General features: G+C 63.1%; 51 protein-coding genes, 3 tRNA genes and 1 other RNA gene (1 of these 55 cut by a window edge). 13 read left to right on the forward strand and 42 right to left on the reverse strand.

Annotation, left to right across the window (positions count from 1 at the left end; translation table 11 throughout):
* The 23 genes from ACLP2E_RS01280 to ACLP2E_RS01390 all read right to left on the reverse strand — a co-directional run.
* Positions 1-803: proton-conducting transporter transmembrane domain-containing protein (locus ACLP2E_RS01280; RefSeq protein WP_442464937.1), on the reverse strand; the 803-nt coding region annotated here is incomplete at its 3' end.
* Positions 804-808: 5 nt separating this feature from the next.
* Complete coding sequence (gene nuoK, locus ACLP2E_RS01285) at positions 809-1,117, reverse strand: NADH-quinone oxidoreductase subunit NuoK (RefSeq protein ID WP_442461039.1); 309 nt, start codon at positions 1,115-1,117, stop codon at positions 809-811.
* Positions 1,118-1,127: 10 nt separating this feature from the next.
* On the reverse strand, positions 1,128-1,730 hold the full coding sequence (locus ACLP2E_RS01290) for an NADH-quinone oxidoreductase subunit J (protein WP_442461040.1): 603 nt from the start codon (positions 1,728-1,730) through the stop codon (positions 1,128-1,130).
* Positions 1,731-1,900: 170 nt separating this feature from the next.
* Positions 1,901-2,389 carry an NADH-quinone oxidoreductase subunit NuoI gene (gene nuoI, locus ACLP2E_RS01295; protein ID WP_442461041.1) on the reverse strand — a complete coding sequence of 163 codons (489 nt, stop codon included), beginning with the start codon at positions 2,387-2,389 and terminating at the stop codon, positions 1,901-1,903.
* A gap of 11 nt (positions 2,390-2,400) precedes the next feature.
* Positions 2,401-3,420, reverse strand: coding sequence for an NADH-quinone oxidoreductase subunit NuoH (gene nuoH, locus ACLP2E_RS01300; protein ID WP_442461042.1), 1,020 nt, complete (start codon positions 3,418-3,420; stop codon positions 2,401-2,403).
* A gap of 13 nt (positions 3,421-3,433) precedes the next feature.
* Entirely contained in the window at positions 3,434-5,497 is a 2,064-nt protein-coding gene (nuoG, locus tag ACLP2E_RS01305; protein WP_442464938.1) for an NADH-quinone oxidoreductase subunit NuoG, read from the reverse strand.
* Between the two features lie 187 nt (positions 5,498-5,684).
* Positions 5,685-6,986, reverse strand: a complete 1,302-nt coding sequence (gene nuoF, locus ACLP2E_RS01310) for an NADH-quinone oxidoreductase subunit NuoF (RefSeq protein WP_442461044.1) — start codon at positions 6,984-6,986, stop codon at positions 5,685-5,687.
* Positions 6,979-7,641, reverse strand: a complete 663-nt coding sequence (gene nuoE / locus ACLP2E_RS01315; RefSeq protein WP_442461045.1) for an NADH-quinone oxidoreductase subunit NuoE — start codon at positions 7,639-7,641, stop codon at positions 6,979-6,981. Before nuoE ends, nuoF begins: the two co-directional genes overlap by 8 nt.
* On the reverse strand, positions 7,638-7,850 hold the full coding sequence (locus tag ACLP2E_RS01320; RefSeq protein WP_442464939.1) for a hypothetical protein: 213 nt from the start codon (positions 7,848-7,850) through the stop codon (positions 7,638-7,640). Before ACLP2E_RS01320 ends, nuoE begins: the two co-directional genes overlap by 4 nt.
* On the reverse strand, positions 7,847-9,037 hold the full coding sequence (locus tag ACLP2E_RS01325) for an NADH-quinone oxidoreductase subunit D (RefSeq protein WP_442461047.1): 1,191 nt from the start codon (positions 9,035-9,037) through the stop codon (positions 7,847-7,849). Before ACLP2E_RS01325 ends, ACLP2E_RS01320 begins: the two co-directional genes overlap by 4 nt.
* Before the next feature lie 57 nt (positions 9,038-9,094).
* Positions 9,095-9,727 carry an NADH-quinone oxidoreductase subunit C gene (locus ACLP2E_RS01330; protein ID WP_442461048.1) on the reverse strand — a complete coding sequence of 211 codons (633 nt, stop codon included), beginning with the start codon at positions 9,725-9,727 and terminating at the stop codon, positions 9,095-9,097.
* Between the two features lie 94 nt (positions 9,728-9,821).
* Complete coding sequence (locus tag ACLP2E_RS01335) at positions 9,822-10,427, reverse strand: NuoB/complex I 20 kDa subunit family protein (protein WP_442461049.1); 606 nt, start codon at positions 10,425-10,427, stop codon at positions 9,822-9,824.
* Complete coding sequence (locus ACLP2E_RS01340) at positions 10,397-10,762, reverse strand: NADH-quinone oxidoreductase subunit A (protein WP_442461050.1); 366 nt, start codon at positions 10,760-10,762, stop codon at positions 10,397-10,399. The genes ACLP2E_RS01335 and ACLP2E_RS01340 overlap by 31 nt, the downstream gene beginning before the upstream one ends.
* Before the next feature lie 383 nt (positions 10,763-11,145).
* Positions 11,146-11,853: a carbonic anhydrase gene (locus ACLP2E_RS01345; protein WP_442461877.1), complete on the reverse strand. Its 708-nt coding sequence runs from the start codon at positions 11,851-11,853 to the stop codon at positions 11,146-11,148.
* A gap of 172 nt (positions 11,854-12,025) precedes the next feature.
* A tRNA-Asp gene (locus ACLP2E_RS01350) sits at positions 12,026-12,102 on the reverse strand.
* Between the two features lie 111 nt (positions 12,103-12,213).
* The gene (locus tag ACLP2E_RS01355) at positions 12,214-12,864 is read right to left on the reverse strand and encodes a hypothetical protein (protein ID WP_442461876.1); all 651 of its coding nucleotides are present in this window, start codon (positions 12,862-12,864) and stop codon (positions 12,214-12,216) included.
* A 169-nt stretch (positions 12,865-13,033) separates the two neighbouring features.
* A tRNA-Val gene (locus tag ACLP2E_RS01360) sits at positions 13,034-13,109 on the reverse strand.
* Between the two features lie 240 nt (positions 13,110-13,349).
* Entirely contained in the window at positions 13,350-13,628 is a 279-nt protein-coding gene (locus ACLP2E_RS01365; protein ID WP_442461875.1) for an HU family DNA-binding protein, read from the reverse strand.
* 418 nt (positions 13,629-14,046) lie between these two features.
* A complete protein-coding gene (lon, locus tag ACLP2E_RS01370; RefSeq protein ID WP_442461874.1) occupies positions 14,047-16,473 on the reverse strand; it encodes an endopeptidase La in 2,427 nt (808 codons plus the stop codon).
* 381 nt (positions 16,474-16,854) lie between these two features.
* Positions 16,855-18,120, reverse strand: coding sequence for an ATP-dependent Clp protease ATP-binding subunit ClpX (clpX, locus tag ACLP2E_RS01375; RefSeq protein WP_442464940.1), 1,266 nt, complete (start codon positions 18,118-18,120; stop codon positions 16,855-16,857).
* A 230-nt stretch (positions 18,121-18,350) separates the two neighbouring features.
* The gene (locus ACLP2E_RS01380) at positions 18,351-18,983 is read right to left on the reverse strand and encodes an ATP-dependent Clp protease proteolytic subunit (RefSeq protein ID WP_442462725.1); all 633 of its coding nucleotides are present in this window, start codon (positions 18,981-18,983) and stop codon (positions 18,351-18,353) included.
* 351 nt (positions 18,984-19,334) lie between these two features.
* Positions 19,335-20,693, reverse strand: a complete 1,359-nt coding sequence (tig, locus tag ACLP2E_RS01385) for a trigger factor (RefSeq protein ID WP_442464941.1) — start codon at positions 20,691-20,693, stop codon at positions 19,335-19,337.
* Positions 20,694-20,795: 102 nt separating this feature from the next.
* A tRNA-Leu gene (locus ACLP2E_RS01390) sits at positions 20,796-20,880 on the reverse strand.
* Positions 20,881-21,053: 173 nt separating this feature from the next.
* On the opposite strand from ACLP2E_RS01390, the gene ACLP2E_RS01395 reads away from it, so the two are divergent.
* The gene (locus ACLP2E_RS01395; RefSeq protein WP_442464942.1) at positions 21,054-22,442 is read left to right on the forward strand and encodes a multicopper oxidase family protein; all 1,389 of its coding nucleotides are present in this window, start codon (positions 21,054-21,056) and stop codon (positions 22,440-22,442) included.
* A gap of 39 nt (positions 22,443-22,481) precedes the next feature.
* On the opposite strand, the gene ACLP2E_RS01400 is transcribed toward ACLP2E_RS01395, so the two are convergent.
* Positions 22,482-22,721 (reverse strand): CDGSH iron-sulfur domain-containing protein, encoded by a 240-nt coding sequence (locus ACLP2E_RS01400; protein ID WP_442464943.1) that lies wholly within the window; start codon positions 22,719-22,721, stop codon positions 22,482-22,484.
* Between the two features lie 11 nt (positions 22,722-22,732).
* Positions 22,733-24,340, reverse strand: coding sequence for an NAD(P)H-hydrate dehydratase (locus ACLP2E_RS01405; protein ID WP_442462732.1), 1,608 nt, complete (start codon positions 24,338-24,340; stop codon positions 22,733-22,735).
* A gap of 93 nt (positions 24,341-24,433) precedes the next feature.
* On the opposite strand from ACLP2E_RS01405, the gene ACLP2E_RS01410 reads away from it, so the two are divergent.
* Together ACLP2E_RS01410 and hspQ are read left to right on the forward strand one after the other, a co-directional pair.
* Positions 24,434-25,480 (forward strand): HpcH/HpaI aldolase/citrate lyase family protein, encoded by a 1,047-nt coding sequence (locus tag ACLP2E_RS01410; protein WP_442462733.1) that lies wholly within the window; start codon positions 24,434-24,436, stop codon positions 25,478-25,480.
* A 106-nt stretch (positions 25,481-25,586) separates the two neighbouring features.
* Positions 25,587-25,916 carry a heat shock protein HspQ gene (gene hspQ, locus ACLP2E_RS01415; protein ID WP_442464944.1) on the forward strand — a complete coding sequence of 110 codons (330 nt, stop codon included), beginning with the start codon at positions 25,587-25,589 and terminating at the stop codon, positions 25,914-25,916.
* A gap of 94 nt (positions 25,917-26,010) precedes the next feature.
* Here the strand turns inward: hspQ and ACLP2E_RS01420 are convergent, their stop codons facing one another.
* Entirely contained in the window at positions 26,011-26,739 is a 729-nt protein-coding gene (locus ACLP2E_RS01420; protein WP_442462730.1) for an invasion associated locus B family protein, read from the reverse strand.
* A gap of 228 nt (positions 26,740-26,967) precedes the next feature.
* On the opposite strand from ACLP2E_RS01420, the gene ACLP2E_RS01425 reads away from it, so the two are divergent.
* The 3 genes from ACLP2E_RS01425 to ACLP2E_RS01435 all read left to right on the forward strand — a co-directional run bounded on the left by ACLP2E_RS01425 (position 26,968) and on the right by ACLP2E_RS01435 (position 30,641).
* Entirely contained in the window at positions 26,968-28,890 is a 1,923-nt protein-coding gene (locus ACLP2E_RS01425; RefSeq protein ID WP_442464945.1) for an extracellular solute-binding protein, read from the forward strand.
* Positions 28,891-29,014: 124 nt separating this feature from the next.
* Positions 29,015-30,010 (forward strand): patatin-like phospholipase family protein, encoded by a 996-nt coding sequence (locus ACLP2E_RS01430; RefSeq protein WP_442464946.1) that lies wholly within the window; start codon positions 29,015-29,017, stop codon positions 30,008-30,010.
* Between the two features lie 73 nt (positions 30,011-30,083).
* The gene (locus ACLP2E_RS01435; protein ID WP_442464947.1) at positions 30,084-30,641 is read left to right on the forward strand and encodes an NADPH-dependent FMN reductase; all 558 of its coding nucleotides are present in this window, start codon (positions 30,084-30,086) and stop codon (positions 30,639-30,641) included.
* Between the two features lie 11 nt (positions 30,642-30,652).
* Here ACLP2E_RS01435 and mfd read toward each other — a convergent pair whose 3' ends face one another.
* From mfd to ACLP2E_RS01470, 7 genes are all read right to left on the reverse strand, one after another.
* Positions 30,653-34,171, reverse strand: a complete 3,519-nt coding sequence (gene mfd / locus ACLP2E_RS01440; protein ID WP_442464948.1) for a transcription-repair coupling factor — start codon at positions 34,169-34,171, stop codon at positions 30,653-30,655.
* Between the two features lie 53 nt (positions 34,172-34,224).
* Positions 34,225-34,521: an FAD assembly factor SdhE gene (locus ACLP2E_RS01445; RefSeq protein WP_442464949.1), complete on the reverse strand. Its 297-nt coding sequence runs from the start codon at positions 34,519-34,521 to the stop codon at positions 34,225-34,227.
* A 113-nt stretch (positions 34,522-34,634) separates the two neighbouring features.
* The gene (locus ACLP2E_RS01450; RefSeq protein ID WP_442463832.1) at positions 34,635-36,008 is read right to left on the reverse strand and encodes a tlde1 domain-containing protein; all 1,374 of its coding nucleotides are present in this window, start codon (positions 36,006-36,008) and stop codon (positions 34,635-34,637) included.
* 503 nt (positions 36,009-36,511) lie between these two features.
* The gene (locus ACLP2E_RS01455; RefSeq protein WP_442463833.1) at positions 36,512-37,285 is read right to left on the reverse strand and encodes an ABC transporter permease; all 774 of its coding nucleotides are present in this window, start codon (positions 37,283-37,285) and stop codon (positions 36,512-36,514) included.
* Entirely contained in the window at positions 37,282-38,043 is a 762-nt protein-coding gene (locus tag ACLP2E_RS01460) for an ABC transporter ATP-binding protein (RefSeq protein ID WP_442463834.1), read from the reverse strand. Before ACLP2E_RS01460 ends, ACLP2E_RS01455 begins: the two co-directional genes overlap by 4 nt.
* A complete protein-coding gene (locus tag ACLP2E_RS01465; protein WP_442464950.1) occupies positions 38,040-39,047 on the reverse strand; it encodes an ABC transporter substrate-binding protein in 1,008 nt (335 codons plus the stop codon). The genes ACLP2E_RS01460 and ACLP2E_RS01465 overlap by 4 nt, the downstream gene beginning before the upstream one ends.
* A gap of 153 nt (positions 39,048-39,200) precedes the next feature.
* Positions 39,201-39,440 (reverse strand): hypothetical protein, encoded by a 240-nt coding sequence (locus tag ACLP2E_RS01470; RefSeq protein ID WP_442463836.1) that lies wholly within the window; start codon positions 39,438-39,440, stop codon positions 39,201-39,203.
* 318 nt (positions 39,441-39,758) lie between these two features.
* On the opposite strand from ACLP2E_RS01470, the gene recG reads away from it, so the two are divergent.
* Both recG and ACLP2E_RS01480 read left to right on the forward strand, forming a co-directional pair.
* Complete coding sequence (gene recG / locus ACLP2E_RS01475; protein ID WP_442463837.1) at positions 39,759-41,852, forward strand: ATP-dependent DNA helicase RecG; 2,094 nt, start codon at positions 39,759-39,761, stop codon at positions 41,850-41,852.
* A gap of 72 nt (positions 41,853-41,924) precedes the next feature.
* Positions 41,925-42,278 carry a hypothetical protein gene (locus tag ACLP2E_RS01480; RefSeq protein WP_442463838.1) on the forward strand — a complete coding sequence of 118 codons (354 nt, stop codon included), beginning with the start codon at positions 41,925-41,927 and terminating at the stop codon, positions 42,276-42,278.
* Here the strand turns inward: ACLP2E_RS01480 and ACLP2E_RS01485 are convergent.
* A complete protein-coding gene (locus ACLP2E_RS01485) occupies positions 42,263-43,000 on the reverse strand; it encodes an NUDIX hydrolase (protein WP_442464951.1) in 738 nt (245 codons plus the stop codon). The two genes, ACLP2E_RS01480 and ACLP2E_RS01485, sit on opposite strands and share 16 nt — an antisense overlap.
* A gap of 78 nt (positions 43,001-43,078) precedes the next feature.
* Between ACLP2E_RS01485 and ACLP2E_RS01490 the strand changes: the two genes are divergently transcribed.
* Positions 43,079-44,851 (forward strand): cation:proton antiporter domain-containing protein, encoded by a 1,773-nt coding sequence (locus ACLP2E_RS01490; RefSeq protein ID WP_442464952.1) that lies wholly within the window; start codon positions 43,079-43,081, stop codon positions 44,849-44,851.
* Between the two features lie 20 nt (positions 44,852-44,871).
* Here ACLP2E_RS01490 and ACLP2E_RS01495 read toward each other — a convergent pair whose 3' ends face one another.
* Together ACLP2E_RS01495 and ACLP2E_RS01500 are read right to left on the reverse strand one after the other, a co-directional pair.
* The gene (locus tag ACLP2E_RS01495) at positions 44,872-45,222 is read right to left on the reverse strand and encodes a Rieske (2Fe-2S) protein (protein WP_442463841.1); all 351 of its coding nucleotides are present in this window, start codon (positions 45,220-45,222) and stop codon (positions 44,872-44,874) included.
* Between the two features lie 124 nt (positions 45,223-45,346).
* The gene (locus ACLP2E_RS01500; protein WP_442463842.1) at positions 45,347-45,553 is read right to left on the reverse strand and encodes a hypothetical protein; all 207 of its coding nucleotides are present in this window, start codon (positions 45,551-45,553) and stop codon (positions 45,347-45,349) included.
* Between the two features lie 148 nt (positions 45,554-45,701).
* On the opposite strand from ACLP2E_RS01500, the gene ACLP2E_RS01505 reads away from it, so the two are divergent.
* Complete coding sequence (locus ACLP2E_RS01505; protein ID WP_442463843.1) at positions 45,702-46,391, forward strand: hypothetical protein; 690 nt, start codon at positions 45,702-45,704, stop codon at positions 46,389-46,391.
* 88 nt (positions 46,392-46,479) lie between these two features.
* Here ACLP2E_RS01505 and ACLP2E_RS01510 read toward each other — a convergent pair whose 3' ends face one another.
* The 3 genes from ACLP2E_RS01510 to hflK form a co-directional block, all read right to left on the reverse strand.
* Entirely contained in the window at positions 46,480-47,952 is a 1,473-nt protein-coding gene (locus tag ACLP2E_RS01510) for a DegQ family serine endoprotease (RefSeq protein WP_442463844.1), read from the reverse strand.
* Positions 47,953-48,072: 120 nt separating this feature from the next.
* On the reverse strand, positions 48,073-48,963 hold the full coding sequence (hflC, locus tag ACLP2E_RS01515) for a protease modulator HflC (protein ID WP_442463845.1): 891 nt from the start codon (positions 48,961-48,963) through the stop codon (positions 48,073-48,075).
* On the reverse strand, positions 48,960-50,168 hold the full coding sequence (hflK, locus tag ACLP2E_RS01520; protein ID WP_442463846.1) for an FtsH protease activity modulator HflK: 1,209 nt from the start codon (positions 50,166-50,168) through the stop codon (positions 48,960-48,962). Before hflK ends, hflC begins: the two co-directional genes overlap by 4 nt.
* A gap of 324 nt (positions 50,169-50,492) precedes the next feature.
* Between hflK and ACLP2E_RS01525 the strand changes: the two genes are divergently transcribed.
* Together ACLP2E_RS01525 and ACLP2E_RS01530 are read left to right on the forward strand one after the other, a co-directional pair.
* The gene (locus ACLP2E_RS01525) at positions 50,493-50,951 is read left to right on the forward strand and encodes a (2Fe-2S)-binding protein (protein WP_442463847.1); all 459 of its coding nucleotides are present in this window, start codon (positions 50,493-50,495) and stop codon (positions 50,949-50,951) included.
* A gap of 1 nt (position 50,952) precedes the next feature.
* Positions 50,953-53,130 (forward strand): molybdopterin cofactor-binding domain-containing protein, encoded by a 2,178-nt coding sequence (locus ACLP2E_RS01530; protein ID WP_442464953.1) that lies wholly within the window; start codon positions 50,953-50,955, stop codon positions 53,128-53,130.
* A 14-nt stretch (positions 53,131-53,144) separates the two neighbouring features.
* On the opposite strand, the gene ACLP2E_RS01535 is transcribed toward ACLP2E_RS01530, so the two are convergent.
* The 3 genes from ACLP2E_RS01535 to ACLP2E_RS01545 all read right to left on the reverse strand — a co-directional run bounded on the left by ACLP2E_RS01535 (position 53,145) and on the right by ACLP2E_RS01545 (position 55,485).
* Positions 53,145-53,672, reverse strand: a complete 528-nt coding sequence (locus ACLP2E_RS01535; protein ID WP_442464954.1) for a dihydrofolate reductase — start codon at positions 53,670-53,672, stop codon at positions 53,145-53,147.
* Positions 53,669-54,475 (reverse strand): thymidylate synthase, encoded by an 807-nt coding sequence (locus ACLP2E_RS01540; protein ID WP_442463850.1) that lies wholly within the window; start codon positions 54,473-54,475, stop codon positions 53,669-53,671. Before ACLP2E_RS01540 ends, ACLP2E_RS01535 begins: the two co-directional genes overlap by 4 nt.
* 203 nt (positions 54,476-54,678) lie before the next feature.
* Complete coding sequence (locus tag ACLP2E_RS01545; RefSeq protein ID WP_442461983.1) at positions 54,679-55,485, reverse strand: DUF2189 domain-containing protein; 807 nt, start codon at positions 55,483-55,485, stop codon at positions 54,679-54,681.
* Between the two features lie 111 nt (positions 55,486-55,596).
* Between ACLP2E_RS01545 and ssrA the strand changes: the two genes are divergently transcribed.
* Positions 55,597-55,906, forward strand: a transfer-messenger RNA (tmRNA) gene (gene ssrA / locus ACLP2E_RS01550) (it continues 62 nt past the right edge of the window).

Genomic DNA, 55,906 nt, shown 5'->3' on the forward strand with positions numbered 1-55,906 from the left:
ACCCCGGCGGTGACCATGGTCGCGGCATGGATGAGCGCCGAGACCGGAGTCGGACCTTCCATCGCGTCCGGCAACCAGGTGTGCAGCAGGAACTGCGCCGACTTGCCCATCGCGCCCATGAACAGCAACAGGCAGGTCAGGGTCATGGCGTCCCAGTCGCCGCCGAACATGTGGATCGACTTGTGGGCGAGGCCGGGAGCGGCGGCGAAGATGGTGTCGAAGGAAATCGAGCCGGTCAGCAGGAAGACCATGAAGATGCCGAGCGCGAAGCCGAAATCGCCGACACGGTTGACGACGAAGGCCTTGATCGCGGCGGCGTTGGCCGAGGGCTTCTCGTACCAGAAGCCGATCAGCAGGTAGGAGGCGAGACCGACGCCTTCCCAGCCGAAGAACATCTGCGCCAGATTGTCGGCGGTCACCAGCGACAGCATGGCGAAGGTGAACAGCGACAGATAGGCGAAGAAACGCTGCCGGGACGGGTCTTCGTGCATGTAACCGATGGAATAGAGATGCACCAGCGACGACACCGTCGTCACCACCACCAGCATCACCGCGGTCAGCGTGTCGACGCGCAGCGCCCAATCGACCCTCAGGCCGCCGGAGGTCATCCAGTTGGAGAGCAGATGGACGGAGAAGGGTTCGCCGCCGAAGCCGATGCGGGCGAACACGATCCAGGAGAACAGGCAGGAGACGAACAGAAGCGTCGTGGTAAGGATTTCCGACCCGCGCGCGCCGATCCAGCGGCCGTAAAGGCCGGCTACCAGGAAGCCGAGAAGGGGAAGAAAGACGATTGCGGCGACCATGTCGTTCAGCCCTTCATCATATTAATGTCTTCGACCGCGATCGTGCCGCGGTTACGGAAATAGGTGACCAGGATCGCCAGGCCGATCGCCGCCTCCGCCGCCGCGACGGTGAGGATGAACAGGGCGAAGATCTGGCCGGTCAGGTCGTGCAATTGCGCGGAAAAGGCCACGAGATTGAGATTGACCGATAGCAGGATCAATTCCACCGACATCAGGATAATGATGATGTTCTTGCGATTGAGAATGATGCCGGCCACGCCCAGTGTGAACAGGATGGCGGCGACGATCAGATAATGTTCGAGACCGATGACCATGGACCGCTCCTCACACGCCCGCCCGAGACGGGACTTTCTTGACTTCGATGGCCGAGGCGCGGGTGCGCGCGTTCTGCGCCGCGATCGACTGGCGGCGCACATTCGTCCGGTGATGCAGGGTCAGCACGATGGCGCCGACCATAGCGGTCAGAAGAACGAAGCCCGCCGCCTGGAACAGATAGACATATTGCGTATAAAGCACCTCGCCGATCGCGGCGGTGTTGGAGAGATGGCCGGGCGTCGGCGTGCCCAGCACCGTCTGCGGCGCCACCGTCCAGGCGCCGACCACCAGCACCAGCTCCAAGAGCACGATCAGGCCGACCAGCATGCCGATCGGCAGATATTGCAGGAAGCCCTGTTTCAGCTCGGAGAAATCGACGTCGAGCATCATCACCACGAACAGGAACAACACCGCCACTGCGCCGACATAGACGACGACCAGGATCATCGCCAGAAATTCGGCGCCCGCGAGCAGGAAAAGGCCGGCCGCGTTGACGAAGGCGAGGATCAGGTACAACACCGAATGGACCGGATTGCGCGCCGAAATGACCATGACGGCCGAGGCGATCGTCATGATCGAAAACAGATAGAAGAAGGCCGCGGCTAACGTCATGGTCCACCTGTGCGCCCGTCTCAGGGCCTTGATCGCTTCATTCGCCGAATTTGATCAAACGGACTGGGATCAACCAGACTTGGCTTAATCAAGAGTCGGCCTGGGGTAAAGCCGGTTAGGATTTAAGTCTCTGTTTGCAGGCCCCGCATCTCGAAAGATGCGGGGATCATTCAGCGGTAGGGCGCGTCGGCGGCGATGTTGCGAGCGATTTCGCGCTCCCAGATCGCGCCGTTGTCGAGCAGGCGCTGCTTGTCGAAAAACAGTTCCTCGCGGGTCTCGACGGCGAATTCGGAATTGGGCCCTTCGACAATCGCATCCACCGGGCAAGCCTCCTGGCAATAGCCGCAATAAATGCACTTCGTCATGTCGATGTCGTAGCGCGTGGTTCGGCGGGTGCCGTCATTGCCGCGCGGCGCCGCCTCGATGGTGATGGCCTGCGCCGGGCAGATCGCTTCGCAGAGCTTGCAGGCGATGCAGCGCTCTTCGCCGTTGGGATAACGGCGCAGCGCGTGCTCGCCGCGAAAGCGCGGCGATTGTGGATTCTTTTCGTGCGGATAATTCAGCGTCGCCTTCGGCTTCAAGAGATAGCGAAACGACAGGAAGAACGCTCCGACAAATTCCTTGAGGAACAGCGCTTTGGCGGATTGGACGAGTTGCATTTGCGATCCTCTCAATGCGCGACGCCGCCCGCGAAGCCGGTGAATTCAACCAGCCCCGCGACGATGACCACGGCGACCAGCGAGATCGGCAGGAATACTTTCCAGCCCAGCCGCATCAGCTGGTCGTAGCGATAGCGCGGCACGAAAGCCTTGACCATGGCGAACAGGAAGAAGAACCAGCTCACCTTGAGGATGAACCAGATCACGCCCGGCACCCAGGTGAAGGGCGCGATATTCACCGGTGGCAGCCAGCCGCCGAAGAACAGCAGCGTCATCAGCGCGCACATGGTGACGATGGCGACATATTCGCCGAGCATGAACAGGAGGTACTGGCTGGCGGAATATTCGACCATGAAGCCGGCGACCAGTTCCGATTCGGCCTCGACCAGATCGAAGGGTGGGCGGTTGGTCTCGGCGAGGGCCGAGATGAAGAAGATCACGAACATCGGAAACAAAGGCAGCCAGTACCAGCCGAGCATGCCCCATTTGGTGTCCTGCGCCTTGACGATATCGTTGAGGTTCAGCGAGCCGGCGCAGAGCAGCACGGTGATGATGACGAAGCCGATCGAGACTTCGTAGGACACCATCTGCGCCGCCGAGCGCAAAGCCGCCAGGAACGGATATTTCGAATTCGAGGCCCAGCCGCCCATGATGATGCCGTAAACGCCGAGCGACGAAATGGCGAAAATATAGAGCACGCCGACATTGAGATTGGCCACCGCCCAGCCGTCGTTGACCGGGATCACAGCCCAGGCGGCGAGCGCCAGTGTCGCGGTGACCAAAGGCGCAAGCAGGAACACGCCCTTGTTGGCGCCATCGGGAATGATCGGCTCCTTGCACAGGAACTTGATCATGTCGGCGAAGCTCTGCCAGATGCCCCAGGGTCCGACGACGTTCGGTCCGCGCCGCAATTGCACCGCCGCCCATACCTTGCGGTCGGCGAGAATGTAATAGGCGACGATCACCAGCAGGACGACGAGAATGCCTAAGCTTTTCGCCAGAATGATGAGAAGGGAGAGCAGGAGTTCCATTCGCTTCTTCTCCTCATTCCGCCGCTAGGGCGTGGGTGCGGCCCTTGGCCACGGCAGAACATTCGGCCATGACATGCGAGGCGCGCGCGATTGCGTTGGTCAGGTAGAAATCGGCGATCGGCGAAACCAGCGCGCCGTGGCCGAGTTCGCCGGCCGGAAGCGAAGCCAGGCCGGAAGCGTCAGCCGGGGCGAGAACATCGAGCTGCGCGAAATGCGGATAGGCCGAATAGAGTTTTCCGCGCAGGGCGGACAGCGAATCGAACGGCAAAGGCTGGCCGAGTGCGCCGGAAAGGGCGCGGAAAATCGCCCAGTCCTCGCGGGCGTCTCCTGGCGGAAAGGCGGCGCGGTCGGCCATCTGCACCCGGCCTTCGGTATTGACGTAAGTGCCGGACTTTTCGGTGTAAGCCGCGCCGGGCAGGATCACGTCGGCGCGATGGGCTCCGCGGTCGCCGTGCGAGCCGATATAGACGACGAAGGCGCCCGGCTCGATGCCGATTTCATCGGCGCCGACGAGGAAAACGAGGTCGAGCGCGCCGGATTTGGCCATTTGGTCGGCGTCGAGGCCGCCCTCGCCCGGGACGAAGCCGAGATCGAGCGCGCCGACCCGCGAGGCCGCCGTGTGCAGCACCGAAAAGCCGGTCCAGTCGCCTTTCGGCGCGCCGAGCTTCGCGGCCAGCGCCAGAATGGCGGCGCCGTCCTCGCGGGCGAGACCTCCCTGCCCGACCAGGATCAGCGGACGTTCCGCCTTGGCGAGAACCTCGCCAAAGCCTTCGCCCTTGGCGACATTCGCCAGCGTGTCGGGGCCGGCGCCGAGATATGCGTAATCATAGGTCAGATCGGCCTTTTCGCCGACCACGCCGACAGGGAAGTTTCCGGCGCGCCAGCGGCGGCGGATGCGGGCGTTGAGCACCGGCGATTCCCAGCGCGGATTGGAGCCGACGATCAGCAGGGCGTCGGCCCGGTCGATGCCCTCGACGGTGGCGTTGAACAGATAGGAGGCGCGCCCAAGCGCCGGATCGAGCCTGGCGCCGTCCTGGCGCGCGTCGATGTTCTTCACGCCAAGCTCTTCGGCCAGCGACTTCGCGGCGAACAGATCTTCGACCGACGAGAGATCGCCGCCGATGAAGCCGATCCTCTCCGGCGCGGTAGCCTTGACCTTGGCGGCGACGGCGGCAAAGGCCTGCGCCCACGACGCCGGCCGCAACTTGCCGTTTTCGCGGACGAAAGGCCGGTCGAGACGCTGGGTCTTGAGACCGTCGACGATCTGTCGGCTCTTGTCGGAAATCCATTCCTCGTTCACCGCCTCGTTGAGGCGGGGCAGGATGCGGATCACTTCGCGGCCGCGCGTGTCGATGCGAATCGACGAGCCGAGCGCGTCCATCACGTCGACGCCCGGCGTTTTGTTATATTCCCACGGACGGGCGCGGAAATTCTGCGGCTTCGGCAAAAGCGCGCCGACCGGGCAGAGGTCGGTGACATTGCCTTGCAATTCTGAGGTCATCGCCTGTTCGAGATAGGTGGTGATCTCCATGTCCTCGCCGCGCCCGATGGCGCCCATGTCGGACGTGCCGCAGATTTCGGCGGTGAAGCGGACGCAGCGCGTGCAATGGATGCAGCGGGTCATCTCGGTCTTGACCAGCGGGCCGATATATTTGTTTTCGACCGCGCGCTTGCTCTCGTGGTAGCGCGAGCGGTCTAGGCCGAAGGCCATGGCCTGGTCCTGGAGGTCGCACTCGCCGCCCTGGTCGCAGATCGGGCAATCGAGCGGATGGTTGATGAGCAGGAACTCCATCACCCCTTCGCGGGCCTTTTTCACCATCGGCGAATTGGTCAGCACCACCGGCGGCTCGCCGTTGGGACCGGGACGCAGATCCCTGACCGACATGGCGCAGGAGGCCGTCGGCTTGGGCGGGCCACCCTTCACCTCGACCAGGCACATGCGGCAATTGCCCGCGACCGACAGCCGTTCATGATAGCAGAAGCGCGGGATTTCCTTCCCCGCCTCCTCGCACGCCTGGAGCAGCGTGTACTCCGGCGGCACATCCACTTCGACGCCATCGACGATGATCTTAGACATGTCTCTCATCCGTTTTGCCTCGCCCGCCCAAGGGGGGCGGTCGAGGCGCCCCTCGCGTCAGCCAAAGGGCGTCTTCAGACGCCCGTCTTTCGACGGGCTATTGGTCGCATTCGCTCCTAGCATCGACTTTGTCGATGCAATTACCTTTTCCTGCCTCGCCCGCCGTGGGGCGCCGAGGCGCGTATCTTTATTGCGCCGCGATCTTGACCGCGTCGCGGTCGGCTCGGGCGGTGTAGCTGTCGATTCGCGCTTCGATCACCGGGCGGAAATGCGTGATCAGGCCCTGGATCGGCCAAGCCGCCGCATCGCCCAGGGCGCAGATCGTGTGACCCTCGATCTGTTTCGACACGTCGAACAGCATGTCGATTTCCTTCTTCTGCGCGCGTCCCTCGACCATGCGCTGCATCACCCGGTACATCCAGCCGGTGCCTTCGCGGCACGGCGTGCACTGGCCGCAGCTTTCGTGCGCGTAGAAATGCGAGAGACGGGCGATGGCGCGGATGATGTCGGTGGACTTGTCCATCACGATCACCGCCGCCGTGCCGAGGCCGGACTTCAGCTTGCCGAGGCTGTCGAAATCCATCGGGCAATCGATGATTTCATGCGCCGGCACGCAACGCACCGACGAGCCGCCGGGGATCACCGCCAGAAGATTATCCCAGCCGCCACGGATGCCCCCGCTATGTTTTTCGATCAGTTCGCGGAACGGGATCGACATAGCCTCTTCGACATTGCACGGCTTTTCGACATGCCCGGAAATGCAGAAAAGCTTGGTGCCCGCATTGTTCTTGGCGCCGAACCCGGCAAACCACGCGGCGCCGCGACGCAGAATGGTCGGGGCGACGGCGATGGATTCGACGTTGTTGACCGTCGTCGGGCAGCCATAGAGGCCCATATTGGCCGGGAACGGCGGTTTTAGGCGCGGCATTCCCTTCTTGCCTTCAAGAGACTCCAGCAAGGCCGTCTCTTCGCCGCAGATATAGGCGCCGGCGCCGTGATGGACGTAAACCTCGTAGGGATAGCCGTGGATGTTGTTCTGGCCGATCAGATTGGCCGCATAAGCCTGGTCGACGGCCGCCTGCAAACGTTCGCGCTCGAAAATATATTCGCCGCGCAGGTAGATATAGGCGGCCGAAGCGCCCATGGCGAAACCGGCGATCAGGCAGCCTTCGATCAGCAGATGCGGATCGTTGCGCATGATCTCGCGATCCTTGCAGGTGCCGGGCTCGGACTCGTCGGCGTTGACCACCAGATAGGAGGGCCGCGCTGGATCGGGCTTGGGCATGAACGACCATTTCAGGCCGGTCGGGAAGCCGGCGCCGCCGCGCCCGCGCAGGCCCGACGCCTTCATCTCGTTGATGATCCAGTCCTTGCCCTTTTCGATCAGGCCCTTGGTATTGTCCCAGCAGCCACGCGCCCGGGCGCCCGCCAGGCCCCAGTCGCCAAAGCCGTAAAGGTTCTGGAAGATGCGATCCTTGTCCTCAAGCATCTGCGTCTCCTCGCTTGGCCGTTGGTGTGGAAAGCGGGCCGCTCTTGCCGTCCGCGCCATAGAAAGTCGTCAAGGAGGTCAGGCCGCCTTCCGGCTCGGAAGTCATGCGGCCCTTCTGCGAACCGATCTTCACCGGCCGTCCGGCGGCAAGATCGTCGAGCAGCTTGTTGAAATTATCCGCGTCGAGATCTTCATAATAATCGTCGTTGATCTGCACCATTGGCGCGTTGCAGCAGGCGCCTAGGCATTCGACTTCGAGCCAGGAGAACAGCCCGTCCGCCGTCACCTGACGCTGCGGGCCGATGCGCTCCTGGCAGACATGGATGATCTCGTCGGCGCCGCGCAGCATGCAGGGCGTGGTGCCGCACAGCTGGATGAAATATTTCCCGACCGGCGCCAGATTGAACATGGTGTAGAAAGTGGCGATTTCGAGCACGCGAATGCGCGGCATGTCGAGAATCTCGGCGACCTTCTCCATCGCCTTCTGAGGCAGCCAGTAATCATGCTGCTTCTGCGCCTGCCACAGCGCCGGAATCACGGCGGAGGCCTGGCGGCCGGGCGGATATTTGGCGATCTGCGCGTCGAGCCAGGCGCGGTTTTCCGGCGTGAACTCGAAGCTTTCGGGCTGGTTTTCGGCGAGGCGGCGGACGCTCATGAGTTAGGCTTCCCGTTGGATTCGCGCGTGTCCTGATAGACGACATAAGCGGCGACGAGGATGGCGCCGATCACTATGCCGAAATCGCTTTGCGGCTGAAACAAAGGCTCGCCCCCCGATTGACGCATCAGCATCAACACGACAATTCCGGAGCCGAGGCCGGCCAGGAGAAAGGGGGCGTTCTTGCGCAGGGATTGCAGAACCGTCAACGGTCGACCTCCCCGAACACGATGTCGAGCGCGCCGAGAATGGCCGAAACGTCGGCGAGCATATGGCCGCGGCTCATGAAGTCCATAGCCTGCAGATGGGCGAAGCCCGGCGCGCGAATCTTGCACTTGTATGGCTTGTCGGTGCCGTCGGCGACGAGATAGACGCCGAACTCGCCCTTGGGCGCCTCGACCGCCGCATAGACTTCGCCAGGCGGCACGCGGAAGCCCTCGGTGAATAGTTTGAAATGATGGATCAGCGATTCCATCGAATTTTTCATCTCGCTGCGGCGCGGCAGCGTGATCTTGTGGTTGGGCGTCAGCACCGGGCCTTCATTCGCCCGCTCGAGCAGCTTGGCCACGCATTGCCTGATGATGCGGATCGACTGGCGCATTTCCTCCATGCGCACCACCTGCCGGTCGTAGCAATCGCCGTGCTGGCCGACCGGAATGTCGAACTCCATCTCTTCGTAGCATTCATAGGGCTGGGAGCGGCGCAGATCCCAGGCGACGCCGGAGCCGCGCAACACCGGACCGGAAAAGCCCCATTTCCAGCATTCTTCCGCCGTGACGACGGCGATGTCGACATTGCGCTGCTTGAAGATGCGATTCTCGATGAACAATTCTTCGAGGTCGTCGCAGACTTTCAGGAACGGATCGCACCAGGCGCCGATGTCCTCGATCAGTTTTGTCGGCAGGTCCCTGGCGACGCCGCCGGGCCGGAAATAATTGGCGTGCATGCGGGCGCCGGAAGCGCGCTCGTAAAACACCATCAGCTTTTCGCGCTCCTCGAAACCCCACACCGGCGGGGTCAAGGCGCCGACGTCCATCGCCTGGGTGGTGACGTTGAGGAGATGCGACAGGATACGGCCGATTTCGCAGTAAAGCACACGGATCAACTGGGCGCGGCGCGGAACCTCGACTTCCAGCAGCTTTTCGATGGCGAGGCAGAAAGCATGCTCCTGATTCATCGGCGCGCAATAGTCGAGCCGATCGAAATAGGGCGTGTTCTGCATATAGGTGCGGGATTCCATCAGCTTTTCGGTGCCGCGATGCAGCAGTCCGATGTGCGGATCGACGCGTTCGACCACTTCGCCGTCGAGTTCCAGCACCAGCCGCAACACGCCATGCGCCGCAGGATGCTGCGGGCCGAAATTGATCGAGAAATTGCGCAGGTTCTGTTCGGACATTGGTGGCTCGCCCATCAAAATTTCAGGTCCAGATTTCTCAGGACGCTTTTTTGCGCATCAACCCTGCTTGCTGGCTTTTTCGTCGCCGGGAAGCTCGTATTGCGCCGCCTCCCAGGGCGAGAGAAAATCGAAACTGCGATATTCCTGGCTGAGCTTGACCGGCTCATAGACCACCCGCTTGCGGGCGTCGTCGTAACGCACTTCGACATAGCCGGTCATCGGGAAATCCTTGCGCAGGGGATGACCGTCGAAACCGTAATCGGTCAGCATGCGGCGCAGGTCCGGATGGCCGCTGAACAGCACGCCATACATGTCATAGGCTTCGCGCTCGAACCAGTTGGCGGCCGGCCAGACCTTTTCGCAGGATTCGATCGGCTGCGCCTCGTCGGTCATGGTCTTGATGCGGATGCGCAGGTTGCCCTTGGGGTCGAGCAGGTGCACGACCAGGTCGAAGCGCTGTTCGCGCGCCGGCCAGTCGACGGCTGTCAGGTCGATGAAGCTGATGAAGCCGCAGCAATCGCGCAAGAAGGTCAGGCTGGCGATCCATTGCTCCCGCTCGACAACGACGTTCAACTCGTCATAGGCGATGGTCGCGCTGACGACCGCTTGCTTCAGTCCGGCCTGGATCTTGTCCGACAGCGCCCGCAATTTCTCGCGCAAAGCGGCGGCGTGGTCGACCGATGCGTCCATCGCAACGTTCTCCTCGTTGGCCATTCTCACACCTTAAGTCCAGCCCGCACTGGGCGCGAAAAGGGGCGGCGCGAAAACAATCGCGCCGGAAATCTTAGCGTTCGATCGTGCCGGTGCGGCGGATTTTCCGTTGCAAAAGCATGATGCCGTAAAGCAGGGCTTCCGCCGACGGCGGGCAGCCCGGCACATAGATGTCGACCGGCACGATGCGGTCGCAGCCGCGCACCACTGAATAGGAATAGTGGTAATAGCCGCCGCCATTGGCGCAGGAACCCATGGAGATCACATAGCGCGGCTCCGGCATCTGGTCGTAGACCTTGCGCAAGGCGGGGGCCATCTTGTTGGTCAAGGTGCCGGCGACGATCATCACGTCGGACTGGCGAGGCGAGGCGCGCGGCGCGAAGCCGAAACGCTCGACGTCATAGCGCGGCATCGCCGCCTGCATCATTTCCACGGCGCAGCAGGCGAGACCGAAAGTCATCCACATCAGCGAGCCGGTGCGGGCCCAGTTGATCAGGTCGTCGGTGGCGGTGACGAGAAAACCCTTGTCGGCCAGCTCGTCGTTGATCGACAGGAAAGTCGGATCGTCGGCGCCGATCGGCTTGCCGGTACGCGGATCGAGGATGCCACGCGGCGCCGGAGCGATAAGGGTTTTGCTCGGTTCGGAGGTCAATCCCATTCCAGGGCTCCCTTCTTCCATTCATAGATGAAGCCGACGGTGAGCACGCCCAGGAACACCATCATCGACCAGAAGCCGAACACCCCGATCTTGCGGAACGCCACCGCCCATGGGAACAGGAAGGCCACTTCCAGATCGAAGATAATGAACAGCAGCGAGACGAGATAGAAACGCACGTCGAATTTCATGCGCGCGTCGTCGAAAGCGTTGAAGCCGCATTCATAGGCCGAGAGCTTTTCGGCGTCCGGCGCCTTGAAGGCGATGAGGAAAGGCGCGACGAGCAGCGCCCCCGAAATCACCGCGGAAAGAGCGATGAAGATCACCAGCGGCAGATAATCGTTCAGGAGGCCCGGCATGGCATTGTCCCGTGGTTTCCGGCGCGGCGCCCAATCGCGGATGAACCGCGGGCGGGGCGCTTCGCCGCCGAGCGATAGGCGTACAGCCTTGAAAAAGCCGCATCCCGCCGCTGGATGGTCTTGGTTCCGTATCGCAGCGCGGCGCCTCGCGCAAGTTCAAAGCGATGGCCCTGCCCCCGGCTTTAGCGCCCCTTTCGGGCCCGTGCGCGGGTTCCGCCGGCGTCTGCGCCTCCCCTCAGCCCGGAAAAGCTTGGTTTTCCTCGTCCCTCGCCCAATTTTCCCGCAAACGGCGGCGGCGCCCTTGATGCGAAAGTCGAAGGTCCAATTACCCCCGATTGCTCTGGGAAAAGCCGAATTGCCTGTGTCCCGGCCGGGGCCAAGGATCAGCTCTCCGGCGCGACGCCCAGGGCCGAGCGATGACGTCCTGCCGAGACCTGAATGAACTCGCCGCGCGCCTCGTCCAGCGCCAGAAGCTGCGCGTCGAGAATATCGAAAAACGCGCCGTGCAGCCGCAACTCCCCCGCCCGCTCAAGCGCCGCCAAACGCGGATTGGCGCGCAGATTGTCGAGGCTCTGCTTGACCGATTCGCGGGCCAACCGTTCGGCGTAATCCGCGCCCGATTGTTCCGGCGGGGCGCCAAGACGTTTGGCCGCCGGGGAGATCAGGCCGATCCAATGTCCCAGCGCATCGTCGGGCGGCGGCGACTGGTATTTTTCCGCGCCGCCCTCAACAAAGGCGCGGACGCCGCCGCAGTTGCCATGGCCCAGTACGACGATGCATCCGACCCGCAAGGCCGTCACGCCATATTCGATCGCCGCCCAGGCGCTGTGGTGCGCCAGATTCGCCGCGAAAGGCGGCACTATATTGGCGACATTGCGGATATCGAAAATTTCGCCCGGTGCGGCGCCGAAAATCTCTTCCGGCATGACGCGCGAATCGCAGCAGCCGATCACCAGCGTATGCGGATGCTGACCTTTTTCCGCCAGTTCGTGAAAGCTCGACCGTTCGCGGCGAAAGTCGCCGCCGAGAAATCTTTCATAGCCCTGAACCAGCTGGGATGGAAAAATCTCTTCCCCGTTCGCTGCGTTCATGCCCTGGCCTCGAAAGTCTGTCGCCGCAATGCAGTACCAGCGAGAAAACCTGCCCAAGTCGGAAGGCCGGAGAATAAAGCGACGGCGTGACAAGGCGACGACGAAGCGCCACGTCTTGAGAAGCGCCACGTCTCGAGAAGCGCCATATCTTTATTTGGATCTTTAAAGAAAATGGCGAGAGAGACGGGACTTGAACCCGCGACCTCCGGCGTGACAGGCCGGCGCTCTAACCAACTGAGCTACTCCCCCGCGACCGCGACGCATCGCATCGATCGGAGGCCTGCGAATTAAGACAGCGACGCCGTCAAGTCAAGCGCTGTTATGTCGTTTTGACGAACAACAGCGTTTCCCCACAAGCATTCAGAAAACCCGGCTCGCCAAATTCCAACGCGCCATTTCTCCGGCCGTGACCACATGGATCGACTGAGAGGAAATGTGTTCGGCGTAACGAATCAATTCGCGGCTGACGCCCATGCGCGACGAATAATTCATCAGCATCCCTGCCATCGAGCCATTGTCGTAAACGCGCTCGGATTTCGAATCGCCCCAGAGATTGGTATGTTCCTGATTGGCGAACATGCGGTGGATGCCCAGCGCGCTGCCCGGCGGCGCCACCCTTTTGCGTCCGCCCATAAAGGCATAGACGCAGGCGGACAGGCAGGAGGCGGTCAGGAAGCGTCCCCGGCCGGACGAGGCGCCCAGCCGCGCCACTACTGTTGCAGCGCCAATGCGGCGGAAAATCTGACCTAATTCCATCGAGGCGACGACATAGCCACCCTGCGAATTGAGGAACACCACCGTGCGCAAATCGCGGTCGGAGGCGTTTTCACGCAGGAAATCGAGAAACTCGTGCGGCGTGGAGTTGCCGATTTGACCTTCGGCCACGATCACATGCGGGCAATGCGACCGGCAGCCGGAGCCATCGGCCAGCGACGCCAGCCGGAACGACATGCTTTGCGCGTTGGCGTGCGAAACGGCGGCCAGCAGGCCGAATGCGGCCAGAAACGGCATTATGGCGCGCCGAAATGCCCGGACCCTTGCCGTTAACATTCCCATCTCCACCCAGAGCCATTTTCGATCCTATCGATTGGACCGCGGCCCTGCTTCTCTGTTGTAACATGTTCGGCAACTCGGACCGTTCGCTTGAGCCGAAGGTCCGCGCCGCGAAATGCTTGTGAATTGGTGGGCGGTGACGGTCTCGAACCGCCGACCCTCTCGGTGTAAACGAGATGCTCTACCAACTGAGCTAACCGCCCGGCATTACCTGGCTTGGTTTCCAGGCTGGCGTCCGTGGAAGTCGGCGCAAAAGCTTCACGGCCGTTTTCCGGCTCATAATGCCCCGCATCGGCGCTGGCAAGGAAAGAGTCGCGCAATGACGTATTTTATGGCGGCAAAACACTTCCGACGGGCATGGAGCCGGCCGGAAATATTGGCAAGTTCTCGCAAGACTCGCGGAGGCCCATGAACGGGCGACCGCGCCTTCGGCCGGAGAAGACCTACTTGTTGACCGTCGCCTTGAGTTGGGCGCCGGGCTTGAAACGCACGCTTTTTGAGGCCGGAATGGTGATTTCCTCGCCGGTGGCCGGATTGCGGCCCTTGCCCGCGGCGCGGGTCTTGACGGAGAAAGTGCCGAATCCGACCAGGCGAACTTCCTCGCCGCCCTTAAGAGCATGGGTAATCGCGCCGATCACGGCGTCCAGCGCGTCGCCGGCGGCGGCTTTGGAAGTTTCCGTCGCTTCCGCGACCGCGTCGATCAATTCGGCTTTATTGGTCATTTGAATTCATCCCGTGTGTAAGGGCGCGCTCAAGGCGCCGCCGTGCTGCACAACCGAGGCGCGCCCCCGACGCCCCGGTCCCCTGAATGTTATCGTGTCCCGCGCGCGAGAAGCCCGCAATTAAGGCGGTGGCTCGAATCGCGCCGGCCCCGATCGCGCCACTTTCGGGCCGAATCCGCGACAAAGCAAGGGATACAACGCCTTTGCCAAGAAAAAACCCTTAACAACCGGCGCTTTCCCGGCGCTCGGCAGCCACTGGCGAGATAGCGCGTGCGAAACAGTCGCCCATTGAGCAAATTAGTGCGGCAAAGCGCTGCGTTCCAGCATCGGACATCGCCGCTGAACGATTGAACCCCGGAGGTTGGGACCACCGGGGTTCGGTTCAGATGCGAAGTTTAGACAGGCGGAGAACTGGCGATCAGTGCGCAACCACTCCCACTGTCTCGTCATCGACTGAAGGCGGCTCGGCCTTGACCGCGCCCTCCTCCCAGGTGATCGCCTCCGGCATGCGCACGAGGGCGTGTTTCAGCACGTCCTCCATGCGCGCAACCGGCACGATCTCCAGGTTGTTCTTCACCGATTCGGGAATATCGACCAGATCCTTGGCGTTGTCTTCCGGGATCAGCACTTTCTTAAGCCCGCCGCGCAGAGCCGCGAGCAGCTTTTCCTTCAACCCGCCGATCGGCAGGACCCGGCCGCGCAGGGTGATTTCGCCGGTCATGGCGATGTCGCGATGCACCGGAATGCCGGTGAATACCGAGACGATGGCGACGGCCATGGCCACGCCCGCCGAAGGGCCGTCCTTGGGCGTCGCGCCTTCCGGCACGTGGACGTGGATGTCCCGCCGGTCGAACAGCGGCGGCTCGATGCCGAAATCCACCGCGCGCGAGCGCACATAAGAAGCCGCGGCGGAAATCGATTCCTTCATCACGTCGCGGAGGTTGCCTGTCACCGTCATGCGGCCCTTGCCGGGCATCATCACCCCTTCGATGGTCAGCAGTTCGCCGCCGACTTCCGTCCAGGCGAGACCGGTGACCACGCCGACCTGATCCTCCAGTTCCGCCTCGCCATAACGATAGCGCGGCACGCCGAGATAGGTCTCGATATTGTCCTCGGTGACGACGACCTTTTCGAGTTTCGGCTTCGACAGCAGGATCTCCTTCACCGCCTTGCGGGCAAGATTGGCGATTTCGCGGTCGAGATTGCGCACCCCCGCCTCCCGGGTATAGCGGCGGACGATTTTGAGCAGAGCCGCGTCCTCGATCACCCATTCGCTGGGCGACAGGCCGTGCTTTTTCGTCGCCGCCGGAATCAGATGTTTCCGGGCGATGACCGCCTTTTCGTCTTCCGTATAGCCGGCGATGCGGATCACCTCCATGCGGTCCATCAGCGGCGCCGGAATGTTCAGCGTATTGGCCGTGGTGACGAACATGACATTGGAGAGGTCGTAATCCACCTCGAGATAATGGTCGTTGAAGCTGTGGTTCTGCTCGGGATCGAGCACCTCCAGAAGCGCCGACGACGGATCGCCGCGGAAATCCATGCCCATCTTGTCGATTTCATCGAGCAGGAACAGCGGATTCGAGGTTTTGGCCTTGCGCATCGACTGAATCACCTTGCCCGGCATGGAGCCGATATAGGTGCGCCGATGACCGCGAATCTCCGCCTCGTCGCGCACGCCTCCGAGCGACATGCGGACGAATTCGCGCCCAGTGGCCTTGGCGATCGACTTGCCGAGCGAGGTCTTGCCGACGCCCGGAGGGCCGACAAGGCACAGGATCGGGCCGGTCAGCTTGTTGGCGCGGCTCTGCACGGCGAGATATTCGACAATCCGCTCCTTGACCTTATCCAGGCCAAAATGTTCGGCGTCGAGCACTTCTTGCGCCGCATTGAGATCCTTCTTGATCTTGGAGCGCTTGTTCCACGGGATCGACACCAGCCAGTCGAGGTAATTGCGCACCACCGTCGCCTCGGCCGACATCGGCGACATCTGCCGGAGCTTCTTCAGCTCGGCGATGGCCTTGTCATGCGCCTCCTTCGACAGCTTGGTCGCCTTGATCTTGTCCTCGAGCTCCGACAAATCGTCCTTGCCGTCCTCGTCGCCCAACTCCTTCTGAATGGCCTTCATCTGCTCGTTCAGATAATATTCGCGCTGGGTCTTCTCCATCTGGCGCTTTACACGCGTGCGGATGCGCTTCTCGACCTGCAGGACCGAGATTTCGCTTTCCATCAGCGCCAGGCACTTTTCGAGCCTCTTGGCGACGGAAGTCATTTCCAGCACCGACTGGCGGTCGGTGATCTTCACCGACAGATGCGAGGCTACGGTATCGGCCAGCTTGCCGGGATCGTCGATCTGCGCCACGGCGGAGACCACTTCCGGCGATACCTTCTTGTTGAGCTTCACGTAACCTTCGAATTCCGAGGCGACCGACCGCGCCAGGGCTTCCGCCTCGACCGGATCGGGCAGTTCCTCCGGGGTAACCTCGGCCTCGGCCTCGTAATATTCATCGGTGCGGGTGTAGCGCGACACTTTTGCGCGCGCCATGCCTTCGACCAGAACTTTGACGGTTCCGTCGGGCAGTTTCAGCAATTGCAGCACGCTCGCCAACACGCCGGCGGAAAAAACCGCCTCGGGCTTGGGATCGTCCTCCGCCGCATTCATCTGGGTGGCGAGCAGGATAAATTTGTCCGCCTTCATCACCTCTTCCAGCGCGCGAATGCTCTTTTCGCGGCCGACGAACAGCGGCACGATCATGTGCGGAAAAACGACAATATCGCGGAGCGGCAGAACCGGGTAGCTGTCGGTCACGCCAGGCGCAGGCAGTTCACGCTTCGGGCTGGTCATCTAAGGGTCCTATCTGTCACGGCGGGTCTGAAATTCCGGCTTTGGAATTTCCGATCCGCCCATGCTGCGAAAGCCTTCCGGCCCAATTCTGGGATCATGCCCGGCGCCGGACGCCTCCGCCACATGCGCCGCTCGACCTCTCATGAGCATCGGCGGCGTGGGGGCTACGTCAACAGGCAGATGGGGCGATCCGTCGCGCGTTTCAAGTTTCCCAAGACAAAAGCGCGACATTTAACCTGAGACCTTGCGGGGAGATTCCCCCCAGCACCTTGTCTGCAAGACCTTGCGCGGATATCCCCCAAGATCTTACGGGAATTGCCTCCACCGTTTCCGCGGACACGAAAAGGGCGGCGGGAGCCGCCGCCCATAGAACAGGCCCGATCAGGCGCTTACGCCGCTTTTTTCGGCGCGTTCCGCATAAATATAAAGCGGCTTCGCCTTGCCGTCGACCACTTCCGGACCGATCACCACCTGCTCGACCCCTTCAAGGCCCGGCAGGTCGTACATGGTGTCGAGCAAGATCCCCTCCATGATCGAGCGCAGGCCGCGCGCGCCGGTCTTCCGGTCGATCGCCTTGCGGGCGATGACGTTGAGCGCCTCGTCCTGGAAGGTAAGTTCGGTGTTCTCCATCTCGAACAGCCGCTGATATTGCTTCACCAAAGCGTTCTTCGGCTCGGTGAGGATCTTCTTCAGAGCGTCCTCGTCGAGGTCTTCGAGCGTGGCGATAACCGGCAGGCGGCCGACAAATTCCGGAATCAGGCCGAAACGCAGCAAATCCTCCGGCTCGACCTGACGGAAGATTTCGCCGGCGCGACGTTCGTCGGGACCTTCAACCTTGGCGCTGAAGCCGATCGACGTGCCCTTGCCCCTCGCGGAGATGATCTTGTCAAGACCGGCGAAGGCGCCGCCGCAGATGAACAGGATGTTGGTCGTATCGACCTGAAGGAATTCCTGCTGCGGATGTTTCCTGCCGCCCTGAGGCGGCACGGAGGCGACCGTGCCTTCCATGATCTTCAGCAGGGCCTGCTGCACTCCCTCGCCCGAAACGTCTCGGGTGATCGAGGGATTGTCGGATTTGCGGGAGATCTTGTCGATTTCGTCGATATAGACGATACCCCGCTGGGCGCGCTCGACGTTGTAATCCGAGGCCTGCAGCAATTTCAGGATGATGTTTTCCACGTCCTCCCCGACATAGCCGGCTTCGGTGAGCGTGGTGGCGTCGGCCATGGTGAAGGGCACGTCGAGAATCCGCGCCAGGGTCTGCGCCAGCAAGGTCTTGCCCGAGCCCGTGGGGCCGACCAGCAGGATGTTCGACTTGGCCAGTTCGACATCGGAATGTTTCGTCGCGTGATTCAGACGCTTGTAATGGTTGTGCACCGCCACCGACAGGACGCGCTTGGCCTGGAACTGGCCGATCACGTAATCGTCGAGGACCTTGCAGATTTCCTTGGGGGTCGGAATGCCGTCGCGGGTTTTCACCAGCGCCGACTTGTTCTCCTCACGAATGATGTCCATGCAGAGTTCGACGCACTCATCGCAGATGAACACCGTCGGCCCGGCAATCAGCTTGCGCACCTCGTGCTGGCTCTTGCCGCAGAACGAGCAATAGAGCGTGTTTTTCGAGTCGCTATTGCCAACCTTGCTCATAAGCTTCTCCTTGCGGTCGATTCGGGCCTATTCCGACCGCTCTTTTCTTGTGTCGATCGGCTCCGCCGCCGACTGGGTTCCGCCTCCGGTCCGGCGAATTGGCGCGCCTTCGCGCCCCGGTTCTCCATCACGTCGAAAGGCCTAATTTAAGCCCCCCGACGCCAATGGCAAGCTTCACAATCCCCGGCGCGCCTCATGCAAAACAGGCGCCGGGAACCCCTTCTTTTCAATCACTTTTTTTCTTCGCCCGAATCGGGGCGCTTGTTCAGCACTTCATCGATCAGGCCAAAATCCTTGGCCTCGTCCGCCGACATGAAATGGTCGCGATCGAGGGTGCGTTCGATGGTGTCGTAGTCGCGGCCGGTGTGGCGAACGTAGACGTCGTTCAGCCTTCTCTTGATCTTCATGATGTCCTCGGCGTGGCGCAGGATGTCCGAAGCCTGGCCCTGGAAGCCGCCTGAAGGCTGGTGCACCATGACGCGGGCGTTGGGCAGGGCGAATCGCATGCCGGCCTCGCCGCCGCACAGCAGCAGCGAGCCCATCGACGCCGCCTGGCCGACGCAAAGCGTCGAGATCTTGGGCTTGATGAATTGCATGGTGTCGTAGATCGCCATGCCGGACGTCACCACGCCGCCGGGCGAGTTGATGTACATGGAGATTTCTTTTTTCGGGTTTTCGGCTTCGAGAAACAGTAATTGCGCGATGATCACCGAGGCCATGCCGTCCTCGACCGGACCGGTCAGGAAGATGATGCGCTCACGCAACAGGCGCGAATAAATATCGAAGCCGCGTTCGCCGCGCGGCGTGTTCTCGACGACCTGCGGGATGAGATATTGGCTGTAGACGTCAATCGGATCGCGCATTTATGGATTCCTTAGATCATTTTTGCGGCGGCCGGGCCGCCGTCCGGGATTTTTTCGTTCGCGGCCGGGGCCGCCGCTTGGCCTCATCCCAACATAATGCACTGGCGTCCGGAGACAATGGCTGCGCCGTTCGGACTTTCGAACCGGATGCAAGATCGAGGCCGAGCCTTGTTTTCCGCGCCCGAATCGCCGCTTTCCGCTGTGCAATCGTGACAAGTAGCCCGGCGGCGATGAAAATTGTCTAAAGTCGCGCCAGCGTTTTCCACCGGAATCGTGCGCCGCGGCAACTGGAAAAAACAGAGGAGCGCCCGCTGGCGCGGACGCTCCTCGATTCAATCGCTGAAAGTCGAATCAGGCCTTGTCGTCTTCGTCCGCCGGCTTGAACAATTCTTCCTTGGACACGGTCTTGTCGGTGACCTTGGCGAGCCCGATGATGTGATCGACGACCTTTTCCTCGAACAACGGCGCGCGAATTTCGGCGAGCGCCTGCGGGTTCTTCTGGTAATAGTCCCAGAACAGCTTTTCCTGGCCGGGGAACTGGCGGGCGCGTTCGACAATGGCGCGACTCACTTCGTCATCTCCAATTTTCACGCCGGCCTTTTCGCCGATTTCAGCGACCACCAGGCCGAGACGGACGCGGCGTTCGGCGATGCGTCGATATTCGGAGCGCTGCTCCTCTTCCGTCGTCTCTTCATCGGCGAAGGTCTTGCCGTTCTGCTGCATTTCGGCCGTGACCTGCTGCCAGATGCCGCCGAATTCCTGTTCCACCATGTCCTGCGGCAGTTCGAACGTATATTTCTTGTCCAGCGCGTCGAGCAGGGCGCGCTTGAGTTTTTCGCGGGTGGCGCGATCATAGTCGGCCTTCACGCGGGCAAGCACCGCTTCACGCAGCTTTTCCACGCTGTCGAAGCCGAAATTCTTGGCGAAGGCTTCGTCGATGGCGATGGCGGCGGGAGCGGCGACGGCCTTCACGGTGACGTCGAAGGTCGCTTCCTTGCCGGCCAGATCAGGCGCCTGATAATCGGCGGGGAAGGTCACCACGACCTTGCGCTCCTCGCCGGCCTTGGCGCCCTCGAGCTGGGCCTCGAAACCGGGGATGAACGAGCCGGAGCCGAGCACCAGTTCGGCGTTCTCGGCCGTGCCGCCTTCGAAAGTCTCTTCGCCGAGACGGCCGACGAAACCGATGGTCAGCTTGTCGCCCGACTGCGCCGCAGCGCCTTCTTCGCGCGGCTCATAGGTGCGGTTGCGCTCGGCCAGCTGGTCGAGGCTCTGCTGGACTTCCTCTTCGGGAACTTCCGCCACCAGGCGCTCCAGCTCGATATCGTCGAAAGAGCCGAGTTCGAAGCTCGGCAGGATTTCGAATGACAGGCTGAACTTCAGGTCGCCCGAGGCTTCGAGCACCTTTTCCATCTCTTCGCGGTCTTCCGGGAAGTCGAGCTTCGGCTGGCCGGCGAGACGGAGCTTGTTGTCGCCGACAATCTGCTTCTGCGCCTCGGTGATCGCTTCCTGGACGACGTCGCCCATGATCGACTTGCCATAGAGGCGCTTCAGGTGGCCCATCGGGACCTTGCCGGGGCGAAATCCGTTGATGCGCACCTTGTCCTTCATGCCGGCGAGCTGGGCGTCGAGTTTCTGCGCCAGTTCCGCGGCGGCCAGGACCACCTGATATTCCCGCTTCAGCCCCTGCGAGAGCGTTTCGGTCGTTTGCATCGTCAAAACCTCTGAACCTTTTCGCCGTTGGCTTTTTAGCCTTGCGACGGTGTTGAAACTTGTTGCGACGGGCCAAGGGCTTTTAACCGATGGTTTTGGCGCTGGTGCGGGCGGAGGGACTCGAACCCCCACGATTTTCACCACCGGAACCTAAATCCGGCGCGTCTACCAATTCCGCCACGCCCGCGCGCCCTGCCAAACGCCGCGCGAAAGCCCGGCCGCCCGTCTGGGTGGCGCTCTATAGCAATGGCGGAAGCGCCATGCAGCAAAAAAATAGCATACGCGACGCATTTGCCACAGGGGGGTAGGAGGAGAAGGGCCTAAGGCCCAAGGTTTTTGAAAATCTGCTATGCTGCGCCCATGCTTTTCTCTCGACGAAAATTACTTGGCTCCGCCTGCCTGACCCTGTTGGCTTCCGCCTCCCACTCGGAAGAAACGGACGGTTTCGTGCTTCTCGAAGCGCGGCCGGGCGCCGTCCCCCTGCTGCCTGCCCCCGGCCCGGCCACCAAAATCTGGGGCTTCAACGGCCAGACCCCCGGCCCGGCGTTGCGCGTAAAACTCGGCCAGGAAATGCGGGTCCGATTCGTCAACCGGCTCGACCGGCCCACCAGCCTGCATTGGCGCGGCATGCGCCTGCCCAACGCCATCGACGGCGCCGCAGGCCTTGTGCAGAAGGCGCTGGCGCCAGGCGAAAGCCGCGACCTCCGCTTCACCCCGCCCGACGCCGGGACCTTTTTTGTCCAACCGCTGATCCAGCCGCATTCCGGCGAACAGCTCGGACGCGGCATTTACGCCGCGGTGATCGTCGACGAGGCGAACCCTGTTCCGGTCGACGACGATCTCGTCCTGCTGCTCGACGATTGGCGGCTCGACGCCTCGGCGCAGATCGTCGGCGATTTCGACAATCCCGCCGACGCCCTGCGGCAAGGACGCTTCGGCGCCGTGACCGGGGTCAATGGCAAGGCGGGCGCGGCGGCGCAAATCTACCCACCCGGCGCGCGGCTGCGGCTGCGCCTGATCAACGCCGCGAATGCGCGGATTATGCGCCTCACCTTCGAGGGCGGCGCGCCGACCATCATCGCGCTCGACGGTCAGCCCTGTGACGCTCTAGCGGCTCAAGGCGGGAATGTGCCGCTCGGACCCGGGGCGCGCTGCGACGTCCTGCTCGATCTGCCGCGCCTCGAAGGGCAAAAGGTCCGGCTGATTCTGCGCGGCGAGACCGAGTTGCCCGATTCCACGGTGCTGGAAATTGCGACCAGGGGCGCGCTCCGGCCGGCGGGGGCGCCCGTCGCGAATCCCCCGCCTAATCCGCTGCTTCCGGCGGAAATCCATCTCGAGAAGGCGAAAAGAGTCGACGTTGTCATCGAGGGCGGCTGGCGGAAAGGCATGCCAGCCGGTTTCAAGCCGCAGGGCGACGAATTGCGCAAAATCTGGAAAATCAACGGCCACGCGTCGAGCGGACTCGATGGGCCGCCCTTGTTTTCCGTCAAGAAGGGAACGCCGGTCTCGCTGGCTTTGGCGAACAAGACATTGTTCGAACTCTCGATCTTCGTCCAGGGCCATGTCATGCGCCTGCTGCACGATCTCGACGACGGCTGGGATCCCTACTGGCGCGACAGCGTCATCGTTCCCGAACAGGCGACCAAACATATCGCCTTCGTCGCCGACAATCCCGGCAAATGGCTGCTCGGCGGCGCCGTCCAGGAACATTTCGCCAATGGCATGGCAGGCTGGTTCGAGGTGACGTGAACAGTCGCGCCTTGCGGTCCATCCTTCGAGACGCCGACCTCACAATTTCTTGTGCGCCCCATCGCAAAGCGGCTTGGCGCCGCTGTGCTTGCAGCCGCAGAACCAGGCCGGCCCGGTCTTTTCCGCTTTGTAGGCGATGGGGACGAATTCCGTGCCCTGATGCGAACCGTCGCAGAACGGCTGTTTCGCCGACTTGCCGCAGGCGCACCAATAATAGGTCTTTCCCTCGATGACTTCGACGGCATAGGGAGATTTCTGCGCGATCATAGGTTCGCCCATGGCTGTTTCCTCTAGCCCTGCCGCAACGAGAGATTCGCCAGCACGCGCGGCAGGATTTCCGAAATGTCCTCGGCGATCAGGCCCGGGCCAAACAGCGCCGCCGCCTCGCCGTGCAGCCAGACCGCGCAGGCGCTGGCCTCAAACATGGGCATGCCCTGCGCCAGCAGGCCGCCGATCAGCCCGGCGAGAACGTCTCCCGAACCCGCCGTCGCCAGTGTGGGCGGAGCGTTGCGCGCGATGCAGGCGCGCCCGTCCGGCGCCGCGACAACCGTATCCGGCCCCTTGTAAACCACGCAGGCGTCGACCGCCCGGGCCGCAGCCCGCGCGCGATCAATTTTATATTCAAGTTCAATTGGTTCGGTCGATATTTCTGAAGCGTTGGCGTAACCCTCGGGCACACTCTCGCGCTTAAGTTGAAGTTTCGTCGCCTTCTTGTTGAAAAGACGATTGAATTCACCTTCATGTGGCGTGATAACGACCTCGGCGCCACTGCACTGGATCACCGCCGCAAGGCTATCCCAGTCCGGTGAAAACGACGTTAACGCATCGGCGTCCAGCACTATGCCCAGCGGCCGCGACCCGCCTTTCAGGCTGGCGGCGAGCAGGGTTTCGACAATCCGCCGCGTCGCCGCTCCGACGCCAAACCCGGGCCCGATCGCCACCGCCGAAAAACGCCGGTCGGCGAGAAGTTCCCGCCATTGCGCCGCATCGTCAACTTGGCGCAGCATGATCGCGGTCACGGCGGCGGCGTTGACGGCAAGAGCGTCGGCAGGACTCGCCAGCGTCACCAGCCCTGCCCCGGCGCGCAGTCCGGCGCGGGCGGCAAGCCGCGCCGCCCCGGTCCGCGTCATCGGGCCGGAGGCGACGATGAGATGGCCCCGCGCATATTTATGCCCGTCCACGCCCGGCCAGGGCATGGCGTCCAACCAGAGTTTCGGCGTATTGAGGAAGGTGTGCGGCTGGATCTCGCGCAAAGTCTCCTCGCCAATGCCGATCTGGGTCAGGCGGGTTTTTCCGCAGGCGAGCCGTCCCGGCAGCAGCAGATGCCCCGGCTTCAAACGAAAAAAGGTGACGGTCTCGGTAGCGCGCACACATTCCGATCCCACCGCGCCATTGGCGCCGTCCAACCCCGAAGGCACGTCCACCGCCAGAACCGGCGTTCCGCTGGCGTTGATCCGCTGCACCACCTGCAAGGCGAGGCCGTCGAGCGGCCGAGACAATCCGGCGCCGAAAAGTGCGTCGATGACCAGATCCGCGCCGCGCGGATCGAGATTTTCGCTCGGCGCGATTTCGCCGCCCCAATCGGCAAAGGCTTTGGCCGCCTCGCCGCGCAAATGATGCGGATCGCCCAAGACCCCGACCTGGACCTGAAACCCCTGTTCGCGCAGCAGGCGGGCGGCGACATAGCCGTCGCCGCCATTATTGCCCGGCCCGCAGAACACGGCGACTTTTTGTCCCTCGCGGGCGCGCAGCAAATCCGCCGCCGCGACCGCAACATTCTTGCCGGCGCGCAGCATCAGGTCGTAGCCGGCGGTTCCGGCGGCGATGGTCAGCGCGTCGGCCCGCGCCATCTCCTGCGGGGCCAGCAATTCGATCGGGTATTCGTCGCCTGAGTTCATGGCGCGATTTTGCGCTTGCGGCGCGCATTGCGCAATTGCGGCCAAGCCGGAATTATCCTAGAGGCGGGTAAGAAAACGGAGCCTGACCCCATGATGAAAAGCCCGCGCAAATTCTTTGAAGCCTTGGCGATCGGCGCGCCGGCGCCCTACCGCGAACTCCCGGTCCGGGTCGAGCGCATGATCCATTTCGTGCCGCCGCATCTCGAAAAGGTGCGCGCCAAGATGCGCGAGACCATCCCGACCGCCGACGTCATTCTCGGCAATCTGGAGGACGCCATTCCCGCCGACGCCAAGGAGGCGGCGCGCAAGGGCTTCATCGAGATGGGCCTCGCCCATGATTACGGGACGACCGGCCTGTGGACCCGGGTCAATTGCCTGAATTCCCCCTGGCTGCTCGACGACGTCACCGAAATCGTCGGCGCCATCGGCAACAAGCTCGACGTGATCATGCTGCCCAAGGTCGAGGGACCGTGGGACATCCACTATCTCGATCAATTGCTGGCGCAGCTTGAAGCGAAACATGGGATCGCCAAGCCGATCCTGATCCACGCCATTCTCGAAACCGCCGAAGGCGTGAAGAATGTTGAACAGATCGCCCTCGCCTCGCCGCGCATGCACGGCATGAGCCTCGGCCCGGCCGATCTCGCCGCCTCGCGCGCCATGAAGACCACGCGGGTCGGCGGCGGCCATCCGGAATACAAGGTCCTGGCCGATCCGACCGGCGACGCCTCGGCCGCCCGCCCGGTCTATCAGCAGGATCTGTGGCATTACACCGTGGCGAAGATGGTCGACGCCTGCGCTTCCGCCGGCATCAAGAGCTTTTATGGCCCGTTCGGCGACATCGCCGATCTCGCCGCCTGCGAAGTGCAGTTCCGAAACGCCTTTCTCATGGGCTGCGCCGGCGCCTGGTCGCTGCACCCCAACCAGATCGCCATCGCCAAAAGGGTTTTCTCCCCCGATCCGAAGGAAGTGGCTTTCGCCAGGAAAATCCTCGAAGCCATGCCCGACGGCTCCGGCGTCGCCATGATCGACGGCAAGATGCAGGACGACGCCACCTGGAAACAGGCCAAGGTGATGGTCGATCTCGCCCGCCAGGTAGCGGCGAAAGACCCGGATTACGCCGCGGTTTACGGCTTCTGACGTTAAAGCGAAAAGTCCGCGGGGCGGCAAAACCCCGCGGAATCTTGACTCAAGCGCCGCGGTGTGAAACCTTTTCCGCCCTGCGAGGCAGGACATGGCCATTTCAATGAAACCGCGCGCTGCCAAATACGCCATTGGCGAAGTCGTCAAACACCGCAAATATCCATTTCGCGGCGTGATCTACGATATCGACCCGGTTTTCGCCAATACCGAGGAATGGTGGCTTTCCATTCCCGAGGAAGTTCGGCCCGCCAAGGACCAGCCGTTCTATCAGCTCTATGCCGAAAATTCTGAAACCGAATATATGGCCTATGTGTCCGAGCAGAACCTGGAACCGGACGACAGTGGCGCGCCTTTGCGCAATCCGCAGATCGACGAGGTTTTCGCCCGCAGCGACACCGGCCGTTATGTCCGCAAAGCCAATGTGCTGAACTGAGGCCTTTTTTCTTCGCCATACGAAAAAAGCGCGGACCAGCTGTTCCGCGCTTTTTTCGTATGGATGGAGCCGGCGCGCGAGCGCCGGCTTAATCTTATTTCTGCGGGGCGGCGGGCGTGGCCGGGGCGGCGCCCGCGGGCTGCTGCGCTTCGAGCTTCTTGCGCTCTTCCTCGGCGCGCTTCTGCAATTCGGCGGCAAGTTTCTTCTGTTGCTCTTCCAAAACCTTCGGATCTACGGCCGGCCCGTCGAAAGCCTTGCCGAAACCGGCCAGCGGCAGATTGAACACCACTTCCGCATTGGCCTGGTTCTTGACCACGACGCTCATGGTCGTGCCCTTCTTGGCGGCGTCGACCACATCTTTCTTCACCTTGGCCTCAGCGAAACAGCCGTTCGGGAAGCAGATTTCGAAGGCGCCTTCGGAAACCGGACCCTTGTCGATGGCGAAACGGAAGCCGGGGCGCAGCATCAGGCCGACCGGCATCAGGAAGCGCACGATCTTCACGTCGTCGCCCTTCACGTCATAGACCGCGAGAGCCAGAACCGGCGGCTGGTCCTTCTGGGCGCCGAAATCGCGCGTGGTGTAGCAAATGTCTTTGTTTGCGGCCTGGTCGTGACCGCAAACCTTGGTCCAGCTGTCCTGCGACGGCGTCAGGTCGACCTTCACCGGGCCACCCTGCTGGGGCTGACCAGGCTGTGCGGGCTGACCGGCGGGCTGGCCAGCCGGCGCCGCGGGCTGCATCTGCTGGGCGAAAACCGGCGCGGAACCGAGGGCCAGGGCGCCCGCCACCAATGCGGCCGCAACGCGGGACGAAGACAACGACATTCGAAATCCTTTCAACTGAGCGACTTTGCGCTCGATCGGCGAGTCACGGGAAACCCCGCTCGCGCCCCTTGCGAATTCATGCGCTCTTCGCCTCAAATTGAGGCGACATATTGACGTCGACTTCATATCGCCTTCGTTTGCGCTTTTCCAGCGGTGAAATGCTCCGCTTGACAAAATTCTGAGGTTCTCCGGCCTGACGGGGCGGGTTCGATGTTCTAGCATGACCCCATGCGCCGTTTTTTCACTTCCAAAATCCGCTTGTTTGCCGCCGCGCGGGGGTTTTGCGTCGCCGCGCCGGGCTTGGCGCTGGCTTTCGCCCTGTTCGGCGGCCCGGCGCCGGCCCAGCAGGCCGCCCCCGCGCGAATCAGCCACGCCATCGCCATGCACGGCGAACCGGCGCTCGGGCCGGATTTCGACCATCTGCCCTATGCCAATCCGGACGCGCCCAAGGGCGGCGTCCTGCATCTCGGCGCTATGGGCGCCTTCGACAATCTCAATCCCTATGGCGTCAACGCCGGCTCGACCGCGCTGGGCCTGACCGGCCCGGTCTATGAAAGCCTGATGGCGCGCTCGTACGACGAGCCTTTCACACTCTATGGCCTGATCGCCCAGACGGTCGAGACCAACGACGAGCGCAGCTTCGTCACCTTCCGGCTCAATCCGGCCGCGCGTTTCTCCGACGGCGCGCCCGTCACCGCCAAGGATGTGCTCTTCACCTTCAACCTCCTGAAGAGCAGGGGCCGGCCGCAGCAGCGCGCCGCCTATTCCCTGGTGAAATCCATCGACTCCCCGGACGACCATACCGTGCATTACGACCTCGCCGGCGCCGACGACCGCGAATTGCCGCTGATCCTGGCGCTGATGCCGGTGCTGCCGGCCCACGCCCTAAGCGAAAAGCGCTTCAGCGAAGAAGGGCTGGCGGTTCCGCTCGGCTCCGGCCCCTATCGGGTCGCCGAGGTCAAGCCGGGAGAAAAACTGGTGTTGCGTCGCGACCCGAACTATTGGGCGAAAGACCTGCCGGTGATGCGCGGCCTCTATAATTTCGATGAAGTGGACATCGATTATTCCCGCGACGACAACAGCCTGTTCGAAGCGTTCAAGGCCGGCCTGATCGATTACCGCGAGGAGGACCAGCCGCATCGCTGGATCGAGGGCTATGATTTCTCCGCCCGGCGCGACGGGCGCGTCGTGGTGGAATCGCTGCCGCTCGGCGGCCCCAAGGGCATGCAGGGTTTCGCCTTCAACACCCGGCGCGCGATTTTCGCCGATCCGCAACTCCGCGAGGCTCTGGCGATGATGTTCGATTTCGAATGGATCAACGCCAATCTCTATTCGAACCTTTACACCCGCACCAAAAGCTTTTTCGACGAATCGGAACTGTCCAGTTCCGGTCGCCCCGCCAGCGCGGCCGAACGCGCCCTGCTCGCGCCATATCCTCGCGCCGTGCGCGACGAAATCATGGAAGGCCGCTGGGCGCCGCCGCGTTCGGACGGCGGCGGCCGCGACCGCGAACTGCCGCGTCGCGCCCTGCAACTCGCCGAGACAGCGGGCTGGCGGCTTCATGACGGCGCGCTTTCGCGCGACGGCAAGGCGCTGGCTTTTGAAATCCTGGTCGCCAACCGCGACCAGGAGCGGCTGGCGCTCAATTACGCCGGGCAACTGCGGCGCATCGGAGTCGAGGCGCGGGTGCGCGAAGTCGATGAAGTGCAATATCAGCGCCGTCGCCAGCGCTTCGATTTCGACATGATCGTCGGCCTGTGGCAGGCCTCGGCCTCGCCGGGCAACGAGCAGCGCATGCGCTGGGGCGGCGACAGCGCCGAACAGGAAGCCTCCTATAATCTCGCCGGCGCGAAGAGCCCGGCCATCGACGCAATGATCGCGGCTTTGCAGGGGGCGCGCTCCAAGGAGGATTTCCTCACCGCGGCAAGAGCGCTGGATCGGGTGCTTCTGTCGGGCTTTTACGTCGTTCCGCTGTTCCATCGAACCGATCAATGGGTCGCCTATTGGCGGCGCATCGCCCATCCGAAAGCTCTGCCGCATTATGGCCAACCTTTGTTCGGCGATGTTCTGGAGAGCTTCTGGCGGGTTCCCGAGCAACCCTTACTCGAGCGTCCAAAAACTCCGGCCAAATATTTCAGGCAATCTGGATAGGTTCTAACAAACAATGACTTGCGCCTTTGTTTTGGCGCCGCCTGGCGCCGCGGCGACTTGCTCGCCCTTGTCATTTGGCGCGCGGCGCTTAACTGTTGCGGCGGCAAGCTGAACGGAGGCGAGCGTGGATATTGTCAAGGCGGCCCTCGATTTGCGGCGCAAAAACAAACGCCGTGCCTGGCCTCCGCGCCAGCTCGCTCTCGCCCTGCAGGGCGGCGGCTCGTTCGGCGCCTTCACCTGGGGCGCCCTTGACCGGCTGCTGGAAGAGAAAACCATCGCATTCGACGCTTTTTCCGGCGCCAGCGCCGGCGCGGTCAACGCCGTGCTGCTCGCCAGCGGCCTCGCCAGCGGCGGGCGCGAAGGCGCGCGAAAAAATCTCGAGGCTTTCTGGACGCAAGTAAGCCAATCGTCGCTGTTCCTGCCCAAGGCCGTCACTTTGCCGCTCGGCATTCTCGCGCGGGCGCTTTCACCCTATCAATTCAATCCCTTCGATCTCAATCCGCTGCGGCAGGCGCTGGAAAAACACGTCGATTTCGAACTCCTGCGCAAGACCGCCAACCCGCGCCTGTTGATCGCCGCGACGCGGGTCAGCGACGCCAACCTCCGCATTTTCCGCAATGAAGAGTTGACGGTCGATTGCGTGCTCGCCTCGGCCTGCCTGCCCCTGTTGCATCATACCATCGAAATCGCCGGCGAAGCCTATTGGGACGGCGGCTATGTCGCCAATCCTCCGCTGACGCCGCTGGTGACCGAAAGCGACGCTTCGGACGTGCTGATCATCCAGATCACGCCGACGCGCTCGCAGGTTTTCCCGCGCAGCCGTCACGAAATCGAGCGCCGGATCGACCAGATCAATTTCTCCTCGACGCTCGACCGTGAAATCGAGGCGATCCGCCTGCTCGCCCCGCTTTGCGCGGGCGGCGATCATTCCGGAAAATGGGCGAAGTTGCGGCTCGACCGCATCGCTGCTGAAAACGAGGTGGAGCTATTGGCCGAAGCCAGCCCCGGCAATCTTCAATGGTCCTTCGTCTCATCCTTGCGCGACGCCGGCCGCGCCGCCGCCGACGGCTGGATCGAGCAAACGGATATACATTCCCCCAATCCAGCAGATTTCGCTTAGATCCGATAATCGGAGCGGAGCGCTTTTTTTGTTTTTACGCGTTTTCTTCAAAAACGCTTTTAGGCCCTGCTTCATGACAGCGACAAACCTGCACTTCGTCACTTTGCTCGGCAGCCTGCGCAAGGCCTCGCTCAATGGCGGCGTCGCCCGCGCCCTGCCGGCGCTGGCGCCGGAAGGCGTGACCATTGCCGCGCTCGGCTCGGTCGGCGAATTCCCGCTCTACAACGCCGATGTGCAGGCCAAAGGCATTCCTTCGCCCGTCGAGGCGATGGGCGCGCAAATCAAGGCCGCCGACGGATTGATCGTCGTCTCGCCGGAATATAATTATTCTATTCCGGGCGGCCTCAAAAACGCCATCGACTGGCTGTCGCGCCTCTCGCCGCAGCCTTTCGCGAAAAAGCCCATCCTGATCCAGAGCGTCTCGCCCGGCGCGCTCGGCGGCGCGCGCATGCAATATAATCTGCGCCAGGCCTTCGTCTTCCTCGATGGGCGCGTCTTCAACACGCCGGAAGTCATGATCGGCGGCGCCGGAGCGAAATTCGACGCCGCCACCGGCGACCTCACCGACGAGGGAACCAAGGAATTTCTCCGCAAGCATTTGGCGGCTTTCGCCGATTTCGTGCGGGGCTGACCCCCTCGTCCTCACGCGCTCTTCTTCTCCGCGATTTTCACGAGGTCGCGGAGAATTTCGCGCGCTCCGTTCAGCCGCTCCGACGCCCGTTCGAAATCGCGGATGAAGACGATCTTCATGTCCGGCCGCACCTTGGCGTCCGACCCCTGCTTGGCGATATAGCGCACCAGTCCGGCCGGATTGGCGAAACTCTTGTTGCGGAAACCGACGATCACGCCCTTTGGCCCCGCCTCCAGCTTTTCGACATGGGCGCGGCGGCACAGAAGCTTCACCCCGACCAAAACCATCAACTGCTTGACCTCGTCCGGCATCGGTCCGAAACGGTCGATCATTTCCGCCGCGAAGCTTTCGATATCGGCTTCCTCGTCGAGCGTCGCCAGACGGCGATAGAGCTGCAGGCGCAGGTTGAGATCCTCGACATAATGTTCGGGGATGGTCACCGGCGTGCCGAGCGTGATCAGCGGCGACCAGGTTTCTTCCGCCGTCTCGCCGCCGCCTGCCTTCAGCGCCGCGATGGTCTCGTTGAGCATCTGCTGGTAAAGCTCGTAGCCGACTTCTCTTATATGGCCGGATTGTTCGTCGCCAAGCAGATTGCCGGCGCCGCGCATATCGAGATCGTGGCTGGCGAGCTGAAAGCCCGCGCCAAGGGTATCCAGCGATTGCAGCACTTCCAGACGCTTCTGCGCCTGCGGCGTGATGGTGCGGTTGATGGGGGTCGTGAACAGCGCGTAGGCGCGGGTTTTCGAGCGCCCGACGCGGCCGCGCAATTGATAGAGCTGCGCCAACCCGAACATATCCGAGCGGAAAACGATCAGCGTATTGGCGGTGGGAATGTCCAAGCCGGACTCGACGATATTGGTCGAGACCAGAATGTCGTATTTGCCGTCATAAAAGGCGCCGATGCGCTCTTCCAGTTCGGTCGCCGCCATCTGTCCATGGGCGACGGTGAATTTCGCTTCCGCCACGTTCTGCCGCAGCCAGGAAGTGGCCTCTTCGAGGTCTTCGAGACGCGGACAGACGAAGAAGCTTTGCCCGCCGCGAAAACGCTCGCGCAAAAGAGCCTCCCGCAAAATGAGGTCGTCGAAAGGCGTGACGAAGGTGCGCACGGCGAGGCGGTCGACCGGCGGCGTGGCGATGATCGACAATTCGCGCACGCCCGTCAGCGCCAGTTGCAGGGTGCGCGGAATCGGCGTGGCGGAAAGCGTCAGCACATGGACTTCCGCGCGCAGTTCCTTCAGCCGCTCCTTGTGGGAGACGCCGAAGTGCTGTTCCTCGTCGATGATGACGAGGCCGAGATTCTTGAAAGAAACAGTCTTGCCGAGCACCGCGTGGGTGCCGATCAGAATGTCGATCGAGCCTTCGGCTGCGCCCTTGCGGGCCTCGCGCATGTCGGCCGTGTTGACCATGCGCGACATTTGCGCGAGGCGGATCGGCAGGCCCGCGAACCGCGCGGAGAAATTCTTGAAATGCTGGCGGGCGAGCAGAGTGGTCGGCACCACCAACGCGACTTGTGAGCCGTTGATCGCCGCCGCGAAAGCCGCGCGCAGGGCGACTTCGGTCTTGCCGAAACCGACGTCGCCGCAGATGAGGCGATCCATCGGCCGTCCCGAAGCCATGTCGCCAAGCGTGGCGTCGATGGCGGAAAGCTGGTCGTCGGTTTCGTCATAGGGGAAGCGCGCGCAGAATTCCTCGTAAAGTCCTTCCGGGGGAACGAATTTCGGCGCCTCATGCAGCGCGCGGGCGGCGGCGATTTTGATCAGCCCCTGCGCCATCTGGCGGATGCGCAGTTTCAGGCGGGCCTTGCGCTCGCGCCAAGCCCCATGACCGAGCCGGTCGAGCGGCGTCTCGGATTCTTCCGAGCCGTAGCGCGTCATCAGTTCGATGTTTTCCACCGGCACGAACAGCTTGTCGCCGGCGGCGTAATGCAGTTCGAGACAATCGTGCGGCGCGCCCGCCGCCTCGATCTGCTTCAGGCCGATGAAGCGGCCGATGCCGTGATCGACGTGAACGACGAGATCGCCCGCCTGGAGCGCGGAGACCTCGGCAAGAAAATTCGCCGCGCGTTTTTTCCGCCGGCGCTGCGGCGCGAGGCGGTCGCCGAGAATGTCCTGTTCGCCGATCACCGCGAGATCGCCGGCGACAAAACCGGATTCCAGCCCGATCACCGCCAGGGCGACGCGACCGTCGCGCAGGGCCAGCGCCTGCGACAGCGAGGAGACCGGCTCCTGCTTTTTCAGCCCATGTTCGGCGAGAACCGAACCCAGTCTTTCGCGCGAACCATCGCTCCAGCCAGCGACGACGATTCTTTTACCCTCGCCCTGCAAGACGCGGATATGTTCGACGGCGGCCTCGAAGACATTGGCGTTTTCATCGTTGCGTTCGGGCGAGAAATTGCGGCCCGGCGCGCCGCCGCAATCGACGACAACCTCCTTGCCGCCTTCGGGCGCGGCGAAAGGCGTGAAGCGCGCCACCGTCGTCTTGGCGAGTTTTGCAGAAAATTCCTCCGGCGTGAAATAAAGCTCCTCCGGCGGCAGAGGCTTGTAGTTGCAGTTGGCCGGGTCGCGCGAATAGGCCGAGCGGCGCGCGTCGTAATAATCCTTGATCTGGACGAAACGCTCGGCGGCGACGGCATCGGACTGCGAATCGAGCAGCAGCGGCGCGTCAGCGACATAATCGAACAGGCTGTCCATACTCTCATGCAGCAGCGGCAGCCAATGTTCGAGACCGGCGGGCCGGCGGCCCTCGGACACCGCCTCGTAAAGGGCGTCGCCACGCGTCTGTGCGCCGAACAGCGCGATATATTTCTGGCGGAAGCGCTTGATCGTCTCGGTGGTGATCGTCGCCTCGTTGACCGGCACGAGATCGAGCGCGCGCAATTGCCCGGTGGTGCGTTGGCTTTCCGGATCGAAAGCTCGGATGGTTTCGAGCGTGTCGCCGAAAAAATCGAGCCGCACCGGCGCCGGCAAGCTCGGCGGATAAAGATCGACAATGCCGCCGCGCATGGCGTATTCGCCGCTCTCTCTTACAGTGGAAGCGCGCAGAAAACCGTTGGATTCGAGCCATTGCGCGAGGGCGTGCAGATCGACGGCGGCGCCTGGAGCGGCGGAAAAGCTCTTGGCGGCCAATTCGCGCAGCGGCGGCACACGCTGGGTCAGGGCGTCGATGGTGGTGAGCAGCAGGCGCGGCCTTTGCAGCGAAGAGCGGGTGCGGGCGAGCCGCGCCAAAGCGGTCATGCGCTGCGCAGCGATGGCGGCGTTGGGCGAGACGCGATCGTAGGGCTGGCAGTCCCAACCGGGAAATTCGAGAATTTCGGCTTCGGGCGCGGCGAAGGCGAAGGCCTCCCGAAAGCTGCGCAGGCGCTGGCCGTCGCGCGCGACATGGACCAGGGCGCAGGAGCGGCCCTCCCCCGTCTTCGCCAAGGCGCGGAGAATGTCGGCGGCGACGAAGGCGTCGAACCCGTCCGGCGCGCGCGAAAAAATCAGCGAGCGGCCTTTGTCGAGTTCGGCCAGAGCGCGTTGCAGTTCTTTCATGGAGTTTGCGTCAGCCTGATTTCAATTCCGCAACCGCCGGACCGCCGGGAAGATCACAAATACACCGGCGAATTATGGGTGTGGAACGCCCGGATGGTCGCAAAAATCGGTGCGTCATAAGCGGGATCGACCGGCTTCGAGCCGGCGAACCAGGAAAAAATGTCGGCGTCCTGCGCCTCCATGAAGTTTTCCAGCTGGTCGAGTTCTTCCTCGCTCAGCTTGTCGATGCGGGCGTCGGCGAACTGGCCGAGCAGCAGATCGACCTCCCTCATGCCGCGATGCCAGCAGCGGAACAGGACCTTGCGGCGGCGCGGGTCCAACCCTTCGCTCGATCTCTGCGTCCCGGTCATAAGCCCTCCTGAACCAACGCCAAAATCGCCTGCGCCCTCTTTCGGGCGCAGGCGGAATAGGTCTTATAGGATGCAGGAAGGGAACTGTCAGCGACTATGTTCGCTGGGGCGCCTCAGTCACGCCGCCCCACCACCACCAGGCGGCGCACTTCGCCTTTCAGGTAGGCTTGCAGGAAGGCGCGGTAATTGCGGAACGAGACGCATCCGTTGGAGTCGCCGCGCTGGCCCAGCATGAAGGTGTGGGCGAGCAGGCCGGAACGGCCGTAGGTGCTGCCGCTGACCGGCGTAAGCCGCAGCGCCTGGACGCCGTGAAACAGGCTTTCGCGCAGTTTCAGGTCATAGACCGCCGGCGGCGTGGCGCCGCGCATGCGTAGGTGGACATGGCTCGGATCGTCGAAATAGGGGCCAAGGCCCGAATGCGCCTCAAGCCGCTCGCCGCTCGGCAGAGTGACCGTGTGGGCGGCAATGTCGTAAACGGCGGTGCCGCCGGAAGCGGTGACCGGCGACGGGCTGGAGGTCGCGCCGCGCGACAGATGCAGCGCCGAGCCTTCCTGCGAAGCATAGGCCAGTTGCTGGCCCTTCTCCTGCAAGCCGCCGAATATTTTATCGAAGAAATTGCCCTGACCGGTCGAGGCTTGGGTCGAAGCTTGGGTCGAAGCCAACGCCTGCCGCGAGGCGCGGGCGGAGGCGCGCGGATCGCGGCGCGGCGTGGCGTTTTCCGGGCCACTTGGCGGCGCGACTTCTACCGCGCGCGGCTGCACGGTCAGATCGTTCGGGCGAACCGGTGGAACCGGCGCGCCGGGCATTTCTGCTTCCGCCACCTGTTCGGGCGGCTTCACCGTCAGCTCGGGCCCTTTCCCCGTCAGATCGGGTCTTGGGGGCGGCGTGACGAGCGCCAGGGTCGCAGCGGCGCTACCGGCCGGCGATTCGGTATCTTCCGCCAGCGGAGCGGGCTTTTCAATCTGCTGCGCGACTTGTTCGGCCGACGGCGCAGGCTCGGCTTCTGCAACCTGCTGGGCCGGTTCGACCGGGTCCATCAACACGAACAAAGGTTCGCCCTGCAGCGGCGAGAACGCCGGCCCGATCGGCGCGCTATCCGCCATCAGCGCAGGAACGCCGACTATCGACCCGTCCGGATCGAACAGCGCGCCGTAAGGATTGACGCCGTGTTTCGCCGCGACCTGCTGCGCTCTCGGCTGGAGCTTGGCTTCGAGTTGAGCTTGTGGCTGGGCCTCGACAGCGGGGGCCTGCGCCAGCTCCTGTTCGGGCGCACGCAGCCGCAACTCCGGAACGGGCGCCAGTGACGCCTCCTGACCGGGCTGAGGAGCATAGGCCTCCTCGGCAAGGCCTCCGGCGAGGCGCAAGGCGACCAGGGCGCTGAAGGAAAAGGCGGCGAGGGCGGGCGCGGTCCGTACGAAGATTTTCCGCGGCAGGCTCGGGCGATAGGCGACTTCGCAGTCGTAAAGCTGGTAACTCCACTCAGTCATGCGCCGACTCTCGTAAACATTCCGCTGAAAGCGCCCGAAAAGCGCCGTTCGGATCCGCCCGGAATGTTTGTCCAGACGGGAAGCGTCCTCGCAGTGAAACTGAATATGCCTAAGTTTAAATTAACGAGCCTTGGCGAAACCTGCATCATTCCTGCTCATTCTCGCCCGCTTCAAGCGCCGCGCTCTCTGCGACGCCCACGGGTGGTAGCGTCGCGCGGCCAAGACACATCCTTCGGAAAAGCGACCGCTTTTCCGTGAACATGCGCTAGATCAAACAATTGACGCGCCCACGGACAATGGTCCGCTGAACCCGCCGATGCGCCTCCCCCAGAATCGGTTTCGAGCCGGAGCGCCGCAGTATTGAGCGGGTGCAAAAGAGGCGATAAAAAAGGCGAAAATGTGGATCACGATAAATTTAGTTGACAGTGATATTAAAAACACGGGAAAACCCGCCGCGTCCCTTTGTCGCGGTCGTGACTGGAGTCCCGCGGAAAAGGCCCGCTTCAGAAGCTAAGTTTGTCGTCGCGCCAGCGCCGCAACATAAAATGATCCAGAGCGGCCAAGGCGCCATACAGCGCCATGCCGCTTAGGCACAGCAGGGTCACGGCGGCGAACATCAACGGAATTTTGAGTCGATAACCCGCCTCGACGATGCGGAAAGCCAGACCTTCGCCGCGTCCCGCCGACCCCGCCGCCAGTTCGGCCGCGACGGCGCCGATCAACGCCAGGCCGCCGCCGATGCGCAGGCCAGTGAAAATCTGCGGCAGAGCCGAAGGCAGGCGCAGCAGCAACAAAATCTTGCCGCGCGAGGCCCCTTTCAGCCGGAACAATTCGATCAGCCCACGGTCGGCGGCCTTCAATCCAGCGGAGGCGTTGGAGAGAATCGGAAAAAAGGCGACCAGAAAAGCGCAGGCGAGCACCGCTCTGGACGGTTCGAGATAGATCAGCAGCAGCGGCGCGATGGCGATCAGCGGCGTCACCTGCAGGGCGATGGCCAGCGGCAGGAAAGTCCGCTCCAGCCAGGGCGACCAGACGAACAGCAGCGCCAGGGCGAGCCCGCCGACCGCCGCCAGCGCCAGCGCCTGCAGGGCCTCGGACAAGGTCGTCCAGGTCGCGGCGACAAGCAGCGGCGCATTGGCGATCAGCGTCCCGAAAATCGCGCTCGGCGCGGGCAGTTGCGCTGGCGGAATGGCGAAATACCGCGTCGCCGCCTCCCACAAGATGAGCAGCGCGGCGAGCGCCAGCAAGGGAGCGAAACGGGCGAAAAACGCGCTCATGGCCCTGAACTCCGCATCGCTTGCTCCAGGGCGTCGGCTATGGCGCCGCAATTTTCCGCAAAAGCCGGCCCACGCCGCTCGTCCGGCCCGCGTGTGGCGTTGCGCGGAAAAGGCAGCAGCGCGTCGATCCGTCCCGGCCGCGCCCGCATCACCGCGACGCGATCCGCCAGATAGGCGCTTTCGTAAACCGAATGGGTGACGAAAACGATGGTGGCGGCGCTCTCGCGGCGCAGGTCCAGCAAGGCGTCGTTCAATTGCCAGCGGGTGATCTCGTCGAGCGCCGCGAAAGGCTCGTCGAGCAGCAGCAGCGACGGGCGGTCGACCAGGGCGCGGGCGATGGAGGCGCGCATTTTCATGCCGCCGGAAAGCTCGCGCGGCAGGCTTTTCGCAGCTTCGCTCAGACCGACGCGCGCCAGCGCCTCCCTCACGAGCGGATCGGCGGCTTTCCGGCTCATGCCGGCGAGACGCAAGGGCAGATAGACATTGGCCCAGATGTCCGCCCAGGGCATGAGATTGGGCTCCTGGAAGACGAAGCCGATCTTTTTTGGCGCTAGCGCGTCCGACCACGCCAGCGCGCCTGCGTCAGGCTGCTCCAGCCCGGCGATCAGCCGCAACAGCGTGGACTTGCCGCAACCGGAGGGCCCCAGCAGACAGAGGGTCTCGCCGGTTAAAACATCGAGATCGAGCCCGTCGAGCACCGGCGCGCCAGTCCCGAACGACAGTCGAAGGCCGCGCAGGCCGACAAGAACCGATGTCAATGTTTCAGCGCAGGAACAACGCCAACGCCCTTGTTTACAAAGTTAAATTCAAAACCACGGGAAAGATCGATGTCCGCTGGCGCGACGCCGGCCGCCGCCATGGTCCCGTAAAAGCGGTCTATGCGCCGGCGATTCATCGCGCCAATTCCAAATTTCCTGGCGTCGCCGGAATCGACAATGCCGTAAACCCTCATCTGCTCGACCGAAAAGGCCAGCTGGGCGTCGTCGATATCGGGGTTCTGGTGCCTGATCGCCGCATTGGCGGCGCTGTTGTCGCCGTAAAGGTAGTTCTGCCAGCCGAGGATCGAGGCGTCGACGAAGCGCTGCACCAGACCGGCATTATTGTCGATCAGGTCGCGGCGGGTTTCGATGGTGGTGGCGTAGGTGTCGTAACCGTGGTCGGCGAGCAGAAAGACATTTGGCTTGAATCCGCCCTCGCGCTCGATGGCGAAGGGTTCGGAGGTGACGTAACCCTGCTGGATGGAATTCTTGTCGGCGAGGAAGGGGGCGGAGTTGAAATTATAGGACGCGACTTTTTCGCGCGAAAAGCCGAAGGTTTTTTCCAGCCACGGCCAGACCGTGGTCAAGGTGGCGAGACCGACGAAAGCCCTGGCCTTGGCCAGATCCTCGAAACGGTCCAGTCCCACGCCGGGATGCGACATAAGCACCAGCGGGTCTTTCTGCATCATCGCGGCGACGGTGACGATGGGCACGTGTTCGTGCAGGGCGGCAAACTGGCCGATCAAATTGTCGCCCATGTAGAAATCGACCTTGCCGGCGGCAAGCAGCAGGCGGTTGTTCTTCTGCGGGCCGCCGGGCAGGATGGTCACGTCCAGCCCGTATCTCTCGTAAGTGCCGTCGGCCACAGCCTGATAAAAGCCGCCCTGCTCCGCCTCGGCCAGCCAGTTGGCGGCGATGGTGACTTTGTCGAGCCCCCGGTCGAGAGCCCGCGCCTGCAGGCACAGCAGCAGGAGGGCGCAAAGCGTCGTCGCCAGTCGGGTCATGCGGCCTCCGCGTTGAGATTTCCTCAACGCAGCAAAGGCGTCGCGCAAGCCCGGGTCAAGCTGTTTCGCTTGAACCGCGGGTCGGCGTCAGCGAATTCTCGCAAGACCGAGGCCGCGAGGATGCGGCCCCAGCCTGTCGACTCGATTTACCGATCAGTCGTGATAGTGGTGATAGTGGTGGTAGCGGCGATGGCCACAACCGCCCCTCAAACCGCACGAAATCTGGGGGCCGGCGGTGTAACCGACGATGCCGCCGGCTACGGCGCCCACCGGCCCGCCGACAACGGCGCCCGCTCCCGCGCCCATCGCGCTATCGACCAGCCTGCCAGCGTAAGCTTGCGACGCGATCAGCGTCAGGCCAGTGACCAGTGCGAGGAAAATGGATTTACGCATCTCCCTACCCTTTCAAAGCGAAGCGTTCGACAAGGGCGCCGAAACTTCGCTTTCTGTCTTACTTGCGGCGAATAACGCCCAAACATGGGCCTCGCACTCGCTCAGAAAGACGATCATCGCCTGCATCGATACTGAAACGCTTGACATATACGTCTTGTTCCAACTGCCCGTTCAATCTTGAACGGAACAAGTTACTTGGTCTGAGCGACGAACAGCACCATCCAGACTTGGCGACGGATCGGATTTCCCGGAGCGTCGGCGCCGCAACCGACAGCGAACCGCCTTGCCGAGGCGAGGCGCCAAGGTTATGGATTCTCCATGCGGCCCTCGCTTCTCGATCCCCTCTTCGCCGAAGCCAGCGCCCTGCCCGGCGTCGGCCCCAAAACGGGCAAATTGTTCGACCGGCTGCTCGGCGAATCCGGCCAGCCGGCCCGGGTCGTCGATGTCCTGCTGCATCTGCCGGTTTCCGCCATCGACCGCCGCAATCGCCCGAAAATCGCCCAGGCGCCCATCGGCGCCGTCTCGACCTTGCAAGTCCGCGTCACCGAACATCGCCCGCCTCGCGGCAAGGGCCCCTATCGCGTGCTGACGGAGGACGAGACCGGCGACCTGACCTTGGTGTTTTTCCGCGCCAATTCCGGCTGGATCGAAAAGCTCCTGCCGATCGGCGAGACGCGCTGGGTCTCGGGTCTGGTCGAGATTTTCGATTTTTACCGCCAGATGGTCCATCCCGACCGCGTTGTCGACGAGGCCGGGCTCAAAGCCCTGCCGCCGGTCGAGCCGGTCTATGGCCTCACCGAGGGCCTGTTCCAGCGCGTCGCGGCAAAAGCGGCGGCAGCGGCGCTCGACCGCCTGCCGGTCTTGCCGGAATGGCTTGAGGACCAGACGCTGCGCCTTGGCGGCTGGGACACATTCGCCGCTAGCCTCGCCAAGATCCACCATCCACAGCAGCCGCAGGACCTCGCGCCGGAAGGACAATTCTGGGCGCGACTGGCCTATGACGAGTTCCTGTCGCATCAACTCGCCCTGCGGCTGGTGCGCGCCAAGATGCAGACGCTTGGCGGTCGCGCGCAAAAAGGCGACGGCGTCTTGGCGGCGAAGATCCTGTCCGCCTTGCCTTTCGCTCTGACCGGCGACCAAAAAGGCGCGCTGGCCGAGATTTCCGCCGATCTCGCCAGCGACAGGCGGATGCTCAGGCTGTTGCAAGGCGATGTCGGCTCCGGCAAGACCATTGTCGCGCTGCTCGCCATGGCGCAGGTGGTCGAAAGCGGCCGTCAGGCGGCTCTGATGGCGCCGACGGAAATTTTGGCTCGCCAGCATTTCGCCACCATAAAGCCGCTCGCCGATTCAGCCGGCCTGATCATCGCGCTGATCACCGGACGCGACAGGGCGACCGAGCGCCGCGCCACGCTGGAGGGTCTCGCCAGCGGCGCCATCCAGATCGCCATCGGCACCCATGCCCTGGTGCAGGACGACGTCGCCTTCGCCGGTCTCGGGCTGGCGGTGATCGACGAGCAGCACCGTTTCGGCGTGCAGCAACGCGTGACGCTGGCCGACAAGGGCGCAGCCGTCGATGTTCTGGCCATGACCGCGACGCCGATCCCGCGCACGCTGGCCCTGGCCTTTTTCGGCGACATGGAAGTCTCCTCCTTGCGCGAAAAACCGCCGGGGCGGCAGTCCATCGACACCCGTGCGATCAATGTCGAGCGCATCGATGAGGTGATTTCGGGCCTTTCCCGCGCCATTCAGGCGGGCGCGCGGGTTTATTGGGTCTGCCCTCTGGTCGAGGGCAGCGAGGACAGCGACCTCGCCGCCGCGCAGGATCGCGCCAACGATCTGCGCCAGTTTTTCGGCGACAAGGTCGGCCTCGTCCACGGCCAGATGAAGGGCCGCGACAAGGACGCCGCCATGGCGGCTTTCGCCGAAGGAGAGACCAAAATCCTGGTCGCCACCACGGTGATCGAGGTCGGCGTCAATGTGCCGGAGGCGACGGTCATGGTGATCGAGCACGCCGAGCGTTTCGGCCTGTCGCAATTGCATCAGTTGCGCGGCCGGGTTGGGCGCGGCTCGGCGAAATCCTCCTGCATCCTGCTCTATTGCGCGCCGCTGGGCGAGACGGCCAAGGCGCGTCTGGAAATTTTGCGCGAGACAGAGGATGGGTTTCGCATCGCGGAAGAGGATTTGCGCCTGCGCGGCGAAGGCGAGGTTCTGGGCGCCCGCCAGTCCGGCGCGCCCGGCTTCAAGATCGCCCGGCTGGACCTTCACGCGGCGCTGTTGCGCATGGCGCGCGACGACGCGGAACGCGCGCTCGAGCAGGACCCCGAATTGACCGGCGAGCGCGGGAAAAACTTGCGGCTGCTGCTTTATTTATTCGAGCGCGATTCCGCCCTCCGGCTTTTGCGCGCGGGTTAAGAGTTCTTGACCAAGGCTGGTCTTTGGCAAAGGATGGTGCGTCCCTCGCGAGTGTTATTCTGTGAGCCGCCCATGCGTCGCATATTTCCTGCCGAGGCTCTGGCTCTGACGCTGCTAGTAGCCGGATGCAACGCCAATCGTGCGCCGCCCGTCGTCGAACTGGCGCCGCTCACCACGCCAGCCTATGTTCGGGTGACGCCGGCGGAATCGCATCTGCCGCAAAGCGGCGGCTGCGCCGGCGACATCGCCCAGTTCCGCGCCGTTCAGGACAATGATCTCGCCACGGGCCATATCGAAAAGGGCGTCTACGGCCAGATCCAGGGCGAGTTGGCCGAAGCGGACCAAGCCTGCGGCCAGGGCGACACGCTCCGCGCGAAAGGACTTTTGCGCGCGACCAAGACCCGGCACGGCTATCCGGAAGGATAGGAGGCTTCACTCGCCGCGAATGCGTCGCGCAAGAACACTTGGATGAAATCCGGCATCCGCACGGCGTCCAGATCCTCCACGCCGCGCACGGCGTGCAGGCGCGCGAGTTCCGCCTCCGGATCGGCGGCGATGAATTTCGCCGCCCGCGCGCAGGCCTGTTGCGCCGAAAGGTCCAGAAACCTTTGCTGCATGCAGGCGATCTTCTGCCCGGCGACGACGATGCGCCAACCGGGCGACGCCGCCGCCTCCTCCGGGGTGAAACCGGTCTCCTCCAACAATTCACGCGCCACGCTGGCGGCGAGATCGACCTTGTCGCCGCGAATATCGCTGGGGTCCGGCGTGCCGGCGGCGAAATAGATTTTGCCTGCGGTGGCCGTATGGCTACCCATTTCGCCGAGCAGCCAACCGCCGTCGCGCGAACGCAGCGCGGCCATGGAAAAGCAATTGTAGACCTCGCCATCGGGAAAACCGAAGTCGCGCCAGGCGAGGAAATTGCGGAAATCGGTTTCGAAAAAATCGCCACGAAACACCGCCCCTTCCGCAGTGTTCAAAAATTCGCCGTCGCGCAGCAGCAGCACCCTGCCGTCGAAAAGCTTCGGCTTTTCCGCTTGGCATTTGCGCCAATGGGCGTCGATCCGCGCCGCCTCGTCGCGCGCGAAATCCCACGGACCGGGGCGGTAGCCGGTCTCCAGACGGGCGACGCTGAAAATTCCGTTTCGCATGAACCGCGCCCCATGGCCCGATGCTTGCCTGATAATTTGGCGCATCGCGCGAATCCGTTATCCTGTTTCGAGTGGAGAATGCAATTGGCCGGCCATTTCGATCTGGAGCCTTACAAGACGCCATTGCTGTTTCTCGGCGTGGCCGGCGTCGTCGTACCCCTGTTTCGCCGCCTGCGCATCTCCCCGGTGCTCGGCTTCCTGCTCGCGGGCATGGCGATCGGCCCCTATGGGTTCGGCCGCCTCAACAAGATGCTGTCGCTCGACCTGCCTTTCATCGCCGGCGGCGAAAGCATAGCGGCCGTCGCCGCATTCGGCGTGGTCTTCCTGATGTTCAACATCGGGCTCGAATTGTCGCTGGAGCGCCTGCATCTGCTGCGGCGCTTCGTGTTCGGGCTCGGCTCCTTGCAAGTGGCGGTCTGCGGCGTGGCCCTGTTCGCCGCCGCTCGCGCGTTCGGCCTTTCGCAGCCGACATCGGTGGTGCTGGGCGCGGCCCTGGCCTTGTCCTCGACCGCCATCACCGTGCCGGTGCTCGCGGAAAGGCGACGGCTCAACACCCTGTCGGGCCGCGCGATATTCTCGGTTCTGCTGTTTCAGGATCTGATCGTCGCGCCGATCCTGTTCGTCACCGCGCAATTTGGCGGTGCGGCGGAGGCCGGGACCAGCCTGTTCTGGACCTTCGCCCCGGCCCTGATCGGCGTGGCGCTGATCGTCGGCGCCGGGCGGCTGGCGCTGCGTCCCTTGTTCCAACTGGTCGCAGCGGCGCGCTCGACCGAACTGTTCATGGCCGCCTGCCTGCTGGTGGTGATCGGCGCGGCGGTGACGGCGGCCTACGCCGGCCTCTCGATGGCGCTCGGCGCCTTCATCGCCGGGCTGCTACTGGCGGAAACCGAATTCCGCCGCGCTGTCGAGCTGGCGATCGACCCGTTCAAGGGCCTGCTGCTCGGGCTGTTTTTCGTCTCGGTCGGCGCCGGGCTCGACCCGTTGGAGGTGATCGCCCATCCCACAGTGACGCTCGGAATAGCCTTCGGCATCATCGCCATCAAGACGCCGCTGATTACCGCCCTGGCGCGACTTTTCGGGCCCAAGCTCCGCGAGTCCCGCAAGATCGGGCTGATGCTCGGGCCGGGCGGCGAATTCGCCTTCCTCATCGTCACCGCGGCCCAATCCGCAGGTCTGGTTTCGACAGAACTGGGGGGACAGGTGATGATCGGCGTCACCCTGTCGATGGCGCTGATCCCGCTGATCGCCATCGTCGCCACGCGCCCCGGCAAAGCCGAAAAACTCCCGGCGGGGCCGGCGCCGGACGAACTGGCGCCCGCCTCGCGCGTCATCATCGTCGGCTATGGGCGGGTTGGGCAGATCGTCGGCGCGCTGATGCGGGTGCACAACGTCGACTATATCTGTGTCGATGGCGACGCGCGCATCGCCGCCCAGGCGCGCGGCCGCGGCGAGCCGGTCTATTGGGGCGACGCGACGCGGCGTGATTTTCTCGACCGTTGCGGACTGGCGCAAGCGCGCGCGCTGGTGGTCACCATGCATACGCCGAGCGCGGTGGACGCCGTGGTGCGGCAGGCGCGCGAGGCGCGCGACGACCTGACCATCGTCGCCCGCGCCCGCGACGCGGCCCACGCCCGCGCCCTCTACAAGCTCGGCGCCACCGACGCCGTGCCGGAGACGATGGAGGCCAGCCTGCAATTGTCGGAAGCAGCGTTGGTCGATATTGGCGTGCCGATGGGCCTCGTCATCGCCTCGATCCACGAGCAGCGTGACCTCTATCGCAAGGCGCTGGTGGCGGAAGAAAGCGAGGCCCCGCCGGCGCGGCCGTTCATCGGGCGGAGAAAAAAACGATGAAACAGCCTCGTTGGCGCGCTCTAGCTCGACGGCGGGGCCGCCGGACGCGGCGGCTTGACGAGGCCGACGTCCACCAGAATCTCGTCGCCTTCGACGCGCACGGGATAGGGATGCAGCACGTTGCGGACGATGTGCGTGACGCATTTGCCGCTGGCGCCGTCAAAGCCCCACTGGTGGTGCGGACAAACGACGATCTGACCGTCGAAGGTCGCGTCGGTCAGCGGCACATCGGCGTGCGGGCAGCGCCCGCGATAGGCTTTGAGCTCGCTGCCCTTCGGCCAGACCAGCATCACGCTCTTCTTGCCGGCTTGAAAAAGGCCCATGCCGCCTTCTTCCATGGCGCTTGTGTTACAGATGAAGGTGAAAGCCATCGGTGTCGCCCCTTGAAAAGGAATGCCTCACCGAAAACAGGCAAATTGCGGGCCAGCGAAAAGCCTCCCGAAAAGCGCGGCCGGAATGAGCGCGCGGCGGCCGACGTGCGATTATAGAAGCGGCTTACTTCGAGTGGGTGGAAAGCCAGGCCTCAGCCTCTTCCAGCGAAAAGGAATACTCATGTTCGGCGACGCCCGAACGCTGCCTTGCGCGCTCTGCGACATCCATGATGTAGAAACGGCCGTGGCTCGTGCCGTGTCCCGCCTTCTCCAGATGAAAGCCCTTGCGCTCGGCCAGTTTGCCGACACGCTTCTCGTCCGCGTTGCTCACGTTATTGCTCCTGTTGAGCCGTCCGCCCCCATCGGCTCGTGGCCATCGATTATCGCAGAAATTGTCGCCCGAACCAAAGAGGAGCATAATGGCGCTCGAGATCAAACGGCCGATTGTTTAGCCGACGCAATTTTCGTTGGTCGCAGCCATGGCATGTGCTCGCCTCAAGGCAATTGTCCTCCTGGCTCTGGTCGCCACCGCGGCGCCGTGCGGAACGGCGCTGTGCTGGCAAGGCATTCACTCACATCGCCCGGTGCAGGGCTACAGGAATCGCCTGCTTCATCGCGATTTGCTGCTCTTGCTTCCAGGCCAGACGATCAATCCGAATTATTCCTTTCCGGAATTGCCCGGCGCCGGGCTGATCGCGCCGGAGCCCGCTTACCCGCCCTACCCGTCGGAGCCTAATACGGCGCCTTTGATCCCTCACGAAACGCCTTCCTTGCCACAGGGCATGGTGATCACCGTCTACAAGAATTTATCTGAAAAGCTTGAGCCTGAGGGCAAACAATCTTCGTCGCCTGTCGAACGTCCGAAACAGGCGGCGCAGCAGTTGGCGACTTGTTGGGAGCCGCCCGTTCCGGCGCGAGGCGACACGGTCGAGGTCACCTTGAGATTTGGCTTCAACAAGATGGGAGAGGTGCTTTGGCCGCCTCGCGTCACCTATCTTAAAGCCGGGCAGGGAATCTCCGCCGATGAGGTCCGCAAGTCGATTTTGGCGGCGATCAAGGCTTGCACGCCGTTGCGTTTTACAAATTCAATGGCCGCAAATATGCCGGGCTACCCCCTGGCCGTTCGTTTTGTCGGCCAGCGCGCGGAAGAAACCGGCGGCCGCAACTGACCTGGCCTTCTTCCCGGACCTTGCACACCCAAACTGTTTCGGCTCGACCGCCAATGTCTGGTGGTCAAGCCGAAGGCGCTGGCAAGCGTCAGTTCAGCGACAGGGCGACAAACCTCGCCTGCCCCTGCGCATTGGCGACCAGCAGCAGCGCCGACTTGCGGCCTTCCGCCTTCAGCGCCTTGGCCTGCTTGTCGACCTCTTCCGGCGAAGCCACCGGCTGGCGGTTGACCTCGACGATCACGTCGCCGGGAGCAAGATGCTGTTCCGCCGCGTTGGATTCCGGATCGACCTTGACGATGGCCACGCCCGCCTTGACGCTGTCCTTGATCTGGAATTTTCCGCGCACCGTCTCGTCGAGGGGCGACAGGTCGAGGCCGAACACATGAAGTTTCACCGCCGGCTCGGCGGGCTTCTCGGCAACCGCCGGCTTTTCCCTGGCCGTCTTGGCCTCGCCGTCTTCCAGCCGGCCCAGGGTCACCTTTTTGGTCTGTTCCTTGCCGTCGCGGATCACCACCACGTCGACTTGCTTGCCGACCGTCGTCTGGGCGACGATTTTCGGCAATTCGCGCGCATTGGCGACTGGCTTGCCGTCAAAGGATATGATGACGTCGCCCGGCTTGAACCCGGCCCCTGCTGACGGTCCCTTTTCGTCGACGCCCGACACCAGCGCGCCGCGCGCCTTGCCGATGCCGAGGCTTTCAGCGATGGAATCGTCGACGTTCTGGATGCGCACACCGAGCCAGCCGCGCCGCGTCTCGCCGAATTTGATCAATTGCTCGATCACCGGACCGGCGGTGTTGGAGGGCGTGGCGAAACCGATGCCGATCGAACCGCCGGAAGGCGACAGAATCGCCGTGTTGATGCCAATCACCTCGCCGTCGAGATCGAACAAGGGGCCGCCGGAGTTGCCCTTGTTGATGGCGGCGTCGGTCTGGATGTAATTGTCGTAAGGGCCGCTCTCTATATTGCGCCTTGTCGCGGAAATGATGCCCGCCGTGACCGTGCCGCCGAGCGCGAAGGGATTGCCCACCGCCAGCACCCAGTCGCCCACCCGCGCCTTGTCGCTGTCGCCGAACTTGACCGCCGCCAAAGGCTTGGGCGGCTTCACCCGCAACACTGCGACGTCCACCTTGGCGTCCTTGCCGATGACTTCGGCTTTCAGCTTCGAACCGTCGGTGAAGATCACCTCGATCTCGTTGGCGCCGTCGATGACGTGATTATTGGTGACGACAATGCCGGAAGCGTCGATGACGAAGCCCGAGCCGAGCGAACTGGAGCGATGGGAGCGACCCTCGCCGTTCTGCTGGCGATGGCGCTTGAGAAATTCCTCGAACATGTCGTCGAGCTGCGAGCCCGGCGGCAGTTTCGGCATTTCGATCTTCTTGTCCTCGACCACCTGGGTGGCCGAGATATTGACCACCGCCGGCGTCACTTTTTCCGCCAGATCGGCGAATGAATCCGGTGCGGCATGGGCGAAAGCAGGCGATAGCCCGCCAAGGACCAGCCCGGCCGACAGGACGACGCCAGCCAGCATGGCGCGTCCAGCTTTTTTTGGGGTCATGCAGATCATCGAAACCTCACTGGAATTCGTTAAGTATCTTTGGCCGCAACGTTGCGGCCATAGAATCCCTCGCATAAGCTCGGCGTCGCATTCGCTCCTAGAGCCAATTCTCGTTTTGGCTCACGGTTTTGCCGGTTTGCCGGACGCCTGATCGAAAAAACGGAAGAAGTCGGAACTGGGCGAAACGACGAAACGCGATCCCTTGGTTTTCAGCGCCGCGTCATAGGCCTGCATCGAGCGGTAGAAAGCGAAGAAATCCGGATCGGGATTGAACGCTTCGGCAAAGATTCGGTTGCGCTCGGCTTCGCCATCGCCGCGCATCGAATCGCCCTGCTGCTGCGCCTCGGCGACGATGACGGTGGCGTCGCGCTGGGCGCTGGAGCGGATCTGCTGCGCTTCCTGCTGGCCGAGGGCGCGATATTCGGCGGCCTCGCGCGCGCGCTCGGTGCGCATGCGGTCGAACACCTTTTCCGAAATCTGGCGCGGCAGGTCGACGCGGCGGATGCGCGCGTCATTGATCGAGACGCCGAAACGCTCGGCCTCGCGATTGACCTGATCGCGGATTTTCGCCGTCAGGCCCGCGCGGTCGTCGCGCACGATCTGCGTCTGGCTGGCCTCGCCGAGAACGCGGCGCACCGCGGAATTCAGCACCGAGGCAAGCTGGTTGTCGGCATTGGCGACGCTGCCGACGGTCTGGTAGAATTTCAGCGCATTGGCGATCTTGTAACGCACGAAAGCGTCGACTTCGAGCCGCTGGTTGTCGGAAGCCAGCACCTCCTGGCTCGACGATTCGAGATCGAGAATGCGATTGTCGAGAAAGACCACGGATTCGATCAGCGGCATCTTGAAATGCAGGCCCGGGTCGGTCACCAGACCGCGATCGGGAACCGGCTCGCCGAAACGCAACAGCAGCGCCTGCTGGGTCTGATGCAACTCGAAGGTCGCGGAGAGAGCCACGACAACCAGCACGAAGAAGCCGGCGATGAGAGCGATGGTTTTCGGCTGGATCATGGCTGGGCTCCGGCCGGTTTGGTCTCGGACTGGAAAGGCGCCAGCGGTAGCAGCGGCGTGACGGCGGCGCGGTCGAGAATGACCTTGTCGCCGGCGCCGAGCACCCGCTCCATGGTCTCCAGATAGAGACGCTGACGCGTCACTTCCGGCGCCTTCTTGTATTCCTCGAACACCTTCGAATAGCGCGCCGTCTGGCCGCGGGCTTCCGCCACCGTCTGCTCGCGATAGGCTTCGGCGTCGCGAAGGATGCGGGCGGACTCGCCGCGCGCCTGCGGCACGATGCTGTTGGCCTGCGCCTGCGCCTCGTTGACGAAGCGGCTGCGGTCCTGCTGCGCCGCCGTCACGTCGCGGAAGGCCGCGATGACGGTGGGCGGCGGATCGACCGACAGCAATTGCACCTGCAGGATGGAGACGCCGGAATGGTACGAATCCAGTATGCTCTGCATGGCGGCCTGCGAGGCCGGTTCGATCACCTTGCGCTCGGCGGTGAGCAGGCGCTGGATCTGGGTGCGTCCGACGATTTCGCGCATGGCGCTTTCAGCCACCGCCTTGATGGTTTCGACCTGATTCTTGATATTGAAGGCGAAGTCCTCCGGACGAACCGGATCGATCTGCCAGATCACCCGGAACTTGACGTCGGCGATATTCTCGTCGCCGGTCAGCATCAGGCTTTCTTCCGGAATATCGGTCAGCACGCCGGTGTCGGTGCGGCCGCGCGCGCCTATATCGATCGAATTTCGGTCGGTGACATTGAGCTTGAGATAGGAGCCGATCGGCTCCGGCCAGATGTAGTTGAGGCCGGGCGCGGTCTTGCCGGTATAGCGGCCGAACACCAGATTGAGCCCGACCTGATTGGGATCGACGGTGTAAAAGCCGCTGGCGAGCCACAACAGGCAGATCAGCGCCAGAAGGGCGGCGATGCCACGCGGCGAAAAATCGCCGGCGGTGAGATTGCGCAATTTATCCTGCGCCTTGCGAACATATGCTTCAAGATCGGGACCGGGACCGCCGGGACCGCCCCCGCCAAATCCTCCGCCGCCGCCGCCCGGGCCGCCGCCACCCACGCCCCACGGATTTTTTCGCCCCGTGCGCCAAGGATCGTTCCTGGGATCGTTCCTGGGATCTACTCTCGGGTCTGATGGCTGCTCGGGACCGGCGCCCTCCGGCTTTTGCGGCTGTTCGCCGCCTTGATTGCTCCAGGGCATGAATTCCTCGAATTTTTTATGACAGCCCCTCGTCCTGAGGAGCCATTGCGTAGGGCGTCGGAAGACGCCCGTCTTACGACGGGCTATGGCGGCGTCTCGAAGGATGCGGCCCGGCGGGCCGTCCCTATATAGGACGCAGCGAGCGGCGGCACAATCCAAGCCGCGACTATCGGGCGCGACAAATCCCGCCTCGGAGCCCCCCGAAGCTCCGCGAAGTCAACCGGCGCAGTCTTGAAACGAGGCCACTCGCTCCCAGTTAATGATGACGGATGACGGCTGCTTGGCCGCCCTTCGATCCCTGCTTTCTCTCCCGGAGAAAGAATCATGATCAAATTCAATCTCAACGGTGGGCCGCAGGAAGTGGAAGCGGACGGCGACAAGCCGCTGCTGTGGGTTCTTCGCGACGACCTCGGTCTGGTCGGGACCAAATTCGGCTGCGGCCTGGCCTTGTGCGGCGCCTGCACCGTCTTCATCGACGGCCAGCCGACGCGCTCCTGCCAGACGGCGATTTCCGATGTCGCCGGACGCAATGTCGTCACCATCGAAGGCGCCAAGGGCAAGGTGGCCGAGGCCGTGCAGGCCAGCTGGATCAAGCTCGATGTGCCGCAATGCGGCTATTGCCAATCCGGGCAGGTCATGGCCGCCGTGGCGCTGCTGACGAACAAGCGCGCGCCGAGCGACCAGGACATAGACGACGCGATGGCGGGCAATATCTGCCGTTGCAGCACCTATCATCGCATCCGCGCGGCGGTCCATGAAGCCGCCAGAATGTTGGGAGCTTGACATGCTGGGCTCGCCTCTCACCCGCTTTGCGCCGCCAGCGCAGCCCTCGCGCCGCGTGTTTCTCATCGGCGCCGCGGCTGTCGGCTCCAGCCTGGTGGTCGGCTTCTCGACGCTTGCGAAAGCCGCAGTCAATCCATTCGAAGGCTATGTAGCAATCGCGCCCGATGGCGCGGTAACTATCTATTCCGCCCATATGGACATGGGCCAGGGCATTTACTTCGCCCTCGCCACTCTGGTGCAGGAAGAACTCGACGCCGACTGGGCGAAGGTGACGGTCGACGGCGGCTACGGTAATCCCGCGCTTTACGGCAATCTCGACTGGGGCGGCAAGATACAGGGCACCGGCGGCTCGACCGGCGTCAATTCATCCTGGGAGCGTTACCGCCGCGCCGGCGCCACCGCGCGCGCCATGCTCGTCGCCGCCGCCGCGGCGCAATGGGGCGTCCCCGCCAGCGAGATCGAAACCGACAAGGGCGTCGTCAGCCACGCCTCCGGCAAGGTGGCGAGCTATGGCGCGCTGGCCGCCGCCGCCGCTCGCCAGCCCGTGCCGAGCGAAGCCGCGCTGAAAGACTCGAAGGACTGGAAATATATCGGCAACGAAACGCTGCCGCGCTACGATTCCGCGGCCAAATCGACCGGCCGCCAGAAATTCACCATCGACCTGCGCGAACCGGGCATGCTCACCGCCGTGATGATCCACCCGCCGCTGTTCGGCGCGACGCTGAAAAGTTTCGACGCGAGCAAGGCCAAGGCGGTGAAGGGATTCATCGACGCCGTCGCGACGCCGCGCGGCGTCGCCGTGGTCGCTAGCGGCATGTGGGAGGCGATGAAGGCGCGCGACGCCGTCACCGCCGAATGGGACGAATCCAATGCGGTGAAGCTGACCAGCGCCGAACTTTTCGACGAATACCGGCAGGCCGCTGAAAAGGGCGGCGAGGCCGTGGCGGTCAGCGCCGGAGACATCGACGCAGGATTCGCCAAGGCCGCGAAGATCATCGAGGCGCATTACGAATTCCCCTATCTGGCCCATGCGCCGCTGGAGCCGATCAACGCCGCCGCGAGGATGAATCCCGACGGAACGCTGGAGGTCTGGGGCGGGCACCAGATGCCCGACATTTACCAGGCCGTGGCGGCGAAAATCGCCGGCATTGCGCCGGAAAAGGTGGTCTTGCGCGTGATGAAGACCGGCGGCGGTTTTGGGCGCCGCGCGGTGTTCGACGCCGACATCATCGTCGAGGCGGTTGCTACCGCCAAGGCGCTCGGCTGGAAGGCGCCGGTCAAGGTGCAATGGACCCGCGAGGACGACATGCGCGCCGGCCGCTATCGCCCGGCCTTCGTGCACAAGATGAAGGCGGGGCTCGACGCCAAGGGCGAGTTGATCGCCTTTCACGACACTTTGGTCGGGCAGTCGATCATGAAAGGGACGCCGATGGAGAGAGGCATGGTCCACGGCGGCGTCGACGCCACCTCCGTCGAAGGCATGTCGAACCAGCCTTACGCCATTCCCAATCTGCGCATCGACCTCACCACCACCGACCCGAAAATTCCGGTGTTGTGGTGGCGTTCGGTCGGCTCGACCCATACGGCCTTCGCGCTCGAAGTCTTCATCGACGAGATCGCGCAGGCGGCGGGAAAGGACCCCGTCGCTTTCCGTCTGGCGCTGCTGAAGGACAAGCCGCGCCACAGCGCCGTGCTGCGGCTGGCCGCTGAAAAAGCCGGTTGGGGCGATCCGCTGCCGAAGGGTGTTTTTCGCGGCGTCGCCGTGGCCGAATCCTTCCACACCTATGTCGCGCAGATCGCCGAAATCTCGCTCGACAACAACGGAACGCCGAAAGTGCACAGGGTCGTCTGCGCCGTCGATTGCGGCATTGCGGTCAATCCCGACCAGGTTCGCGCCCAGATGGAGGGCGGCATCGGCTTTGGCCTCGGCGCCATTCTCAAGTCACAGATCACGCTCGACAAGGGCAAGGTCGTCCAGGGCAATTTCGACGATTATCAAGTGTTGCAGATCGATGAAATGCCCAAGGTGGAGGTCTATGTGGTCAAATCGGCCGAATTGCCGACGGGCGCCGGCGAACCGGGCGTGCCGCCGATCGGCCCCGCCGTCGCCAACGCTTACTTCCAGGCGACCGGCAAGCGCATCCGCATCCTGCCGTTCAGCAACCCGCAGAATGCTTGAAGCGGCAGGCCGCGTTAGCGCCGTTTATAATCGACGTAATCCAGCCTGAACTCGTCCTTCGGGCCGCGCTCCGGCGTTTCGCGGCGCAGTTCCTTCCATTGGCTCCAGTCGATAGCGGGAAAAAAAGCGTCGGCTTCCGGCTCGCAATCGACCAGGGTCAGGCGCAGGTATTCCGCTCGCGGCAGACCAAGGCGATAAAGTTCGCCGCCGCCGGCCAGAATGATTTCGGCGGCGTGCATGGCGCGGCCGATGCGATCGGCCAAGGCTAAAGCCTCGTCGAAATCATGGGCGGTGTGCAGGCGCTCCACCTCTTGCGCGGAAAAATCGCGGTCGCGGGTCACCACGATGGTTTCGCGCCCCGGCAGGGCCTTGCCGATCGACTGAAAGGTCTTGCGCCCCATGACCAGCGGCCGCCCCCAGGTGATCTCACGAAAACGCTTGAGATCGCTCGACGCGCGCCAGGGGATCGCGTTGTCCTTTCCGAGCGCGCCATTGCGGGCGATGGCGGCGACGATAGTCAGCGGCAGCGGCGCCTCGCTCATACCGCCACCGGCGCCTTGATCGCCGGCTGCGGGTGATAATCCTCGAAAACAATGTCGCCATAAGTGAAATCGAACAGGTTTTTCCGCGCCGGATTGAGTTTCAGTCTCGGCAAAGGTCCGGGCGTGCGGGACAATTGCAGCTTCGCCTGTTCGACGTGATTCGAATAAAGATGGGCGTCGCCGAAAGTATGGACGAAATCGCCGACCTCCAGCCCGCAGGACTGCGCCACCAGATGGGTCAGCAGCGCATAAGAGGCGATATTGAAGGGAACGCCGAGGAAAATATCGGCCGAACGCTGGTAAAGCTGGCAGGACAAGCGGCGCACGCCGTCCACTTCCGCGACATAGAACTGGAACAGGCAGTGACAAGGGGCCAGAGCCATGCTCTCGATCTCGGCCGGATTCCACGCCGAGACGACCAGCCGTCGCGAAAACGGGTTGTTTTTGATTTCCTCGACCAGCCAGGCGATCTGGTCATAGGTTCGCCCGTCGGCGCCGGCCCAGGAGCGCCATTGCTTGCCGTAAACCGGGCCAAGATCTCCGTTTTCATCGGCCCATTCGTCCCAGATGCCGACGCCGTTCTGCTTGAGATAAGCAATATTGGTGTCGCCGCGTAAAAACCACAGCAATTCGTGGACGATGGATTTGGTGTGCAGCTTCTTGGTGGTCAGCAGCGGAAAGCCGGCGGTAAGGTCGAAACGCAATTGCGCGCCGAAAATCGAGGTGACTCCGACGCCGGTACGGTCGCTCTTGGTCACGCCCTCGGACATGACGCGATTCAACAGATCAAGATAGGACCGCATTTCAGGGCTCCGCCAAACAAGCCGGTCAGTTTAGCGATTCGCGGCGCGTTGGAAAGTTTCCAGGAGCTTGGTTGAAAATGGGTCAGGCCGCGGCGAAAATGGTGTTTTTCGAGCACCGAAGCGGAACGTACTTTATGTACGTGAGCATCGGAGCGCAGAAAAACGCCATTTGCAGCCCGGCATCACCCATTTGCGGCCAGGCTCTAAGGTTCCACCAGCTTGCGATAGACATGCCAGGTGGCGTGGCCGAGCAGCGGCAGGACCACGATCAGTCCCAACAGGCCGGACAACAGGCCGAAAGCCAGGAACAGGGCGATGATCAAGGCCCAGGCCAGCATCTGCCAAAGATTGGTCTTCACCGCCCGTACCGAGGAAATCATCGCGGTGATGAAATCGACATCACGGTCAAGCAGCAGCGGAAAGGAGACGACCGTGAAGGAAAACACGGTGAAAGCGATCATGCCGCCGACGATGTTGCCGACCAGGATGAAAACCAGGCCCTGCTGGGTGGACAGAGCCTCCTGGATGAACGCCGCCGGGTCCGGCATGTGGGCGCCATAAAACATCAGATAGAGGAAAAAGGCGTAGTCCACCCAAAGCAGGAAAGAAAACAGCGTCACCAAGCACATCCAGCCGAGATCGCGGCCGCCACCGGCCTTTACGGAACCGAGGACCGCCGCCCAGGATAGAGGTTCGCCGCTTTCCAACCGCCGGCTGACTTCGTAGCAGGTCGCCGCCATGAAGGGCGCCACCAGCGCGAAGCCGGTGAGGAAGGGATAGGTAAAATAATTCAGGCCCGAGAATCTGGCGAAGTAAATTGCGATCCAGCCGCCGAGCGCATAGGCCGCGCCCACCGTCAGGCCGTAGACCGGGGCGCGCTTGAGATCGCTCCAGCCGGCGACGAGGGAGTTGAAAATATCGTCCTTCTGAAGCTTGCGGATGACGACCGTGCGGCGCGCGAGGCGCGTGGCCTCATCCGTCGCCGACGGCGGAATGGCGTTCTGCTGCATGATCTCTCCCTGAACGCCCGCTTTTTCGCGAGTCTCATTTTGACAGAGTGATGCAGCGGCGGCGCGAGGACAAGGGCCCTGGACAAGAACCGGCTCGAGATTTTCCGAAAACCCCTTTCGCCGGCCCCAACCCTTCTCTATATTCGATTTGCCGTCCTCGGACGGCTATGGCGATAAATGGTTATCGGAATAAGCCTTTCGGACCCGGGGGCGGTACCCGGCGCCTCCACCCCAGCCCGTTTCCAGCGTTCAAGACGTTGCAGACGGGCTGCGGCGGGGGCGAAATAGGATCGACGAGGGTGTAAAGGATATACTTTTGCCCGGCATGATTCCGTCGTTATCTGGATCACACCTATAGTTGCCAATGACAACTATGCTCCGGTGGCCGTCGCCGCGTAATGCGGTTCTGGTACCGAAATTA

It is taken from the genome of Rhodoblastus sp. (assembly GCF_052145335.1).
GTDB lineage: Bacteria > Pseudomonadota > Alphaproteobacteria > Rhizobiales > Beijerinckiaceae > Rhodoblastus.

Coding starts and splice junctions, on each gene's coding strand:
- nuoK (WP_442461039.1), bottom strand. CDS start 1,117: ATGGTCATCGGTCTCGAACATTATCTGATCGTCGCCGCCATCCTGTTC.
- ACLP2E_RS01290 (WP_442461040.1), bottom strand. CDS start 1,730: ATGACGTTAGCCGCGGCCTTCTTCTATCTGTTTTCGATCATGACGATC.
- nuoI (WP_442461041.1), bottom strand. CDS start 2,389: ATGCAACTCGTCCAATCCGCCAAAGCGCTGTTCCTCAAGGAATTTGTC.
- nuoH (WP_442461042.1), bottom strand. CDS start 3,420: ATGGAACTCCTGCTCTCCCTTCTCATCATTCTGGCGAAAAGCTTAGGC.
- nuoG (WP_442464938.1), bottom strand. CDS start 5,497: ATGTCTAAGATCATCGTCGATGGCGTCGAAGTGGATGTGCCGCCGGAG.
- nuoF (WP_442461044.1), bottom strand. CDS start 6,986: ATGCTTGAGGACAAGGATCGCATCTTCCAGAACCTTTACGGCTTTGGC.
- nuoE (WP_442461045.1), bottom strand. CDS start 7,641: ATGAGCGTCCGCCGCCTCGCCGAAAACCAGCCCGAAAGCTTCGAGTTC.
- ACLP2E_RS01325 (WP_442461047.1), bottom strand. CDS start 9,037: ATGTCCGAACAGAACCTGCGCAATTTCTCGATCAATTTCGGCCCGCAG.
- ACLP2E_RS01330 (WP_442461048.1), bottom strand. CDS start 9,727: ATGGACGCATCGGTCGACCACGCCGCCGCTTTGCGCGAGAAATTGCGG.
- ACLP2E_RS01335 (WP_442461049.1), bottom strand. CDS start 10,427: ATGGAAGAAGGGAGCCCTGGAATGGGATTGACCTCCGAACCGAGCAAA.
- ACLP2E_RS01340 (WP_442461050.1), bottom strand. CDS start 10,762: ATGCCGGGCCTCCTGAACGATTATCTGCCGCTGGTGATCTTCATCGCT.
- ACLP2E_RS01345 (WP_442461877.1), bottom strand. CDS start 11,853: ATGAACGCAGCGAACGGGGAAGAGATTTTTCCATCCCAGCTGGTTCAG.
- ACLP2E_RS01355 (WP_442461876.1), bottom strand. CDS start 12,864: ATGCCGTTTCTGGCCGCATTCGGCCTGCTGGCCGCCGTTTCGCACGCC.
- ACLP2E_RS01365 (WP_442461875.1), bottom strand. CDS start 13,628: ATGACCAATAAAGCCGAATTGATCGACGCGGTCGCGGAAGCGACGGAA.
- lon (WP_442461874.1), bottom strand. CDS start 16,473: ATGACCAGCCCGAAGCGTGAACTGCCTGCGCCTGGCGTGACCGACAGC.
- clpX (WP_442464940.1), bottom strand. CDS start 18,120: ATGAGCAAGGTTGGCAATAGCGACTCGAAAAACACGCTCTATTGCTCG.
- ACLP2E_RS01380 (WP_442462725.1), bottom strand. CDS start 18,983: ATGCGCGATCCGATTGACGTCTACAGCCAATATCTCATCCCGCAGGTC.
- tig (WP_442464941.1), bottom strand. CDS start 20,693: ATGCAAACGACCGAAACGCTCTCGCAGGGGCTGAAGCGGGAATATCAG.
- ACLP2E_RS01395 (WP_442464942.1), top strand. CDS start 21,054: ATGCTTTTCTCTCGACGAAAATTACTTGGCTCCGCCTGCCTGACCCTG.
- ACLP2E_RS01400 (WP_442464943.1), bottom strand. CDS start 22,721: ATGGGCGAACCTATGATCGCGCAGAAATCTCCCTATGCCGTCGAAGTC.
- ACLP2E_RS01405 (WP_442462732.1), bottom strand. CDS start 24,340: ATGAACTCAGGCGACGAATACCCGATCGAATTGCTGGCCCCGCAGGAG.
- ACLP2E_RS01410 (WP_442462733.1), top strand. CDS start 24,434: ATGAAAAGCCCGCGCAAATTCTTTGAAGCCTTGGCGATCGGCGCGCCG.
- hspQ (WP_442464944.1), top strand. CDS start 25,587: ATGAAACCGCGCGCTGCCAAATACGCCATTGGCGAAGTCGTCAAACAC.
- ACLP2E_RS01420 (WP_442462730.1), bottom strand. CDS start 26,739: ATGTCGTTGTCTTCGTCCCGCGTTGCGGCCGCATTGGTGGCGGGCGCC.
- ACLP2E_RS01425 (WP_442464945.1), top strand. CDS start 26,968: ATGCGCCGTTTTTTCACTTCCAAAATCCGCTTGTTTGCCGCCGCGCGG.
- ACLP2E_RS01435 (WP_442464947.1), top strand. CDS start 30,084: ATGACAGCGACAAACCTGCACTTCGTCACTTTGCTCGGCAGCCTGCGC.
- mfd (WP_442464948.1), bottom strand. CDS start 34,171: ATGAAAGAACTGCAACGCGCTCTGGCCGAACTCGACAAAGGCCGCTCG.
- ACLP2E_RS01445 (WP_442464949.1), bottom strand. CDS start 34,521: ATGACCGGGACGCAGAGATCGAGCGAAGGGTTGGACCCGCGCCGCCGC.
- ACLP2E_RS01450 (WP_442463832.1), bottom strand. CDS start 36,008: ATGACTGAGTGGAGTTACCAGCTTTACGACTGCGAAGTCGCCTATCGC.
- ACLP2E_RS01455 (WP_442463833.1), bottom strand. CDS start 37,285: ATGAGCGCGTTTTTCGCCCGTTTCGCTCCCTTGCTGGCGCTCGCCGCG.
- ACLP2E_RS01465 (WP_442464950.1), bottom strand. CDS start 39,047: ATGACCCGACTGGCGACGACGCTTTGCGCCCTCCTGCTGCTGTGCCTG.
- ACLP2E_RS01470 (WP_442463836.1), bottom strand. CDS start 39,440: ATGCGTAAATCCATTTTCCTCGCACTGGTCACTGGCCTGACGCTGATC.
- recG (WP_442463837.1), top strand. CDS start 39,759: ATGCGGCCCTCGCTTCTCGATCCCCTCTTCGCCGAAGCCAGCGCCCTG.
- ACLP2E_RS01480 (WP_442463838.1), top strand. CDS start 41,925: ATGCGTCGCATATTTCCTGCCGAGGCTCTGGCTCTGACGCTGCTAGTA.
- ACLP2E_RS01485 (WP_442464951.1), bottom strand. CDS start 43,000: ATGCGAAACGGAATTTTCAGCGTCGCCCGTCTGGAGACCGGCTACCGC.
- ACLP2E_RS01490 (WP_442464952.1), top strand. CDS start 43,079: ATGCAATTGGCCGGCCATTTCGATCTGGAGCCTTACAAGACGCCATTG.
- ACLP2E_RS01495 (WP_442463841.1), bottom strand. CDS start 45,222: ATGGCTTTCACCTTCATCTGTAACACAAGCGCCATGGAAGAAGGCGGC.
- ACLP2E_RS01505 (WP_442463843.1), top strand. CDS start 45,702: ATGGCATGTGCTCGCCTCAAGGCAATTGTCCTCCTGGCTCTGGTCGCC.
- ACLP2E_RS01510 (WP_442463844.1), bottom strand. CDS start 47,952: ATGACCCCAAAAAAAGCTGGACGCGCCATGCTGGCTGGCGTCGTCCTG.
- hflC (WP_442463845.1), bottom strand. CDS start 48,963: ATGATCCAGCCGAAAACCATCGCTCTCATCGCCGGCTTCTTCGTGCTG.
- hflK (WP_442463846.1), bottom strand. CDS start 50,168: ATGCCCTGGAGCAATCAAGGCGGCGAACAGCCGCAAAAGCCGGAGGGC.
- ACLP2E_RS01525 (WP_442463847.1), top strand. CDS start 50,493: ATGATCAAATTCAATCTCAACGGTGGGCCGCAGGAAGTGGAAGCGGAC.
- ACLP2E_RS01530 (WP_442464953.1), top strand. CDS start 50,953: ATGCTGGGCTCGCCTCTCACCCGCTTTGCGCCGCCAGCGCAGCCCTCG.
- ACLP2E_RS01535 (WP_442464954.1), bottom strand. CDS start 53,672: ATGAGCGAGGCGCCGCTGCCGCTGACTATCGTCGCCGCCATCGCCCGC.
- ACLP2E_RS01540 (WP_442463850.1), bottom strand. CDS start 54,475: ATGCGGTCCTATCTTGATCTGTTGAATCGCGTCATGTCCGAGGGCGTG.
- ACLP2E_RS01545 (WP_442461983.1), bottom strand. CDS start 55,485: ATGCAGCAGAACGCCATTCCGCCGTCGGCGACGGATGAGGCCACGCGC.